45 protein-coding genes and 1 riboswitch (2 of these 46 only partly in view) are annotated in these 57,671 nt (G+C 70.0%); of the genes, 30 read left to right on the top strand and 15 right to left on the bottom strand.

Annotation, left to right across the window (positions count from 1 at the left end):
- Window positions 1–313 carry the 3' portion of a UPF0149 family protein gene (locus U8331_RS12380; protein ID WP_481131324.1) on the top strand. The gene continues 236 nt to the left of window position 1, outside the view, so the window shows 313 of its 549 coding nt (coding positions 237–549); its start codon lies off the left edge, out of view; it ends in the stop codon at window positions 311–313.
- Window position 314: 1 nt separating this feature from the next.
- The gene (locus tag U8331_RS12375; RefSeq protein WP_481131323.1) at window positions 315–1,649 is read left to right on the top strand and encodes an aminopeptidase P N-terminal domain-containing protein; all 1,335 of its coding nucleotides are present in this window, start codon (window positions 315–317) and stop codon (window positions 1,647–1,649) included.
- A gap of 198 nt (window positions 1,650–1,847) precedes the next feature.
- On the opposite strand, the gene pepQ is transcribed toward U8331_RS12375, so the two are convergent.
- Window positions 1,848–3,185 (bottom strand): Xaa-Pro dipeptidase, encoded by a 1,338-nt coding sequence (pepQ, locus tag U8331_RS12370; RefSeq protein ID WP_481131322.1) that lies wholly within the window; start codon window positions 3,183–3,185, stop codon window positions 1,848–1,850.
- 91 nt (window positions 3,186–3,276) lie between these two features.
- Here pepQ and U8331_RS12365 point away from each other — a divergent pair, with 91 nt between their 5' ends.
- Window positions 3,277–5,958: a bifunctional diguanylate cyclase/phosphodiesterase gene (locus U8331_RS12365; protein WP_481131321.1), complete on the top strand. Its 2,682-nt coding sequence runs from the start codon at window positions 3,277–3,279 to the stop codon at window positions 5,956–5,958.
- On the opposite strand, the gene U8331_RS12360 is transcribed toward U8331_RS12365, so the two are convergent.
- The 5 genes from U8331_RS12360 to rph all read right to left on the bottom strand — a co-directional run bounded on the left by U8331_RS12360 (window position 5,955) and on the right by rph (window position 11,845).
- Window positions 5,955–6,302 (bottom strand): PilZ domain-containing protein, encoded by a 348-nt coding sequence (locus U8331_RS12360; protein WP_481131320.1) that lies wholly within the window; start codon window positions 6,300–6,302, stop codon window positions 5,955–5,957. The two genes, U8331_RS12365 and U8331_RS12360, sit on opposite strands and share 4 nt — an antisense overlap.
- The gene (locus U8331_RS12355) at window positions 6,299–8,545 is read right to left on the bottom strand and encodes a DUF1631 family protein (protein ID WP_481131319.1); all 2,247 of its coding nucleotides are present in this window, start codon (window positions 8,543–8,545) and stop codon (window positions 6,299–6,301) included. Before U8331_RS12355 ends, U8331_RS12360 begins: the two co-directional genes overlap by 4 nt.
- Before the next feature lie 217 nt (window positions 8,546–8,762).
- Complete coding sequence (gene hemW, locus U8331_RS12350; RefSeq protein ID WP_481131318.1) at window positions 8,763–9,926, bottom strand: radical SAM family heme chaperone HemW; 1,164 nt, start codon at window positions 9,924–9,926, stop codon at window positions 8,763–8,765.
- A 561-nt stretch (window positions 9,927–10,487) separates the two neighbouring features.
- Window positions 10,488–11,081 carry an RdgB/HAM1 family non-canonical purine NTP pyrophosphatase gene (gene rdgB / locus U8331_RS12345; RefSeq protein ID WP_481132983.1) on the bottom strand — a complete coding sequence of 198 codons (594 nt, stop codon included), beginning with the start codon at window positions 11,079–11,081 and terminating at the stop codon, window positions 10,488–10,490.
- Window positions 11,082–11,092: 11 nt separating this feature from the next.
- On the bottom strand, window positions 11,093–11,845 hold the full coding sequence (gene rph, locus U8331_RS12340; RefSeq protein WP_481131317.1) for a ribonuclease PH: 753 nt from the start codon (window positions 11,843–11,845) through the stop codon (window positions 11,093–11,095).
- A gap of 67 nt (window positions 11,846–11,912) precedes the next feature.
- Here rph and U8331_RS12335 point away from each other — a divergent pair, with 67 nt between their 5' ends.
- The 9 genes from U8331_RS12335 to U8331_RS12295 all read left to right on the top strand — a co-directional run bounded on the left by U8331_RS12335 (window position 11,913) and on the right by U8331_RS12295 (window position 21,688).
- Window positions 11,913–12,773: a YicC/YloC family endoribonuclease gene (locus U8331_RS12335; protein ID WP_481131316.1), complete on the top strand. Its 861-nt coding sequence runs from the start codon at window positions 11,913–11,915 to the stop codon at window positions 12,771–12,773.
- 2 nt (window positions 12,774–12,775) lie between these two features.
- Window positions 12,776–13,396: a guanylate kinase gene (gmk, locus tag U8331_RS12330; protein ID WP_481132982.1), complete on the top strand. Its 621-nt coding sequence runs from the start codon at window positions 12,776–12,778 to the stop codon at window positions 13,394–13,396.
- Between the two features lie 109 nt (window positions 13,397–13,505).
- Window positions 13,506–13,805 (top strand): DNA-directed RNA polymerase subunit omega, encoded by a 300-nt coding sequence (rpoZ, locus tag U8331_RS12325; RefSeq protein WP_481131315.1) that lies wholly within the window; start codon window positions 13,506–13,508, stop codon window positions 13,803–13,805.
- A gap of 237 nt (window positions 13,806–14,042) precedes the next feature.
- Window positions 14,043–16,217 (top strand): RelA/SpoT family protein, encoded by a 2,175-nt coding sequence (locus tag U8331_RS12320; RefSeq protein ID WP_481131314.1) that lies wholly within the window; start codon window positions 14,043–14,045, stop codon window positions 16,215–16,217.
- Window positions 16,218–16,298: 81 nt separating this feature from the next.
- Window positions 16,299–16,682, top strand: a complete 384-nt coding sequence (locus U8331_RS12315) for a RidA family protein (RefSeq protein WP_481131313.1) — start codon at window positions 16,299–16,301, stop codon at window positions 16,680–16,682.
- Window positions 16,675–18,846, top strand: a complete 2,172-nt coding sequence (recG, locus tag U8331_RS12310) for an ATP-dependent DNA helicase RecG (protein WP_481131312.1) — start codon at window positions 16,675–16,677, stop codon at window positions 18,844–18,846. The genes U8331_RS12315 and recG overlap by 8 nt, the downstream gene beginning before the upstream one ends.
- Window positions 18,847–18,862: 16 nt before the next feature.
- Window positions 18,863–19,798: a nucleoside hydrolase gene (locus U8331_RS12305; protein ID WP_481131311.1), complete on the top strand. Its 936-nt coding sequence runs from the start codon at window positions 18,863–18,865 to the stop codon at window positions 19,796–19,798.
- A gap of 80 nt (window positions 19,799–19,878) precedes the next feature.
- Entirely contained in the window at window positions 19,879–20,121 is a 243-nt protein-coding gene (locus U8331_RS12300) for a type B 50S ribosomal protein L31 (protein WP_036211427.1), read from the top strand.
- A 256-nt stretch (window positions 20,122–20,377) separates the two neighbouring features.
- Window positions 20,378–21,688 (top strand): citrate synthase, encoded by a 1,311-nt coding sequence (locus U8331_RS12295; protein ID WP_481131310.1) that lies wholly within the window; start codon window positions 20,378–20,380, stop codon window positions 21,686–21,688.
- A gap of 66 nt (window positions 21,689–21,754) precedes the next feature.
- Here the strand turns inward: U8331_RS12295 and U8331_RS12290 are convergent, their stop codons facing one another.
- The gene (locus U8331_RS12290) at window positions 21,755–22,432 is read right to left on the bottom strand and encodes a hypothetical protein (protein WP_481131309.1); all 678 of its coding nucleotides are present in this window, start codon (window positions 22,430–22,432) and stop codon (window positions 21,755–21,757) included.
- A gap of 88 nt (window positions 22,433–22,520) precedes the next feature.
- The gene (locus U8331_RS12285) at window positions 22,521–25,046 is read right to left on the bottom strand and encodes a penicillin-binding protein 1A (RefSeq protein WP_481131308.1); all 2,526 of its coding nucleotides are present in this window, start codon (window positions 25,044–25,046) and stop codon (window positions 22,521–22,523) included.
- Between the two features lie 220 nt (window positions 25,047–25,266).
- Between U8331_RS12285 and U8331_RS12280 the strand changes: the two genes are divergently transcribed.
- The 13 genes from U8331_RS12280 (at window position 25,267) to tkt (ending at window position 41,286) form a co-directional block, all read left to right on the top strand.
- On the top strand, window positions 25,267–26,325 hold the full coding sequence (locus U8331_RS12280; protein WP_481131307.1) for a pilus assembly protein PilM: 1,059 nt from the start codon (window positions 25,267–25,269) through the stop codon (window positions 26,323–26,325).
- Window positions 26,325–27,110: a PilN domain-containing protein gene (locus tag U8331_RS12275; protein WP_481131306.1), complete on the top strand. Its 786-nt coding sequence runs from the start codon at window positions 26,325–26,327 to the stop codon at window positions 27,108–27,110. Before U8331_RS12280 ends, U8331_RS12275 begins: the two co-directional genes overlap by 1 nt.
- Window positions 27,107–27,757 (top strand): type IV pilus inner membrane component PilO, encoded by a 651-nt coding sequence (locus tag U8331_RS12270; protein ID WP_481131305.1) that lies wholly within the window; start codon window positions 27,107–27,109, stop codon window positions 27,755–27,757. The genes U8331_RS12275 and U8331_RS12270 overlap by 4 nt, the downstream gene beginning before the upstream one ends.
- Before the next feature lie 28 nt (window positions 27,758–27,785).
- Complete coding sequence (locus U8331_RS12265) at window positions 27,786–28,310, top strand: pilus assembly protein PilP (protein WP_481132981.1); 525 nt, start codon at window positions 27,786–27,788, stop codon at window positions 28,308–28,310.
- A gap of 18 nt (window positions 28,311–28,328) precedes the next feature.
- The gene (locus U8331_RS12260) at window positions 28,329–30,380 is read left to right on the top strand and encodes a type IV pilus secretin PilQ (RefSeq protein ID WP_481131304.1); all 2,052 of its coding nucleotides are present in this window, start codon (window positions 28,329–28,331) and stop codon (window positions 30,378–30,380) included.
- Between the two features lie 211 nt (window positions 30,381–30,591).
- On the top strand, window positions 30,592–31,608 hold the full coding sequence (locus U8331_RS12255) for an AAA family ATPase (protein WP_481132980.1): 1,017 nt from the start codon (window positions 30,592–30,594) through the stop codon (window positions 31,606–31,608).
- 100 nt (window positions 31,609–31,708) lie between these two features.
- Entirely contained in the window at window positions 31,709–32,605 is an 897-nt protein-coding gene (locus U8331_RS12250; protein ID WP_481131303.1) for a DUF58 domain-containing protein, read from the top strand.
- On the top strand, window positions 32,605–33,084 hold the full coding sequence (locus tag U8331_RS12245) for a DUF4381 family protein (RefSeq protein WP_481131302.1): 480 nt from the start codon (window positions 32,605–32,607) through the stop codon (window positions 33,082–33,084). The genes U8331_RS12250 and U8331_RS12245 overlap by 1 nt, the downstream gene beginning before the upstream one ends.
- An 11-nt stretch (window positions 33,085–33,095) precedes the next feature.
- Window positions 33,096–34,148: a vWA domain-containing protein gene (locus U8331_RS12240; RefSeq protein ID WP_481132979.1), complete on the top strand. Its 1,053-nt coding sequence runs from the start codon at window positions 33,096–33,098 to the stop codon at window positions 34,146–34,148.
- Complete coding sequence (locus U8331_RS12235) at window positions 34,145–35,875, top strand: VWA domain-containing protein (RefSeq protein ID WP_481131301.1); 1,731 nt, start codon at window positions 34,145–34,147, stop codon at window positions 35,873–35,875. The genes U8331_RS12240 and U8331_RS12235 overlap by 4 nt, the downstream gene beginning before the upstream one ends.
- Window positions 35,876–35,997: 122 nt before the next feature.
- Entirely contained in the window at window positions 35,998–37,641 is a 1,644-nt protein-coding gene (locus U8331_RS12230) for a BatD family protein (protein ID WP_481132978.1), read from the top strand.
- Between the two features lie 125 nt (window positions 37,642–37,766).
- Entirely contained in the window at window positions 37,767–39,089 is a 1,323-nt protein-coding gene (locus U8331_RS12225) for a dicarboxylate/amino acid:cation symporter (RefSeq protein WP_481131300.1), read from the top strand.
- 205 nt (window positions 39,090–39,294) lie between these two features.
- The gene (gene tkt, locus U8331_RS12220; protein WP_481131299.1) at window positions 39,295–41,286 is read left to right on the top strand and encodes a transketolase; all 1,992 of its coding nucleotides are present in this window, start codon (window positions 39,295–39,297) and stop codon (window positions 41,284–41,286) included.
- Between the two features lie 143 nt (window positions 41,287–41,429).
- On the opposite strand, the gene U8331_RS12215 is transcribed toward tkt, so the two are convergent.
- The 3 genes from U8331_RS12215 to U8331_RS12205 all read right to left on the bottom strand — a co-directional run bounded on the left by U8331_RS12215 (window position 41,430) and on the right by U8331_RS12205 (window position 45,353).
- On the bottom strand, window positions 41,430–42,671 hold the full coding sequence (locus U8331_RS12215) for a putative bifunctional diguanylate cyclase/phosphodiesterase (protein WP_481131298.1): 1,242 nt from the start codon (window positions 42,669–42,671) through the stop codon (window positions 41,430–41,432).
- Window positions 42,668–43,894, bottom strand: a complete 1,227-nt coding sequence (locus tag U8331_RS12210; protein WP_481131297.1) for an HD-GYP domain-containing protein — start codon at window positions 43,892–43,894, stop codon at window positions 42,668–42,670. Before U8331_RS12210 ends, U8331_RS12215 begins: the two co-directional genes overlap by 4 nt.
- A gap of 157 nt (window positions 43,895–44,051) precedes the next feature.
- On the bottom strand, window positions 44,052–45,353 hold the full coding sequence (locus U8331_RS12205) for a GGDEF domain-containing response regulator (protein WP_481131296.1): 1,302 nt from the start codon (window positions 45,351–45,353) through the stop codon (window positions 44,052–44,054).
- A gap of 157 nt (window positions 45,354–45,510) precedes the next feature.
- On the opposite strand from U8331_RS12205, the gene U8331_RS12200 reads away from it, so the two are divergent.
- Window positions 45,511–45,882, top strand: coding sequence for a BlaI/MecI/CopY family transcriptional regulator (locus U8331_RS12200; protein WP_481132977.1), 372 nt, complete (start codon window positions 45,511–45,513; stop codon window positions 45,880–45,882).
- Window positions 45,869–47,248 (top strand): TonB family protein, encoded by a 1,380-nt coding sequence (locus U8331_RS12195; RefSeq protein ID WP_481131295.1) that lies wholly within the window; start codon window positions 45,869–45,871, stop codon window positions 47,246–47,248. Before U8331_RS12200 ends, U8331_RS12195 begins: the two co-directional genes overlap by 14 nt.
- 87 nt (window positions 47,249–47,335) lie before the next feature.
- Here the strand turns inward: U8331_RS12195 and U8331_RS12190 are convergent, their stop codons facing one another.
- The gene (locus U8331_RS12190) at window positions 47,336–48,115 is read right to left on the bottom strand and encodes a S1/P1 nuclease (protein WP_481132976.1); all 780 of its coding nucleotides are present in this window, start codon (window positions 48,113–48,115) and stop codon (window positions 47,336–47,338) included.
- 288 nt (window positions 48,116–48,403) lie between these two features.
- On the opposite strand from U8331_RS12190, the gene gap reads away from it, so the two are divergent.
- The gene (gene gap / locus U8331_RS12185) at window positions 48,404–49,408 is read left to right on the top strand and encodes a type I glyceraldehyde-3-phosphate dehydrogenase (RefSeq protein WP_481131294.1); all 1,005 of its coding nucleotides are present in this window, start codon (window positions 48,404–48,406) and stop codon (window positions 49,406–49,408) included.
- A gap of 229 nt (window positions 49,409–49,637) precedes the next feature.
- On the opposite strand, the gene U8331_RS12180 is transcribed toward gap, so the two are convergent.
- Window positions 49,638–50,645 carry a ribonucleotide-diphosphate reductase subunit beta gene (locus U8331_RS12180; RefSeq protein ID WP_481131293.1) on the bottom strand — a complete coding sequence of 336 codons (1,008 nt, stop codon included), beginning with the start codon at window positions 50,643–50,645 and terminating at the stop codon, window positions 49,638–49,640.
- A 261-nt stretch (window positions 50,646–50,906) separates the two neighbouring features.
- The gene (locus tag U8331_RS12175; RefSeq protein ID WP_481132975.1) at window positions 50,907–53,258 is read right to left on the bottom strand and encodes a ribonucleoside-diphosphate reductase subunit alpha; all 2,352 of its coding nucleotides are present in this window, start codon (window positions 53,256–53,258) and stop codon (window positions 50,907–50,909) included.
- 430 nt (window positions 53,259–53,688) lie between these two features.
- Window positions 53,689–53,901: riboswitch (cobalamin riboswitch) on the bottom strand.
- 470 nt (window positions 53,902–54,371) lie between these two features.
- On the opposite strand from U8331_RS12175, the gene U8331_RS12170 reads away from it, so the two are divergent.
- The gene (locus tag U8331_RS12170; RefSeq protein WP_481131292.1) at window positions 54,372–55,547 is read left to right on the top strand and encodes a phosphoglycerate kinase; all 1,176 of its coding nucleotides are present in this window, start codon (window positions 54,372–54,374) and stop codon (window positions 55,545–55,547) included.
- A gap of 141 nt (window positions 55,548–55,688) precedes the next feature.
- Here U8331_RS12170 and U8331_RS12165 read toward each other — a convergent pair whose 3' ends face one another.
- On the bottom strand, window positions 55,689–56,264 hold the full coding sequence (locus tag U8331_RS12165; protein ID WP_481131291.1) for a GNAT family N-acetyltransferase: 576 nt from the start codon (window positions 56,262–56,264) through the stop codon (window positions 55,689–55,691).
- 84 nt (window positions 56,265–56,348) lie between these two features.
- Here U8331_RS12165 and pyk point away from each other — a divergent pair, with 84 nt between their 5' ends.
- Window positions 56,349–57,671, top strand: the 5' portion of a protein-coding gene (gene pyk, locus U8331_RS12160; RefSeq protein WP_481131290.1) for a pyruvate kinase. It continues 138 nt past the right edge of the window; the window shows 1,323 of its 1,461 coding nt (coding positions 1–1,323); it begins with the start codon at window positions 56,349–56,351; its stop codon lies off the right edge, out of view.

Genomic DNA, 57,671 nt, shown 5'->3' with positions numbered 1-57,671 from the left:
CAGTTTCGAGTTCACCCTGCTGCTGCCCGCCGCCGACGCCTCGCTGGCGCAGCGCAGCGGCGGACTGTTCGACTGGTGCCGCGGGTTCCTCGGCGGTTTCGGCTTGGCCGCGGGCGCGGAGCCCAAGCTGTCGGAGGAAAGCCTCGAGGCGCTGGGCGACCTGGCGAAGTTCGCGGCCGCCTCCGCGCAGGAGGAGGGCGACGAGGAGGACGAGCAGGCCCTGGCCGAGATCGAGGAGTTCGTGCGCGTCGCCACCCTGCTGCTGCACGGCGACTGCGTGCTCGCCGCGCGGCACCGCCAACGATTGAACTGACATGCACACCCCCCTGACCATGCCCCCCCGGGCATACGCGCGCCGGCGCCGGCAACTGATGCGGATCGCCGGCGACGACGCCATCCTGATTCTGCCAGCTGCGCCCGAGCGAATCCGGAGCCGTGATACCCACTATCCCTATCGGCAGGATTCGGATCTGCTGTACCTGACCGGCTTCCCTGAACCGGAGGCGGTGCTGGTGCTGGTGCCCGGTCGCAAGCACGGCGAAACCGTACTGTTCTGCCGCGAGCGCGACCCCGACCGCGAAGGCTGGGACGGGCCGCGCTTCGGGCCCGAGGGCGCGGTCGAGGCATTCGGGCTGGACGACGCCTACCCGGTCGCGGACCTGGATGACATCCTCCCGGGCCTGCTCGAGGGCCGCTCGCGGGTGTACTACCACTTCGGCCGCGACGCCGAGTTCGACCTCAAGCTCATCGGCTGGGTCAACCGCGTACGCGCGATGATGAAGATGGGCAACAAGCCGCCGCACGAGTTCCTCGAGCTGGGTCACCTGCTCGACGAGCTGCGCCTGTTCAAGGACCGCGACGAGCTGCGCCTGATGCAGCGCGCCGCCGACATCACCGTCGCCGCCCACCAGGCCGCGATGCGGGCGGTGCGCCCCGGCATGCAGGAGTACCAGTTGCAGGCCGAAGTCGAGCGCGTGTTCCGCGCCAGCGACGCGGTGCCCGCGTACGGCACCATTGTCGGCGCCGGAGGCAACGGTTGCGTGCTGCATCACGTCGCCAACAACGGGCCGGTGCGCGACGGCGATCTGGTGCTGATCGACGCCGGCGCCGAATACGCCGGCTATGCGGCCGACATCACCCGCACGTTCCCGGCGAACGGCCGCTTCGGCAAGGAGCAGCGGATCCTGCACGAGCTGGTGGGGCAGGCGCATGCGGCCGCGATGGCGCAGGCGCGGCCCGGTACGCCCTACGAGGCCGGGCATCTGGCGGCGGTGGAAACGCTGACCGAAGGCCTGCTCAGGCTCGGCCTGCTGAAGGGCAAGCTCGAGAAGCACCTCGCCGATCGCACCTACCGGCGTTTCTATCCGCACAAGACCGGTCACTGGCTGGGCATCGACGTGCACGACGTCGGCGACTACCGTCTGGACGGTGAATCGCGCCTGCTCGAGCCGGGCATGGTGTTCACGATCGAGCCCGGACTCTATATCCGCCCCGACGACACCAGCGTCGCCGCCAAGTGGCGCGGCATCGGCATCCGCACCGAGGACGACGTGCTGGTGACGAAGGACGGCCACAAGGTGCTGACCGACAAGCTCGCCCGCAGTGCCGACGAAATCGAGGCGTTCATGGCGGCGCGCGGCGACGGTTGAGGACGCGAGGCGTCGGATGCCCGGCCGATCGACCGGCTCCAGAACGCGGTCGATCGCTCCTGCAAGAACGGGAAAAGCCTGCCCGGTCGGGGTGCCCGGCAGTGGCGCCGGGCAACATGCCTTGCAACCGCATCGCCGGAAACGAAACCGCCCGCGGCCTGGGGACGCGGGCGGCTTCAAAGCGGAGCAGCGTCGGGATCAATCCAGCGCAGCGAACCCTTCGCGGGTGAGGTTGAGCGGGTCGCCGCCGGTGCAGACCACGTCGTCCTCGATGCGGATGCCGCCGTAGGGGCGGAATGCATCGACCTTGCCCCAGTCGACCGCGCCGGCGTGCTCGCCCTCGCGCAGCTCCCGCATCAGCAGGTCGGCGAAGTAGATGCCCGGTTCGATCGTCACCACCGCGCCGGGCTCCAGCACGCGGGTCAGCCGCAGGTACGGATGGCCGTCGGGTTTGTCGATGGTGCCGCCGCGGTCGGAGGCGAGGAAGCCGCCGACGTCGTGCACCTGCAGGCCGATGTAGTGGCCGATGCCGTGCGGGAAGAATTTCGCGCTGACCCCGGTCTCCACCATGGATTCGGGCGCCATGTCGACCACGCCGAAGTCGCGCAGGATCGTCGCCATCTCCAGGTGGGCGTCGAGGTGGATCTGCCGGTAATCCACATTGGCCCGCACCCGGTCGCACAGGCGCTGCTCGGCCGCGTCGACCGCGTCGATCATCGACTGGAACTCGCTGCCGGTGTCGTGGGCGTAGCTGCGGGTGATGTCGCACGCATATCCGTCGTGGCTGGCGCCGGCGTCGATCAGGAAGCTGCGCGGCTGCGCGGGCGGCAGCCGGTCTCGGTCGGTGTAGTGCAGCACCGCGCCGTGCTCGTTGAGTGCCACGATGTTGCCGTAGGGCAGATCGTTGGCATCCTGCCGCGCGGCCTGGCAGTACGCCAGGTGGATGCCGAACTCGCTGGCCCCGGCGCGGAACGCCCGCTCGGCGGCGCGGTGCGCACGCACGCCACGGGCGGTGGCGGCGCGCATCATCTCGATCTCGTACGGCGTCTTGATGGCGCGATGGAACTCGAGGTAGTCCACCACCGCTGCCGGGTTGTTGGGTGCGAAGGCGCTGTCGGGACCCAGCGCACTCTGCGGCTCGCCGAGGATCGCGCACCGCGATTGGTCGCGCGGCAGGTGCTGCAGCGCCTCCTCGGCGGTGCGGATCACCACGATGTCGAAGTGCTCGACCCAGTAGCCGGCCGGCGCTTCGGGCACCACGTGCCAGTAATCGAACGGCTGCAGGTAGATCAGCCGCGGCTTCTCGCCGGGGGTGTGGACCAGCCAGCTGCCCGGGTTGCGGACCAGCGGCGCCCAGGCCTTGAACTGCGGATTGACCGCGTAGGGGTAGTCGCGATCGTCGAACCACTGGTAGTGGACGGACCCGCTCGGCACCACCAGGTGATCGAAGCCGCCGCGCTCCAGTGCTGCCGCGCTGCGTCGTTGCAACTCGTCGACGTGTTGCGTGTATAACATCGGCATCTCTTGGGCGGTCATGGGAGTTCTCTTGCGGGAGAACAAGGATTCTGACGGATTCCCGTCGGGCCCGCAGCCCGGACTCGAGGCGGTCCACGTTGCGCCATTGGGCGTGGCGGCCTGGATCTGGAGCCTCGGCGCACTCCTGCTGGGCGTGGTCCTGTCGATGTGGTTGGCCACTTCGCAGCAGCGGCAGCTCGACGCCGAACAGGGCGACCGGCTGGAGGCCGCCGCCGACGCCGCGACGGCCGCCATCCTCGACCGCCTGCGCGCCTGCGAGATGCTGGCGCGCTCGGTGCAGACCCTGTTCCTGGCCTCGTCGGAGGTCGAGCCGCGGGAGTTCGCCCACCTCTACGCCAACCTGCGCCCGCGCGAACGCCTGCCCAGCCTGCGGGCGATGGCGTATGCCGAGGCGAGACCCGGTGCGGACGGGGACCGGTTCATCACCACGATGGTGGCGCCGCGCAGAGGTAACGCCGCACTGCTGGGGCTGGACGTGGCCAGTCAGCCGCCGAACCTCGCCGCGCTGCTGGCCTCGCGCGACAGTGACCGGCCGGTCCTGTCGGCGCCTTTCGGGCTGGTGCAGGACGAGCCGGCGCAGGGCGAGCGCGTCCAGGCCGGGCTTGTCCTGGACCAGCCCCAAGGCCGACACCCGGGCCGGCAGAACGACGGGCACGGCGTGGCCCGCGCCGGGGTCACCGTCCGCCTGCCGGTGTTCGAGCCGGGTGCGCCGCCGCGGACGGTGGCCGAGCGTCGGGAGCGCATGCGCGGTTCGATCGCGATTTCGTTCAACGTGGCCGAACTCATCGGCAACGCGTTGCCCGCGGAACCCGGATTGACCCACCACGTGCGGGTGGTCGACGTCACCGACGGGCCGGTGCAGCCCCTGTTCGACTCGCACCGCGATGATCACCCTGACGCCGGCCACGAAGCCGGGCGGCTCGTCACGTACGGCAGCCGCCGCTGGAAGGTCAGCCTGCACTCGCTGGAGCGTCCGCTGGCGATGTCGCGCTGGTCGCAGTCGGTGCTGTGGCCCGGGCTGCTCGCCAGCGCGTTGTCGGCGCTGCTGGTGTGGTCCGCGCTCACCTCGCGCCGGCGCGCGCTGGAGGAGGGCTGGCGGATGAGCCGCCGCTTCCGTGAAAGCGAGGAGCGTTTCCGCGTGCTCAACGAACTGCTGCCGGCGCTGGTGCTGCTGGCGCGTGCCGACGGTGGCATCACCTACGCCAACCAGGCCTCGCGGTTGCGGCTGGGCGAGGCGGTGGGCGGGCTCTCGCTGGCCGAGCTCTTCGAGGAGCCGCGCCTGGGCGCGCGGCTGCAGCACGGCGAGCCCGGCGGCGGCGGCCCGGTGGAGGCGGTGCTGGTGAGCGCCAATGGCGACCGCTTCTGGGCCAGTGTGTCGGTGGCACGGGTCGAGGTCGGCGGCGACGACATGCTGCTGATGGTCGCCAGCGACATCTCCGAGCAGCGCCAGCTGACCGAACTGCTCGGTTACCAGGCCAGCCACGACGCCCTCACCGAGCTCTACAACCGGCGCGAGTTCGAGCGCCGTGTCGAGCGCGTGCTCGACGGACTGTCCAGCGGCGGTCCGGCGGCGACGTTGCTCTACATCGACCTCGACCAGTTCAAGCTGATCAACGACACGTCCGGCCATACCGCCGGCGACCAGTTGCTGATCCAGCTCGCCACCACCATGCGCGAACTGCTGGCACGGGAAGAGGCGCTGCTGGCGCGCCTGGGAGGGGACGAGTTCGGCATCCTCGTGCCCGGCCTGCACGACCCGGCGGACGCCGCTGCGCTGGCCGAGCGGCTGCGCGAGCGCATCGACGGCTATGTCTTCGCGTGGGAGCAACGCACCTACACCATCAGCGCCAGCATTGGCGGGGTGGTGCTCGACCAGCCCGGCCAGGTGTTCAAGGACGTGCTCGCGCAGGCCGACACCGCCTGCTACATGGCCAAGGAGAGCGGCCGCAACCGGGTGCATTTCTATTCCGCCAGCGACGACGAGACCGCCCGCCGCCACGGTGAGATGGAGTGGGCCAACCGCCTGCGCTGGGCGGTGGCCGAGGGTCGCCTGCTGCTCAAGTACCAGGAGGTCTGGCCGCTGACCGCCGACCCGGCCGGCCCATACATCGAGCTGCTGCTGCGCTTCCGCGACCAGGACGGGCGGCTGGTGCTGCCCGGTGCGTTCATGCCGGCGGCGGAGCGCTACGGCCTGATGCCGATGATCGACCGCTGGGTGATCGAGACCGCGCTGGCCAACTTCGACCGGCTGCATCCCAGCGGCGAGCGCCTCAGGCTGGCGACGATCAATCTCTCCGGTGCCAGCATCGAGGACGAGTCGCTGGGCGACCTGATCCTCGACCTGCTGCAGCGCCACGGGGTCGCGCCGGAGCGGGTGTGTTTCGAGATCACCGAGACGGTGGCGGTGCGCAACCTGTCGCAGGTCAGCCGCTTCCTCGGGCGGCTGCGCGAGGCCGGTTGCAAGCTGGCACTGGATGACTTCGGTGCCGGCATGTCCTCGTTCGGCTATCTCAAGAACCTGCCGGTGGACATCATCAAGATCGACGGCAGCTTCATCCGCGACCTGCTCAGCGACCCGATGAGCTACGCCATCGTTCGGGCGGTCAACGACATCGGCCACCAGCGCGGGCTCGTGGTGATCGCCGAATGGGTGTCGAGCCCGGCGGTCATGAGCGCGCTGGCCGACATCGGCGTCGATTACGCACAGGGTTTCAGCCTGCACCGGCCGGAGCCGGTGCCGTTCCACCGCGGGCTGGGCGCGCCGCGCAGCTAGCCGGCGCGGCTGGCGAGCGACTGCAGCCAGTGCTGCAGCGGCCGGGCGTGGTCGTCGAGCACCTTGATGAAGCGGAAGCCCATCCAGGTCTGCCCGGCGGCGCTGGCGCGGTCCTGCCACAGCAGGTGCGCACCGACCTCGATGACGTGGCCTCGGTCGCCGTCGACCTCCAGCCGGAACTGGTACAGCGCGTCGTCTACCAGCGCGCCGTGGGCGATCAGCAGCATGCCGGTCTCGGAAATATTACCCAGCCGACCGACCACGGCCTCGGTCATGGTGTCGACGACCTGCACGGTGTCGGGGACGTCGTACCGGTCGGCGCGGCGGTATTCCTCGGTGGTCATCGTGGCTCTCCGTTTCGCTCCGGCCCACGCAGCGCCGACAGTGCGGCGTGCCAGGCGGCGTCGACCAGCCGGCCACGTTCGGCCGGTACCACGCGTGCACGGCCCGCAGTGACCTGCCGCGCGAGTGCCTCGATGTCGGCAGGCACGCCGTCGTCGACGCGCTGGCCGCGCTGGTTCACGAACACCACGTCGCCGGTGCGGGCGCTCGACCACGCCAGCCGGCGCCGCACGATGCCACCCGGTGTCGCGGTATCGAACTCGATCCAGGTGCCCGGCGGCAGGTCGAGCAGGCGTTGCCGCCACGCCTGCTCCTCGGCGGTCAGCGGCTCCGGAGCGGACGCGCGGGCTGCCGGAGCGTCCTCGCCCAGGCGCGTGCGGGCGCGGATCTTCATCGCCAGTTCGGTGCGCGATGCACCCTGCTCCTCGTCCTCGCCGACCGTGCCGGTGAGTACGGCGGTGATCGCATCGGCTTCGGCGCGGTCATGGCCGACCAGCACCAGGGCGCGGGCGACCCGCTCGCCAGTCTGCGCATCGAGCGGTTCGCCGGTGATGCCGGCCGCGACGATCCTTGCGGTGTCGTCGCACCGCTCCTGCCACTCCGGCGAGTCGACGCCGTGCCGCAGCAGGGCCAGCGTCAGCGCGTCCACCCAGGCGTGCTCGAGCACGTTGCCGACAAACCGGGGCGGGGTGCGGTTACCGATCGCCTCGCCGACCACCGCCTGCGCCCGGCGCCGCGCCAGCAGCAGCTTCTCGCGCCCGCGCCCGGCTTCCACCTGGCGCCGTTCGCTGATCTCCGCGCGCTGGGCGACCTTGCGGAAGTGCTGCTGCAGCGACTGGTCGACCGTGGCGAATACCGAAGGGTCCTCGCCGGAGCGCAGGGCGACGCGCTCGACGGCGTGCTGCAGTTGGACCAGCAATTCGGTATCGATTTCCTCCGGGCCGAGCCAGCGCGCACCCGCTTCGGAAACGGCGTTGAGCAGCCGGCGCGCCGGATGCTGCGGATCGACGAACAACCCGGGGTCCTGCAGTGCGACCCGCAACAGCGGAATCTGCAGGCGGTCGACCATTGCCCGGCTCGGGCTGTCCGGGCGGAGCTGGCGACGCACCTCGCGGTGGAACATGTCGGCCAGCTCGAAGGTCTGGTTATCCTCGGGCGACAGCGCGGCGGCATGGCCTCGCTGCAGCCGGCTTTGCGCGAGCAGGGCCTGGCGGATCGCGGCCACGCCCGGCGGCGCGGCCGAGCCGGCGCTGCGGGCCTGCAGCGTGGCCAGGGCGGTTTCGACCTCCGCGGTCGTCAATGCCACCGCCGGCTGCTCGCGGCGGAGCGGTTCCGTCGCCGCGGGGGGCGAGTCCCGTCCGGCCAGCATCCGCCGCAGTAGGGCCACGGTCTCCTCCGAGTCGGCGCGTACCGCGGGATCGTCGCGCTCGCCCCCCTGGCTGCCGGCCCACCCGGTGTACCCACCGCCGCCCGCGCCGGTGCTGGTGCTGGACTGGGTGTCCTCGCCGCGTGCAGGTGTGGCGGTATCGTCGGAGCGCACCGCCCGTCGCGGCCGACGCAACGGCACGTAGGTCAGCCCCGGCAGCACGCGTTCGCGGGCCAACAGGGCGTTCATCGACTCGACGATGGCTTCGTAATCGGGACCGAACTGGCGCTCGAAGGTCCGGTACAGCAGCAGCCGCGTGTCCAGATCGACGCCGAGTTCCGCAGTGGCGGCGCTCAGGTGGGCGGCGGTGCAATGCGGCCCCACCGGCAGGTCGGTGGCGTCGAAGGCCGGGGCGCCCGCCAACACGCCGAAACGCTGGCCGAGCAGCAGCAGCGGCAACCGGCTTCGTCGCGCGAGCCGCTCGGCGATCGAATGCAGCTCGGCGTCCTCGTCGACTTCGGTGTCGTCGACCAGCCGCAGGCCTTCCAGGCGCGTGGTGGGCGGCAACGCCTCGTTGGCCGGCCGCGGATTGCGGATGTCCATCAACGCCGCTTCGAGCCGGCGCAACAGGACGGGCGCGAACCGCCCGCCGTTGACCTGCAGCGCACGCACCGCGGCCAATCGCTGCGCGCGCGCGCTGGGGTCGCGGCTCTGCTCGGCCTGCCGCGCCAGCTCCAATTCCACCGTCACCAGCAGGCGGTCCAGCTCACGCCGGAAGTCGCTCGACAGCGAGGTCAGCAACCGCTGCACGATGTCGTGCACCCGCGGCGGCAGGGCCGGGGGTGACGGCGAGGGGCTCGGCGGCTGGCGATCGGGCATGCAGTCGGCTCCATCCTGTCGGTGGGCGTCCGCCACGGGGGCGGAACGGATTCGAGCCTACCCGTGCCAATGTGAATGCGCGGGCGGCCGCAGGCGTTAACGGCGGTGCCGCCGGGAACTTTAGGCCCTTTTTTGCAGCCGGCTTGCCCGCGGTGAGGGACTGTGCCGCGGACTCAGGTCTCGTCGGCACGGCCGAATCTCATCCGGCCAACGGACTTTACTCCGGAAGGAACAACCCGATGACATCGTTGGCGAAGCGTCGGCCGAGTTCGGTCGGCCGGACGTGGCCGTCGTCGATGCGCAGCCAGTCCCGCTCGATGGCTTGGTCCAGGCGGGGCTGGATGCTGGCCACGGGGAGGCCGGTGCGCTTTTCGAACAGCGCCAGGTCGAAGCCGTCGATCAACCGCAACGCGTTGAGCATGAACTCGAACGGCCGGCGCGCCGGCTCGATCCGCTCGTCGCCACCCATCGCGGCCTCGCTGCCGGCGTCGGCGAGGTAGCGCGTCGGATGCTTGTGCTTCCAGCGGCGCAGGATCGACCCGTCGTGGCCGAGGGCGATCTTGCCGTGGGCACCGGCGCCGATGCCGAGATAGTCGCCGTAGGTCCAGTAGTTGAGGTTGTGCGCGCACTCGCGGCCCGGCTGTGCGTAGGCGCTGACCTCGTACTGGCGGTAGCCGGCATCGGCCAGCATCGCCTGGCAGCGCTCCTGCATGTCCCAGCCGAGGTCGTCGTCGGGAATGCCGGCCGGCGGACGGGCGGCGAACACGGTGTTGGGTTCCAGTGTCAGCTGGTAATGGCTGACGTGCGTCGGCTGCAGGGCGAACGCGCGTTCGAGGTCGCGTTCGGCCATCGCCAGGTCCTGGCCGGGCAGGGCGTACATCAGGTCGAGGTTGAAGTTGTCGAAGCCGGCGTCCTGCGCGAGCTTGACCGCGGCCTCGGCCTCGCGGCTGTCGTGGATGCGGCCGAGGCGTTGCAGGCAGCCGTCGTCGAAGCTCTGGATGCCGAAGCTGAGGCGGTTGACGCCGGCGTTGCAATAGCCGTCGAAGCGGCCGTGCTCGGCGGTGCCGGGGTTGGTTTCGAGGGTGATCTCGCAGCCGGGGGCGAAGCGCAGGCGGCTGCTGGCGCCCTGCAGGAAGCGATCGATGAAGTCCGGCGGCATGAGGCTGGGGGTGCCGCCGCCGAAGAAGACGGTCTGGACGGTGCGGCCCCAGACGAGGGGGAGGTCGTGGTCGAGGTCGGCGAGGAGGGCATCGACGTAGGCGGCGAAGGGGAGTTCGCCGCGGCCTTCGTGCGAGTTGAAGTCGCAGTAGGGGCATTTGCGAACGCACCACGGGATGTGGACGTAGAGGGAGAGGGGGGGCGGGGTCAGGGGCTGGCTCACGTGGCAATTGTCCCACTTGGCGGTGCGCGCGGGCTTTTGGTGGGGCGGGTGAGGGTGAAAGCTGAAGGGCGGAGAGCGAAGAGCGAAGAGCGAAGAGCGGCTTCGGATGGGGCGCGCTGCGTGGCGCGGGCGGCGGGGGAGTTGGCTCCGCCCCTCGGTCGGGACGTCCTGTCCCGACTCGGGGCCGCAGGCCATCCATGGCCTGCTCTCCGCAACTCCCCCGCCACCCACGCCACGCGTGCCGTTGCGTTTCCTTCGGGAGGGAGGACCGGGCCGCTGCCGTGAGGAGACGAGCTGCGTCGACGATGGCGACATCGGCAAGAGCAGAGACGCAACTGTCAGATCAGCCACGCCTTTGTAGGAGCGGCTCCAGCCGCGATCCGAGAACCGGTACTGGCGGGGCCCGATCTACCCGCTTTCCCCACAAGCTCCAGCGACCCATCAAAGCGCCTGTCGGGTAGCCCGCACACCAAGCGAGTATCGGGGAGCGACTGTGCGGACTACTCGACAGGCGCCCCTGCGATTCCTTCCAGCCGTTCTACCCGGTCGACGCAAACCCGCTCAGCTACGCGCAAGTTGCTCTTGAAGGATCGCCAACGCCTTCCCGCGATGGCTGGTGCGGTTCTTGGTCGCTGGGTCGAGCTCCGCCGCTGTCAATCCGGTATCCGGATCGAGGAACAGCGGGTCGTAGCCGAACCCGCCAGTGCCGCGCGGGGCGGTAAGGACGCGGCCGTGCCATTCGCCCTGGGCGATCAGCGGACGCGGGTCGTCGGGGTGGCGCAGCAGGGCGAGGGTGCAGTGGAAGTGCGCGCCGAGGCGGTCCTCGGGGATGTCGGCAAGGGCGGCCAGCAGCTTGTCGATGTTGCGCTGGGCATTGCCGGGCTCGCCGGCGTAGCGCGCCGAATACAGGCCGGGGGCGCCGCCGAGGGCGTCGACGCACAGCCCCGAGTCGTCGGCCAGTGCCGGCAGGCCGGTCACGCGGGCGGCGTGGCGGGCCTTGAGCAGGGCGTTCTCGACGAAGGTCAGGCCGGTCTCGGGGATGTCCTCCACACCGAGCTCGCCCTGCGCGACGAACTCGAAACCGGCCTCGCCGAGCAGGCGGTTGAACTCGGCCAGCTTGCCGGCGTTGCCGCTGGCGACGACGATCCGGCGCAGCCCCGGCGCGTTCACCCGGCCAGCGCCTCGCGCTGCGTTTCGACCAGCCGGGCGATGCCGAGCTCGGCCAGCGCGGTCATCGCGGCGAGCTCGTCGCGGCGGAACGCGTGGCCCTCGGCGGTGCCCTGCAGCTCGATGAAGCCGCCGCCGTCGTTCATGACCACGTTCATGTCGGTGTCGCAGTCGCAGTCCTCGGCGTAGTCGAGGTCGAGCACCGGCACGCCGCGGTAGATGCCGACTGACACCGCGGCGATCGCGCCGAATACCGGCGAACGCCCGTTGGGCACTTTGATCGCGCGCGAGGCGACCAGCCCGTTGATCGCGTCGACCAGCGCCACATAGGCGCCGGTGATCGCGGCGGTGCGGGTGCCACCGTCGGCTTGGAGCACGTCGCAGTCGAGGGTGATGGTGCGTTCGCCGAGCAGCTTGCGGTCGACGCAGGCGCGCAGCGATCGGCCGATCAGGCGCTGGATCTCCAGCGTGCGGCCGCCCTGCTTGCCGCGTGCGGCCTCGCGGTCGCTGCGGGTGTGGGTGGCGCGCGGGAGCATGCCGTACTCGGCGGTGACCCAGCCTTCGCCCTTGCCGCGCAGGAACCCCGGCACGCGGTTCTCGACGCTGGCGGTGCACAGCACCCGGGTGTCGCCGAAGCTGACCAGCACCGAGCCTTCGGCGTGGCGGGTGAAGCCGCGTTCAATGCGCACTTCGCGCAGCTGGTCCGGCGCGCGGCCGCTGGGTCGCGTGAACGCGTTGCTGCCGTCTGTCATGGCGCCGATTACCGTCTTGGGGGCGCGCGAGTTTACCATTCGCCCCTTGTCGGCCTTGGGATTCACGATGATCCGCAGCATGACCGCCTTCGCCAGCGGCGAGCGCGCGACGCCTTGGGGCACGCTCGGGTGCGAGCTGCGTTCGGTCAACCACCGCTTCCTCGAGATCGGCGTGCGCCTGCACGACGACCTGCGCGCGCTGGAGCCGGTACTGCGCGAGCGCATCGCCGCGCGCATCGGCCGCGGCAAGCTCGATTTGACCCTGCGCCTGCGCGCACCGGAAGGCGAGGGCGGCCTGCACGCCAACCTCGGCCGCCTGCGCGAGCTCAGCGAACTGGCGATCGACCTCGACGCGCGCTTTCCCGGCCTGCATACCGAGTTCACTCAGCTGCTGCAGTTCCCCGGCGTGCTGCAGGCGCCGGCGACCGATTCGGACGCGCTGAAGGCCGAGGCGCTGGCGCTGCTGGACGAGGTGCTCGACGAGTTCGTTGCCGCGCGCGAGCGCGAGGGCGCCAAGCTCGCCGCGGCCATCAACGAGCGCGTCGACGGCATCGCCCGCATCGCCGCCGAGGTGCGCGAGTTGATGCCGCGGATCCGTGCCGGCCAGCGGGCCAAGCTCGAGGCGCGGCTGGCCGACCTCGCCCAGCCTGCCGATCCCGGGCGGCTGGAACAGGAGCTGGTGATCTGGCTGCAGAAACTCGATGTCGACGAGGAGCTCGACCGGCTCGACTCGCACGTCGCGGAGGCGCGGCGGGTGTTGAAGCTGCGCGAGGCGGTCGGCCGCCGGCTCGACTTCCTGCTGCAGGAGTTCAACCGCGAGGCCAACACGCTCGGCTCCAAGTCGGTCGACGCACGCAGCTCGGCCGCGGCGGTCGAGCTCAAGGTGCTGATCGACCAGGTCCGCGAACAGGTGCAGAACATCGAATGACCATGCGCGGAACCCTCTATATCGTCGCCGCGCCGTCCGGCGCCGGGAAGTCGAGCATCGTCAACGCGGTGCTCGTGCGCGATCCGAACATCTGCCTGTCGATCTCGTTCACCTCGCGCGCGCCGCGGCCGGGCGAACGCCATGCCGAGCACTACCACTTCGTCGAGGCCGGCGAATTCGAGCGCATGGTCGAGGCCGGCGACTTCTTCGAACACGCCCGGGTCCACGGCGACTGGAAGGGCACCGCGCGGCAGTCGGTCGAACCGCAGCTGGCCAGCGGCAAGGACGTGCTGCTGGAGATCGACTGGCAGGGCGCGCGGCAGGTGCGGGCCAAGGTGCCCGGCGCGGTCAGCGTGTTCATCCTGCCGCCCTCGCGCGACGCGCTGGAGCAGCGCATGCGCGCGCGCGGCCAGGACAGCGAGGCGGTGATCGCCCAGCGCATCGCCGCCGCGCGCGAGGAGATGTCGCACTACGGCGAATTCGACTACGTCATCGTCAACGAGCACTTCGCCACCGCCGTCGACGAGATGTGCGCGATCTTCACCGCCAGCCGCCTGCGCCGCGAGGCCCAGGTCGCCCGCCACGGCCGCCTGATCAGCCAGCTGCTGGCCAGCGAGCCGTAGCTCCTAAGTCATTGATTGGAAAGTCGATGCTTGCCTGTCGGCGGGTGCTCGGCTACACTCCCGTCCCCTTTGTATCCGCATTGACGGCCGCCAGGCCGCCGGGAGCCCCATGGCCCGCATCACCGTAGAAGACTGCCTGCAGGTGGTCGACAACCGTTTCGAACTCGTCATGATGGCCGCCAAGCGCGCCCGCCAGCTGGCCAACGGCGTCGAGCCGCAGCTGGACAACACCGAAGCCAACGACAAGCCGACCGTGCTCGCCCTGCGCGAGATCGCCGCCCGCCAGATCAACGCCGAGTACGTCGACGCTGTGGAAAAGGCCGAGCGCGAGCGCAAGGAGCGCGAAGCGCTGGAGTGGGCCGCCGCCGAGGTGGTCGCCGACGACGACCTGTCCAAGGGCGACGACTGAGTCAGCCCGGTACGGCAGGTGTCCGGAGCCCCGCCAAGTGCGGGGCTTCTGCTTTTCGGGGCCTGCCGCGGAGTGTTCACCCCGAAAAGGGCGGTTGCGCGTGGCGCCCGGCGGTCCTGGCTCTGTCGCAAGGTGTGTCCCGCTTTGGCGATGGGCTTTCCGCACCGATGAACGAGGTCGCTGACTCGGGAAGAACGCGCATTGCGCCTTGCCGCGCCCGACGCGTAGATTGACCCGATGACCCCGCTTGAACCCGCCCTGAGCCTGCCCGTAGCCGACGAAGACACGCCGCCGGACTACCTGCGCGAGCTGGAACAGGCGGCGGCTTACCTGCCCGAGCCGCAGCGCGCTCTGTTGCGGCGTGCCTGGGCGGTGGGGGCGGCGGCGCACGCGGGGCAGACCCGCAAGTCCGGCGAGCCGTACATCACCCATCCGGTTGCGGTGGCCCGGGTGCTGGCCGACCAGGGCTTGGACGTCGAAACCCTGATCGCGGCGATCCTGCACGACACCATCGAGGACACCCCGCTGACGCGCGGCTGCATCGCCGTGGAGTTCGGCGAGACCGTGGCCGAACTGGTCGATGGCGTCACCAAGCTCGACAAGCTGCACTTCCGCGACCGCCAGGAGGCCGCGGCCGAGAGCTTCCGCAAGATGCTGCTGGCGATGTCGCGCGACCTGCGCGTCATCCTGATCAAGCTCGCCGACCGCCTGCACAACATGCGCACGCTCGGGGCCAAGAACGCCGAATCGCGCGCGCGCATCGCCCGCGAGACGCTGGAGATCTACGCGCCGATCGCCCAGCGCCTGGGCATGAACCTGATCAAGGCCGAACTGCAGGACCTCGGCTTCCGCGCGCTGTACCCGTGGCGCCACGCGGTACTGGAAAAGCGCATCCGCACCCAGCCGGTGGTGCGGCGCGAGGCGCTGGTGCAGATCGAGGCCAACCTCGCCCAGCGCCTGGCCAAGGAGAAGCTTTCGCACCGGCTGATCAGCCGGGTGAAGTCGCCCTGGAGCATCTACACCAAGATGCGCGCCGAACATAAGAGCTTCACCCAGGTCATGGACGTGTTCGGCTTCCGCATCGTGCTGCGCAGCGTGGCCGACTGCTACCACGCGCTGGGCGTGGTGCACGCCACCTACAAGCCGCTGGACGCGCGGTTCCGCGACTTCATCGCCATTCCCAAGGCCAACGGCTACCAGTCGCTGCACACGGTGCTGTTCGGGCCCTACGGCTCCCCGGTGGAGGTCCAGCTGCGAACCGAGGAAATGGACCTGATCGCCGAGAAGGGCATCGCCGCGCACTGGTCCTACAAGGACGGCAGCGAGGGGCCGAACAGCGCGCAGAGCCGCGCCCACAGCTGGATCAGCGGGCTGGTGGAGACCCAGCACGCGACCGGCTCGTCGCTGGAGTTCCTCGAAAACTTCAAGGTCGACCTGTTCCCCGACGAGGTCTACCTGTTCAGCCCAAAGGGCGACATCCTGTCGCTGCCGCGCAACGCCAGCGCGCTCGATTTCGCCTACGCCGTGCATACCGACGTGGGCAACCAGGCGGTCGCGGCGCGGGTGGACGGCAAGCTGGTGCCGTTGCGCACGCGCCTGGCCAACGGCCAGCGGGTCGAGATCATCACGGCCCGGTCGTCGATGCCCAAGCCGCAATGGCTCGAATTCGTGGTCTCCGGCAAGGCGCGCACGTCGATCCGCCAGCAGCTCAAGCACATCGAGCACGAGGATGCCGTGCAGCTCGGCCATCGCATGCTCGACCGCGCGCTCGAGGCACTCGCCACTTCGCTGGAACGGGTGCCTTCGACCCGCGTCGAGGCGTATCTGCAGGAGCACAGGTATCCGCGACTGGAAGCATTGCTGGCCGACATCGCGCTGGGCAACCGCATGCCGAGCCAGGTCGCCATGCAGCTCGCGCGCGAGCCCGGCGCGCGGGCGGGCCAGCGCAAGCCCGGTCCACTGCCGCCGAGCCGCGACCGGATCCTGATCACCGGCGCCGAACGCGGGGTGATCAGCTTCGCCAACTGCTGCCTGCCGGTGCCGGGCGACGAGATCATGGGCTACCACACCGCCGGCAAGGGCCTGGTGGTGCACCGGCTCGACTGCCCGAACGTCGCCGACTACCGCAAGTCGCCCGACCGCTGGGTCGCGATCGGCTGGGACCGCAAGGTCAGCGGCGACTTCAGCGCGGCACTGCGGATCGAAGTCGACAATCGCCCCGGCGCGCTCGCCCAGGTCGCCGCGGCGATCGCCGAGGCGGAGTCCAACATCGACCGGGTCGAATACCTCGAGCGCGATACCCATATCGCGGTGCTGCGCTTCTCCATCGAGGTCGGCGACCGCCGCCACCTCGCCAACGTGATCCGTCGCGTGCGCCGGCTCGGCGTGGTGGTCGGCGTCCAGCGCATGTAGCGGCGCGCCGCCCCGGCGGTCTTTGGCAGGCCGCGGCGGCGGCTCCTACAATGCGACCCCACCGAACCCGCCGGAGCGCGCATGTCCCGTACCCCGATCCACACCGACCAGGCCCCGGCCGCGATCGGTCCCTACTCGCAGGCCGTCCGCATGGGCGACACGGTGTTCCTGTCGGGCCAGATCCCGCTCGACCCCGCCACCGGCGAACTGGTCGGCGGCGACATCGGCGCGCAGGCGCGACGCGCGTTCGACAACCTCAAGGCGGTCTGCACCGCGGCCGGCGGCTCGCTGGACCGGGTGGCCCGGCTGGGGCTCTACCTCACCGACCTTGGCGATTTCGCCACGGTCAATGCCGTGATGGCCGAGTATTTCGATGCGCCGTATCCGGCGCGCTCGACCATCCAGGTCTCGGCGCTGCCCAAGGGCGCCGCGTTCGAAGTCGACGCCGTCCTGGTCGTTGGCTAGACGCAGCGCCCGCATCGCCGCGCCGGCGCTGGCCGCGATCGGCGACAGCCCGCTGACGGCACTGCCCGGCTGCGGGCCGAAGCTGGCCGAAAAGCTCGCCGCACGCGGGCTGGCCACCTTGCAGGACCTGTGGCTGCAGTTGCCACGTCAATACGAGGACCGAACCCGGCTGACCCCGATCCGTGCGCTGCAGCCCGGCGTGGCGGCACAGGTGGAAGGGCGGGTCGAGGCGGTCGAGCGCGGCTTCCGCTACCGGCCCATGCTGCGGATCGCGGTTGGCGACGATTCGCATGCCACCGTGGTGCTGCGCTTCTTCCACTTCCGTTCGGCGCAGGTCAACCAGTTCCGGCCCGGTGCCCGCATCCGCTGCTACGGAACCCCGCGGCCCGGGCAGCACGGACTGGAGATCGTCCATCCGGGTTACCGAATCCTCGATGATGCGGCCGACGACCCCCTCGGCGACCGGCTCGACCCGGTCTATCCGTCCATCGAAGGGATCGGGCCGGCCTCGCTGCGCCGGCTGATCGGCCTGGCGCTCGACCGCCTACCCGATGACGATGCGCTGGAGTTGTTGCCCGCGCACGTCCGCCACCCTCTCCGGCTGCCGTCGCTGCGCGAGGCCCTGCTGATGGTGCACCGGCCAGCGGCGGACGCCGACCTGGCCACGCTGCTCGCCGGGCGCCACCCCGCCCAGCGCCGGCTCGCGCTGGAGGAGCTGCTGGCCCATCACCTGAGCCTGCGGCGCCAGCGCATCGCCCAGCAGGCAAACGCCGCCCCTGTGCTGGACGACGCGGGGCTGGCCACCCGCTTGCGTAACGCGCTGCCGTTCCAGCTCACCGCCGCGCAGCAGCGCGTGTTCGGGCAGATCCTTGTCGACCTTGCGCGGCCTTCGCCGATGCTCCGGCTGGTGCAGGGTGACGTGGGCAGCGGCAAGACCGTGGTCGCGGCGCTCGCGGCGATGCTCGCGGTGGCCGCCGGGCGCCAGGCGGCACTCATGGCGCCCACCGAACTGCTGGCCGAGCAGCATCTGGTCAATCTGCGCAGCTGGCTCGAGCCGCTTGGCGTGCGGGTGGCATGGCTGGCCGGCAAGGTCACCGGGCGTGCCCGCGCGAGCGTGCTGGAGGCGGTGGCCGCGGGCGAGGCGCAGGTCGTGGTCGGTACCCACGCACTCATGCAGGAGGGCGTCGTTTTCAATGATCTGGCCCTCGCCATCGTCGACGAGCAGCATCGCTTTGGCGTGCACCAGCGCCTCGCCCTGCGCGACAAGGGCGCGGCGGCCGACCCCATCGCCGGGACACTCGCCGCCCGACACACCGTGCCCCACCAACTGGTGATGACCGCCACGCCGATTCCGCGCACGTTGGCGATGTCGGCCTACGCCGACCTGGACGTGTCGGCGATCGACGAGCTGCCACCCGGCCGTACCCCCGTGCATACGGTCGCGTTGAGCGCCGAACGCAGGCCGGAGCTGGTCGAACGCATCCGCAGCGCCTGCGCCGACGGCCGGCAGGCGTACTGGGTGTGCACCCTGATCGACGACCCGGAGGAGTCCGACAAGCCCGGCGCCGCGATGAAGGTCGAAGCCCAGGCCGCGCAAAGCACGTTCGAGGCCTTGTCGGCGCAACTCCCGGGGCTGCGTGTGGGGCTGGTCCACGGACGGCAGAAGGCGGCCGAGAAGCAGGCGACGATGGCTGCGTTCAAGGCCGGCGACATCGACCTGCTCGTGGCGACCACGGTGATCGAGGTCGGCGTCGATGTCCCCAACGCGTCGCTGATGATCATCGAAAACGCCGAGCGCCTCGGCCTCGCGCAGTTGCACCAGCTGCGCGGCCGGGTGGGACGCGGCCGCGCGGCGTCTAGCTGCGTGCTGCTGTACCGGGCGCCGTTGTCGCAACTGGCCCGGCAACGGCTGGAAACCATGCGCGAGACAAACGACGGTTTCCTGATCGCCGAGAAGGACCTGGAGCTCCGCGGGCCGGGCGAACTGCTGGGCACGCGCCAGACCGGACTGGCCGGATTCCGGCTCGCCGATCTGGCCCGCGATGCCGACCTGCTGCCGCAAGTCCACGCGATCGCCGAACGCCTGCTGGGCGAATCACCTGCCGCCGCCGACGCGATCGTCGCGCGCTGGGTCGGCAGCGCGGTCCGCTACGCCGGCGCCTGACGGGCATAATCGACGCATGACCGACAAGATCCCGCTGCTGATCGACACCGACCCCGGCGTCGACGACGCCCTCGCGCTGCTGATGGCGTTCAACGATCCGGCCCATGACGTCGTCGGCCTGACCATCGCCGCCGGCAACGTGGGCCTGCAATACACCGTCGCCAACGCGCTGAAGCTGTGCGAGGTGGTCGGCGCCGACGTGCCGGTGTTCGCCGGGTGCGCGGCGCCGCTGCTGCACCTGGCCGAAGACGCCGGCTACGTGCACGGCCGCGACGGTTTTGGCGATGTCGGTTTCAAGCCGGCGGTCCGCGGCGCCGAAGCCGAGCACGCGGCGCTGGCGATCCTGCGGCTGTCGCACCGCTACGCGGGCAAGCTGCTGCTGGTCGCCCTCGGGCCGCTGACCAACGTCGCGCTCGCGCTCAAGCTCGACCCGACGCTGCCGCAGCGGGTCCAGCGTCTGGTGGTGATGGGCGGCGCGGTGACCGGCCGCGGCAACACCAGCGCGGTCGCCGAATTCAACATCGGCTTCGATCCCGAGGCGGCACACATCGTGTTCGATGCATTTCCCCGGATCGACCTGGCCGACTGGGAAGCCGTGCTCGAACACGGCTTCCTGCACGCCGATGTCGAGCGCTGGCTTGCGTGCGGCACCGCGCGGGCGACGTTCTACGAGCGCATCTCGCGCAAGACCCGGCAATGGTCCGGGGACAGCCGCGGCGATCGCTGGCACTCGGCCGATGCACTGGCGATGGCCTTCGCGCTGGAGCCGGCGGGGGCACTGGAGATCGCCGAGCGCCCACTGGCGATCGAGCTGTCGGGCCGCCACAGCCGCGGTGCCACCGTGGTCGACTGGCAGCGGCGGGGCGGTGGCGCGGACAACGCGGCGATCCTGATGCGGTACGACCAGATCCGTTTCGAGCGCCTGATCGAGGCCGCCCTCGGGGCCGGGTAGCGGGCGTGGATCGGACTTGCGCCGGGCCGGGAGTGCCCGCTATACTGCCGCGCTTCCCTCCGCATAATTGGTGAGTGCCAATGAAAGCCGGCATCCATCCCGAGTACCGCGAAGTCGTGTTCCAGGACGTGACCACGGACTTCCAGTTCCTGACCCGCTCGACCCTTGGCAGCAAGGAGTCGGTCAAGTGGGAGGACGGCAACGAGTATCCCCTGATCAAGATCGACATCTCGTCGGCCTCGCACCCGTTCTACACGGGCAAGCACAAGATCATGGATACCGGCGGTCGCGTGGACAAGTTCCGCAAGCGCTACGCCAAGTAAGCGCCGTACCGCACGTTGTCGCACGACGGCCGCCGCAGGGCGGCCGTTGTCGTTTTCAGCGGATCCGGCCGCAATCCGCACTTCGATTCCGGACGCAATCCCGTTGCGGGAACGGAGCCGTTGCGCCGGGGCCGCGGGACCATGCGCCAAGGCATTGTGCGATAATCGACGCATCGCGGCGCAGCCCGCGACCCTCTGCCCACCCCGTCCGTTCGCCGACGCAAGGTCGCGAGCGCGCAGAAACGAGGAGTGCTTCGTGTCCGATTCAAACTCCAGCGCCCCGGCGCTTGCCCAAGCCACCCTTTCCGCCGGCGACAACCGCGTCGAGCTGCCGGTGCAGCAGCCCACTTTGGGCGCGCCCTGCATCGATATCGGCAAGCTGCCCAAGGCGACCGGCTGCTTCACCTACGACCCGGGCTTCACCGCGACCGCCAGCTGCAAGTCGGCGATCACCTACATCGACGGCGAAGAGGGCGTGCTGCTCTACCGCGGCTACCCGATCGAGCAGTTGGCCGAGAAGTCGAGCTTCCTCGAGGTCGCCTACCTGCTGATGAACGGCGAGCTGCCGACCCAGCAGCAGTTCGGTGTCTTCGAGCACGAAGTGACGCATCACACGATGATGCACGAGGCCTTCAAGAGCTTTCTCGGTGGCTTCCGCCATGATGCGCACCCGATGGCGATGCTGGTCGGCATGCTCGGTTCGATGGCGAGCTTCTACCACAACGATCTCGACCTCGAGGATCCCGAGCAGCGCCGCCTTGCCGCGATCCGCCTGATCGCCAAGGTGCCGACGATAGCGGCGGCCTGCTACCGCCATTCGATCGGCTGGCCGCTGCGCTATCCGCGCAACAACCTCGACTACACCACGCGCTTCCTGCACATGCTGTACGAAGTGCCGAGCGAGCCGCTGGAGCTCAATCCGGTTGCGGCCAAGGCGATGGACCTGCTGTTCATCCTGCACGCCGACCACGAGCAGAACGCCTCCACCTCGACCGTCCGCCTGGTCGGTTCGACCGGCGCCAACCCGTACGTCTGCGTCGCCTCGGGCGTGGCCGCGTTGTGGGGTCCGGCCCACGGCGGCGCCAACGAGGCCGTGCTGAAGATGCTCAACGAGATCGGCCGCCCGGAGAACGTGCAGTCGGCCATCGACAGGGCCAAGGACAAGGACTCGGGCTTCCGCCTGATGGGCTTCGGCCACCGCGTCTACAAGAACTACGACCCTCGCGCGGCGCTGGTGCGGAAGATGACCCATGAGGTGCTGGGCCAGCTCGGCGTGTCCGACCCGCTGCTGGACGTGGCGATGAAGCTCGAGGAGGCGGCGCTGAAGGACGAGTACTTCGTTCAGCGCAAGCTCTACCCGAATGTCGATTTCTACTCGGGCATCATCTACAAGGCCCTCGGCATTCCGGTCGAGATGTTCACCGTGATGTTCGCCCTGGCCCGTACCGCCGGCTGGGTGAGCCACTGGCTGGAGCAGCAGAACGATCCGGAGAACAAGATCGGCCGTCCGCGCCAGGTCTACACCGGCGCTGTCCAGCGCGACTATGTCGGCATGGACGCACGCTGAGTACTGGACGCATCCGGTCCGCTGTGACAACGCCCCGCACCGCGGGGCGTTTTTTTTGTTTCGTGGTCAAGGGAAGGCCGGCGCGCTGCCCCCGTCATCCAGCAACTGTCGTACTTGCGCCACGCTCGCCCGCGGCATGGGCTTTTCATCGATCATCGACAGCGGTGCCTGACGCAGCAGGTTGCGCGGCAGCACGGTCAGCTCGAACGCCAGTTCTTCCGCGCCGAACAGCCAGACCGGGAACTCGCCATGGCGCTCGCGATCCAGCCGGAGGCGGCGGCTGCCGGCCTCGGCCGGGATGCCGTGCTGGTCCAGGTAATGCGGCACTGCGTCGGGGTCGTCGCTGTGCAACAGCAGTGTCACCGGGCTGTGGGCATCGGCGGTGCCGTCCAGTACCGGCCCGACCAGGCGCGGCTCGAACGCGGCGAAGAAATCCAGCGCACGAAGCGCCGCCTCCCGGCGCCGACGCAGTTCGTCGCCCTGGTCCGGGTGGAACAGCCGCTGGTACTCGCGCAGCGCTTCTTCGATCTCGCGATTGCCCGGCAGCGAGGCGTCGTCGAAGATGCCCAGGCGTTGCGCGGCCTTGAGCTTGGCCTGGTGGTAGTCCCGCAGGCCACCCTCGGCCATCAGCCGGGCGGCTTCGCGGGCGAGCCGGTCGCGGCGCTCGCGGACCCGGGTTTGCTGGTGCTGGGCGTGGCGGCTGGTCGCCTTGGATGATCGGGCCTGCGGCTTGTGACGTGGCATGGCGAGCCTCCACTGTGCGGCGGCATGCGGCGGCCCGTCGGAGCGGCCGCAGCCGGCCCGGAAGGCCGGCGCGACCACGCTAGCACGGTCAGAAGATGTCGAACGTCTCTTCGGCCTGGTTGGCTTCCGGGCCGTAGCTGTCGTACTCGGCGTAGGCCTGCATGCGCTCCAGGTCTTCGGTCTTGACCCATTCGGTGATGCCGCTGCTGGCCTGCGGCAGCAGGCTTCCGTTCGCCGCCACGCCGACCTTGACCATGCCGGCGGGCGGGGTGTTGTCGGCGATGGGGCGGTCTTCCAGCGCCACCCGCATGTAGTCGATCCAGACCGGCAGGGCGGCCTTGCCGCCGTACTCGCCGCGACCGAGCGACTCGAAGTTGTCGCGACCGACCCAGACGGTGGTCACCAAGCCACCGCCCAGCCCGGAGAACCACGCGTCGCGGTGCTCGTTGGTGGATCCGGTCTTGCCGCCCACGTCCTCGCGTCCAAGCACCTTGGCCCGGGTGCCGGTGCCGCGCTGGACGACATCGCGCAGCATCGAGACCAGCTGGTAGGCGATGCGTCCGTCGATGGCGCGCGGCGCCACCTTCATGTCCTCCGGCGGTTCCACCCGCTCGGCCGCCTCGCTGGCTTCGGGCGTTGCCGGCTCGGGTGCGGACGCGACCGGCCCGAGGTTGAAGCCCTCCACGACCGTGCCGCCGCTGCGCCCGGGCGCAGCGGCACGCCGGCCTTCCGCCCCGCAGTACGGGCAGGCGGTCGCGGGGTTCTCCTCGAACACCACCGCACCGTCGCGGTCCTTGACCTGCTCGATCAGCCAGGGCGTCACCCGGAACCCGCCGTTGGCGAACACGGCGTAGCCGCGCGCGACCGACAACGGGGTCAGCGACGCCGTACCGAGCGACATCGAGAGGTTGGGGGGCAGGCTGTCCTCGTCGAAACCGAAGTGGCTGATGTACTTGCGTGCGTAATCCACCCCGATCGCATCGAGCAGCCGCACCGATACCAGGTTGCGTGAGCGCACCAGGGCCTCGCGAAGGCGCATGGGACCGAGGAACTTCGCGTCGTCGTTCTGTGGGCGCCAGGTGTTGCCGGCGCGGTCGCGGAACACGACCGGTGCGTCGAGTACGATCGATGCCGGGTTGAAGCCGCGCTCGAACGAAGCGGCGTACAGGAAGGGCTTGAAGCTCGAGCCCGGCTGCCGGCGGGCCTGGCTGGCGCGGTTGAACTTGCTGCCGGCAAAGCTGAAGCCGCCGGTCAATGCGCGCAGCGCGCCGGTGTCCGCTTCCATCGAAACCAGGGCCGCCTGTGCCCGGGGAATCTGGGTGAGTTCGTAGCGCGGGGCGCTGGCCGGCGTGGCGGACGGATCCCCGTTGTTTCCTTCCTCCGAGGCGTCGGCGGCCTCCTCATCGACCCGGTGCACGCGGACGAGGTCGCCGCGCTTCACCAGGGTGGCCGGCGCACGGTTGTTCCAGCCGTCCTCGCGGCCCAGGGTCACCTCGCGCCCGCTGCGCAGTACCACGGTCGCACTGCCGTCGGCGGTCCCGAGCACCACCGCCGGCAACATGTCGGTCTGGGTCGGAATGCCGCGCAGCCGGGCGCTGGCGGCTTCGGCGCCGTCGTCGTCGGCAAGGTCGAAGTGCTGCTCGACGCCGTGCCAGCCGTGGCGGCTGTCGTAGGTCACCAACCCGTCGCGCACCGCCTGGTTGGCCGCGCGCTGCATCTCCGCGTCGATGGTGGTGACGACGTGGTAGCCCTTGGTCATGGCCTCCGCGCCGAAACGCTCGATCATCTCCTGGCGGACCATCTCGGCCGCGTACGGGGCGTAGAGCTGGATCGGCGGTTCATGCGGCGAGGCGTGCATCGGTACCGCCTGGGCCCGGGTCATCTCGGCCTTGCTGATGAACCCCAGTTCGGCCATCCGCTGGAGAATGTAGTCGCGGCGGAGGCGGGCCCGCTCGGGGTTGCTCAGGGGGTTGCCGCTTGAGGGGAACTTCGGAATGCCGGCCAGCGACGCCATTTCGTCGAGACTCAGCTCGGCCAGGTCCTTGCCGTAATAGAACTCGGCCGCCGCGGTCACGCCGTAGGCGCGGTTGCCGAAGAAGCTCTTGTTGAGATACAGCTCGAAGATCTCGTCCTTGCCCAGCTCGCGTTCCATCCGCCAGGCCAGCATCATCTCGGCGATCTTGCGGACGTAGCTGTATTCGGAACTGAGGAAGAACTGGCGCGCCACCTGCTGGGTGATGGTTGAACCGCCGGGCACGCGTTCGTCGTCGGTGGTCAGCAACAGCCAGATCGCACGCGACACGCCGACATAGTCGACGCCGTGGTGCTCGTAGAAGCGGTTGTCCTCGATCGCGATGAAGGCCTGCTTGAGCCGCTCGGGCACGGCTTCGATCTCGGCCGGGTAGCGCCGGGTTTCGCCGAACACCGCCATCAGGCGGCCGTCGCTGGCGTATACGTACATCGGCTCCTGCAGCTCGATGTTGTGCAGCGACTCCACGTCCGGAAGCGTGGGCGCGATCATGTAGTAGACGGTGCCGAGGGCGATGACACCCAGGACGGCGAGGCCGGCTGCGGCCAACAGGCCCCAACGCAGCAGGCGACGAAGAAGCGGCATCTGGCAGATCCGAATTGCGGGTGGCAGGGAAGGTGGAGTATAGAGGAGCGGGGATTCGGGCCCGGGTGACCAAAGACATGCCATGCGCCCGCCAGCGGCAGAAAGGAGCACTGGTGGGCAATTAGTGGATGGAAAGGTTGCGGGCCCGTAAAAAGTCCGTTATCTAGGACGCGGCCACGGAAAGAGCGCGCGAGCGCCTGGTGGCAAGGGGAGATAACCAGTGGGTGTCATTACCAAAAGCCAGCCGGCGCTCGTCGGCGTGGACATCAGTTCGACTGCGGTCAAGCTTCTGCAGCTCTCGCGTGCGGGCAACCGCTATCGCGTCGAGCATTACGCGGTCGAGCCGTTGCCGCCCAACGCCGTGGTCGAGAAGAACATCGTCGAGCCCGAAGCGGTGGGCGAGGCGATCAAGCGCGCGGTGTCGCGCTCGGGCACGCGTGCGCGCCACGCCGCCGCCGCGGTGGCCGGTTCGGCGGTGATCACCAAGGTGATCCCGATGGCGGCCGACCTCGAAGGCGACGAGCTCGAGGCCCAGGTCGAACTGGAAGCCGTGAATTACGTGCCGTATCCGATCGAGGAAGTGAACCTCGACTTCGAGGTGCTCGGTCCGGTGCCCGGCAGCAACGAATCGGTGCAGGTCCTGCTGGCGGCCTCGCGTGCCGAGAACGTCGAAGTCCGCGCCTCGGCGCTGGAGCTGGGCGGGCTGACTCCGAAGGTGATGGACGTGGAGGCTTTCGCGATCGAAAACGCCTTCGGTCTGCTCGCCGACCAGCTCAGTGCGCCGAAGGACGGGCTGGTCGCGCTGATCGATTCCGGCGCGACCATGACCACCCTCAACGTGCTGCGCAACGGCCGCAGCCTTTACAGCCGCGAGCAGGTGTTCGGCGGCAAGCAGCTGACCGACGAGGTCATGCGCCGCTACAGCCTGAGCTACGAGGAAGCCGGTCTGGCCAAGCGCCAGGGCGGATTGCCGGACACCTATGAAACCGAGGTGCTCGAGCCGTTCAAGGAGGCGATGGTCCAGCAGGTCAGCCGCCTGCTGCAGTTCTTCTATGCGGGCAGCGAGTACAACCGCGTCGACCAGATCGTCATCGCCGGTGGTTCAGCCGCGATCCCGGGCATCGCGCAGATGATCGAGGAGCAACTGGGCGTGCCCACCATGGTCGCCAATCCGCTCGCCCACATGACCCTGGGGCCGCGCGTGCAGGCGCACGCCCTGGCCCAGGATGCGCCCGCCCTGATGATTGCCTGCGGCCTGGCGCTGAGGAGCTTCGACTGATGGCACGGATCAACCTCCTTCCGTGGCGCGCCGAGCGCCGCAAGCAACGCCAGAAGGAAGCGATGGTCCTGCTGGGGCTGTCGGCGCTCGCCGCCGTGGTGCTGTCGTTCCTGATGATCGGGTTCTACAACGCGCAGATCGATGGACAGAACGAGCGCAACGACTTTCTCAAGGCCCGCATCGCCGAAGTCGACAAGCAGATCGTCGAGATCGAGGAGCTGGACAAGAAGAAGTCCAAGCTGCTCGCGCGCAAGGAAGTCATCGAGAAACTGCAGGCCAACCGCTCGCAGATGGTCCACCTGTTCGATTCGCTGGTACGCACCATTCCCGATGGAGTGATGCTGACCTCGATCAAGCAGGACAACGAGACCCTGACCCTCGAGGGCCGCTCCCAGTCGAACGCGCGTGTCAGTACCTACATGCGCAACCTTGAGGGTTCCGGCTGGATGTCCAATCCGGAGCTCGCCATCATCGAAGCGCGCGGCACGGACAAGGGGCTGCCGTACGAGTTCAGCCTGCAGGTCAAGCTGGCCAATCCGAACGCGCCCAAGGACGAGGATGGCGACGGCATCCCCGATCCGGTGCCGGTGACGGCCGAGGCGGTGGCGCTCCCCGCCGCCGAAACCCTGCCCGCGGCCAGTGAGGCCGATGCCGATGCCGCGCAGGTGGCCGAGCCGGCCGTGGTTCCGGCCGAAACCGTCGAAGGCGCGGCCCAGGACTCCGGCAACGAGTCCGCCGAAGAACCCTCGGAACCCGCTGCCGCCCCCGCTGGAGCCGCGTTGTGAGCCAGAAGAAGATCAATCTCAAAGAGCTGGATTTCAACAACATCGGCGGCTGGCCGCAGCAGGCCAAGATCGGCCTGTATGTGATCGTCGGGTTGCTGATCGTCGGCCTCGCCTGGTGGGTGTTCGTACGCGACCAGCTCGACACGCTGGCCGGGCTGGAGCGCACCGAGACGGAGCTGCGGACCGAGTTCGAGACCAAGCAGGGCCGCGCCTCCAACCTGGAGCCGCTCAAGCAGCAGCTGGCGCAGATGGAGCAGCAACTCCAGCAGATGTTGAGGCAGTTGCCGAGCAAGACCGAGATGCCCGACCTGATCGTCGACATCTCGCAGACCGCGCTCGCCACCGGCATCAGCAACGAGCTGTTCCAGCCTGGACCGGAGCAGCCCAAGGAGTTCTACGCCGAGAAGCCGATCGCGCTGCGCATGGTGGGCACCTACCACCAGTTCGGCGGTTTCGTCAGCGGCGTGGCCTCGCTGCCCCGCGTGGTGATCATGACCATGCACGACATCTCGCTGAAGCCGCGTGGCGAGGGCGGCGGCATCACCGCCAACGCGCCGCTCGAACTCGCGGGGACCGTCAAGACCTACCGCTACCTCGATGAAGAGGAAATCGCCGAATCGGAATCCGCCACCGAGGAGGGCGCCTGACATGCGTGGACTGATCGTACGCGGCGGCATGCCGTCCCGGCTTGTCGTTGCAACGCTTGCGGCGCTGGCGTTGGCGGGTTGCTCGCGCGGCGTGACCAGCACCCCCGGCGACGCTCCCAATCTGGAAAGCTGGGTGGCCGAGGTGAAGGCCCGTCCGGCGCCGCCGCTTGACCCCTTGCCGGTGATGCAGCAGTTCGAGACCTTCGAATACGCTGCCCAGGGCCTGCGCGATCCCTTCAGCAACGCGTTCACCGACCGCGACCGCGGCAGCGGTCCGCGCCCCGACTCGGATCGCCGCAAGCAGACGCTCGAGCAGTTCCCGCTCGACAGCCTGGACATGGTGGGTACGCTTGGGCGCGGCAGCGGCATGGTCGCGCTGGTCATGGCGCCCGACAAGGTGACCTATCGCGTCCAGCCCGGCGCATACATGGGACAGGCCGACGGTCGCGTGACCGGCGTGTTCGAAGATCGTATCGAGTTGGTTGAACTGGTTCCGGACGGTGCGGGAGGTTGGCTCGAGCGGCCGGCCACCGTCGCGTTGGAAGATCAATAAGGATTGGGGGATTGCACGATGACCGTTTTCAAAGCCACTCGATCGCGGCCTGCCCGGCGCCCCCTCCCGCGGGCGCTGGTGCGTACCGCGGGCTATGGCCTGCTGCTCGGCGCGGTGGCCGCTTTCAGCGCGGTGCACGCCGCGCCTGATGCCGCCGGCGCGGCCTTCACGCCGACCTTCATGGCGCAGCTGGCCCCGGTGACGAATGCCGATCCGGCCAAGCAGCTGCCCGGTGCCATCGAGTTGTCCAACATCGACTTCAAGCGCGGCGATGGCGGTGCAGGGCGGCTGATCCTGCGCTTCAGCGGCGAGGGTGCCGCGCCCGACCTGCAGACGCAGGGTTCGCGGGTGGTCATCGACGTGGCCAACGCCTCGCTTCCGGCTTCGCTGCAGAAGCCGATCAACGTTTCCGACTTCGCCACCCCGGTGGAGCAGATCGACGCGCGCAGCGCCGGCGGCGGCACCACCCTGGTGCTGAACACCGAAGGCGCGTTCGAGTCGATGGCCTACCAGACCGGCAACGAGTACATCGTCGAGATCGTGCCCCGTGCGCCTGCGGCGGTGGCCAAGGCCGACGACTCCGGCAGCACCGCCGCGATGGGCCAGACCGCGTCGACCACCAGCGACAGCCGCGGCTACGCTGGGCGGCCGGTCACATTCAACTTCCAGGACGTGCCGGTGCGCACCGTCCTGCAGCTGATCGCGGAAGAGTCCGGGCTCAACATCGTCGCCTCCGACACCGTTACCGGCAACGTCACCCTGCGGCTGGTCAACGTGCCGTGGGACCAGGCGCTGGACATCGTGCTGCAGGCCAAGGGCCTGGACAAGCGCCGCAGCGGCAACGTGGTCTGGATCGCGCCGCAGGCGGAGATCGCCCAGTACGAGCAGAACAAGGAAGACGCCCGCATCGCGCTGGCCAACCGCGTCGAACTGGTCACCGAATACATCCAGATCAACTACCACAACGCCGCGCAGATCTATAAGGCGCTGACCGAGGCGAAGGGCGTGGGTGGCTCGGGTGGTGGCGCCGCCGGCGGCGGTGGCCAGGGTGGCGATGTCGATACCGGGTTCCTGTCCCCGCGCGGCCGTCTCGTTGCCGACGAGCGCACCAACACCCTCATGATCAGCGACACGCCGAAAAAGGTCGCTGAGATGAAGGAACTGATCGCCGTGATCGACCGTCCGGTGGACCAGGTGGTCATCGAGGCACGCGTCGTGGTGGCGACGGAGTCGGTCGCACGTGAGCTCGGCGCCAAGTTCGGCATCACTGGCAGCAAGGACAACGCTTACTTCAGCGGTGACCTGGACGCCAACTCCGAGAACCGCACTGCGGACGCCAACACATGGCGGCAGAACCAGGAGGCTTTGCGCGACTGGGAGATCGAGAACATGGAGCGCGCGGAAGAAGGGCTCGGTCCACTCCCGCGGCCCACGCCGATCCTCTCGAGCATCACCCGTGGCCTGATGACCAACCTGGGCGCGTCCAATCCGGCTGGAGCGCTGGCACTGTCCATCCTCAACGCCGGCTATCTGCTCGATGTCGAGCTGTCGGCCATCCAGTCCGAAGGCCGGGGTGAGGTGATCTCGAACCCGCGCATCGTGACCAGCAACCAGCGTGAAGCGGTGATCCGGCAGGGCCAGGAAGTGGGCTACGTGACCATCCAGCCGGCCACGGCGGGTGGCGTCGCCACTCCGAGCGTGCAGTTCAAGGAAGTGCTGCTGGAAATGCGGGTCACTCCGACGATCACGAACGACGGTCGTGTGTTCCTCAATCTCAACGTCAAGAAGGACGAGATCGAAGGCTTCGTCGACACCTCCATTGGTGACGTGCCGCAGATCAGCACCCGCTCGGTGAACACGGCCGTGCTGGTCGAGGACGGCCAGACGGTGGTGATTGGCGGCGTCTACGAGTTCCGCGAGCGGAGCGACGTCAGCAAGGTGCCGTTCCTCGGCGACATTCCGTTCCTCGGCAACCTGTTCAAGAACAAGAGCCGTTCGAAGGAGAAGGCCGAGCTGCTGATCTTCGTGACCCCGAAGGTTCTCGAGGTGGCGCAGCGGAACCATCGCTGATCGATTCAGGTGTGGTGCGGACGGGGCCTTCGGGCCCCGTTTGCGTTGTGGCGAGCGGAAACTCCGCCATGGACGCCGGCGGCGGCGCGTCGTTGGTCACCCGGGAGCGGCCGCAAGCTGAATCCGCCGTGTCATCCGCTGAACCTGCAGCGGCGACTTCGGTCAAACTCGGGCCAGCTCCCACCCGAGGTAATCCATGGACGAGATCGCGATGGACCATCCGCCCCACGGCGGGGCGACCGCACCAGACTCCGCGAGTGCGCGCCTGCATGACGCGTTCGTGCAGCTGCGCGAGGTGCTTTCGGCCGAGATCATCGGACAGTCGGCACTGGTCGAGCGATTGTTGATCGCGTTGCTCGCCGATGGCCATCTGCTGGTCGAAGGTGCGCCCGGCCTGGCCAAGACCAGCGCCATTCGCGCGCTTGCGGCGCGCCTCGAGGCCGATTTCGCCCGGGTCCAGTTCACGCCCGACCTGCTGCCCGCGGACCTGACCGGCACCGAGGTCTGGCGGCCGCAGGACGGCCGCTTCGAGTTCCAGCCGGGGCCGATCTTCCATCCGATCCTGCTGGCCGACGAGATCAACCGCGCACCGGCCAAGGTGCAGTCCGCATTGCTGGAGGCGATGGGCGAGCGCCAGGTCACCGTGGGCCGTGCCACCTACCCCTTGCCGCCCCTGTTCCTGGTGATGGCAACGCAGAACCCGATCGAGCAGGAGGGCACCTTCCCGCTGCCCGAAGCGCAGCTCGACCGTTTCCTGATGCACGTCCGCATCGGCTACCCGCAGGCCGATGCGGAGGCGCGGATCCTGCAACTGGCGCGCGACCGCGCCCGCGATGCACTGCAGCCCTCGGCGGGACCGGTGCAGCGCCTGGCCCAGGCGGACGTGTTCGCCGCCCGCGCGCAGGTGCTCGACCTGCATGTCGCGCCGGCGGTGGAGCGTTACCTGATCGAACTCGTGCTGGCCTCGCGAGACGCGGCGCGCTACGACGCCGCGCTCGCGCAGCGCATCGCGTGGGGTGCGAGTCCGCGCGGGTCGATCGCGCTGGAACGCTGCGCCCGTGCCCACGCATGGTTGGCGGGGCGCGACTACGTGACCCCCGACGACGTCCGTGCGGTCGCCCCCGACGTGCTGCGCCACCGCATTCTGCCCAGCTACGAGGCCACCGCCGAAGGGTGGGATGGGGGCCGCCTCGTCGACGAGTTGATCGCCCGGGTGCCGCTGCCGTGAACCCGGATGATCGTTCCCTTTCGCAATGCCGCGCCGGCATGTCGGGCCACTCGGCGACCGTCGCATGCCGGATCCGGGTTGAGGCGCGGAGAGCCGCCGCGTGACTGGAGGCATCGTGCCGACGCTGTCGGAGCTGGTGGCCCTGCGGGCACTGGCCGGTGGACGCCGCCCGGCACGGTGGGGCCGTCACGACACCAGCGGGCAGGCGCTTTCGCCGCTGCGCGGGCGGGGCATGGAGTACGCCGAGTCCCGCGAGTACATGGCCGGCGATGACGCCCGTCACATCGACTGGCGCCTGACCGCGCGCAGCGGACGCGCCCACACCAAGCTCTATCAGGCCGAACGCGAGCGCCTGACCCTGCTGGTGGTGGATACGGCGCCGACGCTGTACTTCGGCACCCGGGTGCGCTTCAAATCGGTGCAGGCCGCCCGGGCCGGTGCCATCGCGGCATGGGCGGCGGCACGCGATGGCGACCGGATCGCGGCGTTGCGCGGCAGCCTGCGCGAGCCGCCGATCACACCCGCGGGTGGGCAGCGGGGCGCCCTGCGGGTACTGGACGCGCTTGCGCGCTGGTACGCACAGGTCCCGGAGGATGACGCCGGCCTGGCGACCGCGCTCGATCACGCCCAGCGCCTGCTGCGCCCCGGCTCGCGTCTGGTGGTGCTGGCCGACGCGCAGAGCGTCGCCCAACTGCCCGAGCAGCGCTGGCCGGTACTCGCCCAGCACCACGAAGTGATCGTCCTGCTGATGACCGACCCCCTCGAACTGGATCCGCCCACCGCCGTGCTGCCGTTTCTGGGCAGGACCGGCAGGGTCGAACTGGACCTCGGCGAGCGCGGCCTGCGCCGGCACTGGCGTGCCGAATTCGCCGACCCGTTGGCGGCGGCGCTGGAACGTCTTCCGCGACGTGGCGTTCGCGTACAGGCGCTGTCGACCGACGCGGCGAGCGAATCGTGGTTGCCGCTGCTGGGCCGTGCGCGGCCGATGGTGGCGTGATGGCGGCGTCCACCCTCGTCCTGCGCGACATCCACCAACCGCCCGCGCCGCCGTGGTGGCCACCCGCACCGGGCTGGTGGGGGCTCGGCATCGCGTTGTTGCTGGCGATCGGGTGCGCGGTCTGGTGGAAGGCCCGGCAACGGCGTCGCCAGCGGCGGTTGGCGGCGCTGTTCGACGAAGCGGTGGCCGCCGCCGAATCGCCGGCCGAAGCCGTCGCGGCGATCTCCGAACTGTTGCGGCGTGCCGGCCGTCGCCACGATCCGGCGGCCGACCGCCTGCACGGCGAAGCGTGGCTGGCATTCCTCGAGCAGGCCACGTCGCGCACCCGGGGCGGCAAGCCCGCGCCGCCCGTGTTCACCGAGGGCCCGGGGCGGCTGCTGCTGGACGGTGGTTACCGGCGCGAGGTGGCGGCTGACGAAGTCGCCGCGCTGCGTCCACGGGCGCGCGCCTTGTTCCTGCACTGGATGTCGCGCCGGTGAGCAGTGAGTGGCTGTCCTCTACGGTGGCTTCGGTGGTGCCGGGCTTCGAGGGATTCGCCTGGCCCTGGCTGTTGCTGGCGTTGCCACTGCCGTGGCTCGCGCGGCGCTGGCTTCCGGCGCGTCGCAGCGGTGCGCCGGCGTTGAGGGTGCCGTTCGTGGACCGGCTGGATCGGTTGGACCCGGGCGGAATGGCGCCCTCGGGCGCCCGGCTCCGCTGGTTGCCGTGGCTTGCCTGGGGCCTGCTGTGCGTGGCCGCCGCCCGTCCGCAGGTGTTGGGCGAGGCGGTGCAGCCACCGCAGGCGGGCAGGGAGCTGATGCTGGCGCTGGACCTGTCGGGCAGCATGAGCGAGCCCGACATGCAGCTTGGCGGCCGACCGGTCGACCGGCTCACCGCGGCCAAGGCGGTGCTCGCCGACTTCCTCGACCGCCGCGTTGGCGACCGGGTGGGGCTGCTCGTGTTCGGCCGCCGCGCCTACGCATTGACGCCGCTGACCTACGACCGCGAGAGCGTGCGCCAGCAACTGGCGGACAGCGTGGTGGGCCTCGCGGGGCAGGAAACCGCCATCGGCGATGCGATCGGACTGGCGGTCAAGCGCCTGCCGGGCGACGCCGCCCAGGCCGCCGAGGACGCGCCGGATGGTGCCCGGGGCGACCCGCCAAGGGTGCTGGTGCTGCTGACCGACGGGGTCAACACCGCCGGCCTGCTGGAACCGCTCAAGGCGGCCGAACTCGCGGCCGACGCCGGGGTGCGGGTGCATACCATCGCCTTCGGCGGCGAGGGCTCGCTGTCGCTGTTCGGTTTCCAGCTGCCGATGGCGGGCGCCGGCGACGAGATCGACGAAGCCACCCTGCGCAGCATCGCCGAAGCCACGGGCGGCCGGTTTTTCCGCGCGCGCGACACCGGCGAACTCGCGGGCATCTATGCCGAGATCGACCGGCTCGAGCCGGTCGAACGGCCGGGCGAAGCGGTGCGGCCGCGCGAGGAACGCTACGCCTGGCCACTGTCCGCCGCCTTCACGCTCGCACTGCTGGCGTTTGCGTGGCCGCGACGGAGGCGGGGATGATCCCGGAGCTTTCGGCGCTGCACTTCCTGCGTCCGGACTGGTTCTGGGCGCTGCTGGCGTTGCCGTTGCTGCTGCTCGGTTGGCGCGCGCGGCAGCGACTCGACAGCCCCTGGCGGACCGCCGTCGATCCGCATCTGTTGCCGGCGCTGCTTGCCGGCCGGGGTGCTCGGGCCACCTGGCTGGCACCGGTGCTCGGCGCCTTCGGGTTCCTGTTGGCGGTACTCGCGTTGGCCGGCCCTAGCTGGCGCCAGGTCGAGCAGCCGCTGTGGCAGAGCCGCACCCCGCTGGTGATTGCGCTCGACCTGTCCGCCACCAGTCTCGCCGGTGACCTGCCGCCTACGCGGCTGGCCCAGGCCCGCGCCAAGCTGGCGACCCTGCTGGCCGAACGCGAAGGCGGGCAGGTGGGGCTGGTCGCCTACGCCGGCGATGCCTTCACCGTCGCCCCGCTCACGGCGGACGCGGCCAACGTGGCGTTGTTCCTCGACGCGCTGCATCCGCGGGTGATGCCGGTGGACGGCCAGCGCGGCGATCGGGCGATTGCCCGGTCCGCGCGTCTGTTGCGCCAGGCGGGGTTCGAGCGCGGCCATATCCTGCTGCTGACCGACCATGCCGACGCCGACGCCCGGCAGGCCGCGGCGGCGGCCCTGGCCCAGGGCTACCGGGTGTCGGCGCTCGGGTTGGGCAGCGCGCAGGGAGCGCCTTACCGCCTGCCGGGTGGCGGATTCGCGACTGCACGGCTCGATGCCGGTTCGCTGCGCCGGCTTGTCTCCGCCGGGGGCGGCGGCTACGCGACCATCAGCGCCGATGGTGCCGACCTTGCCCGGCTGGGTGTGCTCGACCCGACCGGCGGTGCCGGCGACAGCCTCCAGGGCGAAACCGGCCGCAGCTGGCAGGACGAAGGCTTCTGGCTGTTGCCGCCGCTGATGCTGCTGGCGTTGCTGGCCTTCCGCCGCGGAGCGCCGGTGCTGGTGCTGGTGTTGGCATTGTGGCTGCCGGGCACGCCCGTCCGGGCCGCCGAGCTGTGGCAGCGCCCCGACCAGGCCGCGCACGAACAGATGCGACGTGCCGCGCAGGCCTATCGCGAGGGCGACTTTGCCGCGGCTGCCGGCCTGTATGCGGAGGTGGATGGCGCCGACGCCCACTACAACCGTGGCAATGCGCTGGCGAAAGCAGGCCGGTACCCGCAGGCTATCGAGGCCTACGAGCAGGCCTTGCGCCAGCAGCCGGGAATGGAGGATGCGATCGCCAACAAGCGCGCGGTCGAGGCGGCGATGGAACGGCAGCGTTCGCAGGGTTCCCAGGGAGAGCAGGGCCGGCAGCAGCCGGGTGAGCGGGGCGAGCCCGGAGACGGGCAGGGGTCGGATGCCACCTCCGGCAAGCCGTCGCCGGATCCCGCCAGCGCCGAGCGCGGCGACGACCCGTCCGACAAGGGGCCGCCGTCCGACCCGGAGCAGGCGCCGCCGGAAAGCGTGGGCGATCCCGACGAGCAGGAGGCGGCCGACCGGGCCCAGCGCCAGCGCATGCAGGCAGCGCTCGAGCAGGCCGGTCACGGTGACCCGCCACCGGCAGGGCCGCCGCGCCCCGGGGAAACCGCGCAGGAGCGCGAGCGGCGCTTGGCCAACGAGGCGTGGCTGCGGCGCATTCCGGACGACCCGGGCGGGTTGCTGCGCGAGAAGTTCCGGCTCGAGTACGAGCGTCGCCGGATGCAGGACGGATGGGAGCCATGATGACCAGGGAGTGCGATTACACCGACGCCGCAGGCACGTCGACCTGCGGGTCATCGATGGGGCAACGCCCGGTCCTGCGCCGACCATCCGTGCGCTCGGCGGGGCAATGGCGCCCCGGCCGGATGCTGCTGCAGGCCGCGGTGCTGCTCCTGCTGTCGCTGGCCAGCCTGTCCGTGCTCGCGCAGGCGCGCGCCTGGCTGGATCGCGACCGCATCGCGTTCGGCGAGACCGTGACCCTGAACATCGAAACCGGAAACAGCGCTCCCCCCGACTACACGCCGCTGGAAGCCGATTTCGATATCAGCGGACGCAGCAGCAGCCGTCGGGTCGAGCTGGGCAGCGGCGGCATGACGACGCACACTCTGCATGCGGTCGCGCTCAGGCCCCGCCGCGACGGCGTGCTCACCGTCCCTGCGCTCACCGTCGGCAACGCCACCACCGCGCCGCTTTCGCTGGTGGTGACGCCCGCCAGCAGCGGCACGCCGGCACGCGCCGATGGCGACGTCTTCCTCGAAAGCCGGCCCGACGACCGGGACCCGTACGTGCAGCAGGCGGTCGGCTGGGTGGTGCGGCTGTACTCGGCGGTGCCGCTGGTGTCGGGGCAGCTCGACCAGCCCTCCCCCGACGACGCATCGCTGCGCCAGGTCGGCGAGGACGCCCAGTACACGCGCGAGATCGACGGCCGCCGGTTCACCGTCATCGAGCGCCGCTACCTGCTGATCCCCGAGCGCAGCGGCAAGGTCACGGTGCCAGGTGCGGTGTTCGAGGGGCGCGGTGCGACCGGGTTCTTCGACGACCTGCTCGGCCGGCGCGGCGAACTGCGGGCGCAGGCGCCACCCCAGGTGATCGAGGTCAGGCCGGCGCCGTCCGGTGCACCGCAGCCGTGGCTGCCCTTGCACGACCTGCAGTTGCGCTACCAGAGCACGCCGCAGGCACTGCACGTCGGCAGCGCGGCCACGCTGACCGTGGAGGCCGTGGCGGACGGCGCCAGTGCCGCGCAGATGCCCGAACTCGAACTGCCGCCGATCGACGGCGTCCAGGTGTTCGCCGAGCCGGTGCAGGCCGACGAGCGTTTCGTCGACGGTCGGCCGCAGGTCACGCTCACGCGCAGGTTCTCGTTGGTGCCCACCCGCGGCGGCGATGTCACCTTGGCCGGGCTCGAACTGAACTGGTGGGACGTACGTGCCGGCCGGGCCCGCACCGCGCGCCTGCCTCCGCTGGAGTGGCAGGTCGAAGGCAGTGCGGCCCCTGCGCCGGGCAACCCCCCGACGCCGGTACCCGCCGGAGCGGAATCCGGTCCCGTGGCTCCGGCGGAGGCCGCCGGGGACACGGGGCGCGGTTGGATCCTGGCCGCGCTGCTGTTTGCCGCCCTGTGGCTGTTCACCCTGGTGTGGGCGCTGCAGCGGAGGCCGGCCGCTCCGCCCCGCAACGACAGGCATCCGGTGGCACCCCGCGCGCCCGGCCGGCCCACCGCGGACGCGGCGATGCTGAAACGCGCGCTCGACACCGGCGACCTCGGTGACGTGGCCGAGGCCCTGCGGGTGTTGGCGGGCGCCGGCGTGCGGGACATCGACGAGGTCCGCCGCCGCTTGGCCGACCCTGCCCAGCGCGAGGCCGTCGAGGCGATGGAACAGGCGCGCTGGGGCGGCGGCGACGGGGTCGCGGCGCGTGACCTGCTGCGCCGTGCCTTCGCCAAGGGCCCGCAATGGGTGCCGGCCGGCCTCCCGGCGCCGACGCCTTTGCCGCCGCTGTACCCGCAGCGCTGAAGCCGATCCTGCGGGTGGCCGGTCACGGCACCTGGCGGTAAGCCATCCGACCCCCACGGCGAACCGGGCGGGGGCTCCCGGCGGGTTTGCTAAGCTCGAACGCTTCACGAGGGGAGCCACCGCACATGACCGAAGCCCAGACCCAGGCCAGCGCGGGCAAGCGCAACAGGATGCCGCTGCACTGGAAAATGGCGATCGGTTTCGCCGCCGGCCTGCTGCTCGGGTTGATGGCGCACTACGTGTCCGGTGCCGAGGCCGACTGGGTGCAATGGCTGACCACCTACGTGACCCAGCCGGCGGGCACGCTGTTCCTGCGGCTGATCTTCATGCTGGTGATCCCGCTGCTGTTCTCGGCGCTGGTCGTCGGCATCGCCGAGATGGGCGACGTGCGCTCGCTGGGCCGGGTCGGCTGGCGCACCCTGGCCTACACCGTGGTGGTCTCGGGCATCGCCGTGGTCATCGGCCTGGTGCTGGTGAACTGGCTGCAGCCCGGTGCCGGCGTCGACCGTGCCGCCGCCGAGCAGATGCTGCTGGAAGGCTCCGACCGGGCGGCGGCGATCGTCGGCTCCAGCGCCGACCAGCCGCAGGGCCTCAACATGCTGCTGTCGATCGTGCCCGACAACGTGGTCGCGGCCGCGGCCGACAACGCGATCCTGGCGGTGATGTTCTTCGCGCTGATGATCGGCGTCGGCCTGGTCATGACCCGCAGCGCCGCGGCCGACACCCTGCAGCGCGGCATCGAGGGCCTGTTCGAGGTGTCGATGACCCTGATCGGCCTGGTCATCAAGCTCGCGCCGTACGCGGTGTTCTGCTTCATGTTCAACCTTGCCGCGCTGTTCGGCTGGGACCTGCTGGCACGGCTCGGCGCCTACGTCGGCGTGGTGGTGCTGGCGCTGGCGATCCACATGTTCGTGGTCTATTCGGCGGCGCTGAAGTTCGCCGGTGGCTACTCGCCGGCGAAGTTCTTCAAGGGCGTGCAGGAGGCGATGGTGATGGCGTTCTCGACCGCCTCGTCGAACGCCACCCTGCCGACCGCGTTGCGCGTGGCCGACGAGCGGCTCGGCCTGCCGCGCAAGGTCTCGCGCTTCGTGCTGACTGTCGGCGCGACCGCCAACCAGAACGGCACCGCGCTGTTCGAGGGCGTGACGGTGCTGTTCCTGGCGCAGTTCTTCGGGGTCGACCTGAGCCTGGGCCAGCAGGTCACGGTGATGTTCGTCTGCATCCTCGGGGGCATCGGCACCGCAGGTGTGCCGGCCGGCTCGCTGCCGGTGGTCGCGCTGATCTGCGGGATGGTCGGCGTGCCGCCGGAAGGCATCGGCCTGATCCTCGGCGTCGACCGGTTCCTCGACATGTGCCGGACCACGCTGAACGTGACCGGCGACCTCGCCGCCGCGGCGGTGGTGTCGCGCGGCGAGATCGACCCGCCGGCGGAGCTGCTGGCGGACTAGCCTGCGGTTCGTGCTTGTGTAGGAGCGGCTTCAGCCGCGATCGTGGAACCGGCGCGGGCGCACGGCTATCCGATCGCGGCTGAAGCCGCTCCTACAACGGCCGAGTCCCTCGTTCCGATCAGGTCCCGCGCAACGACGGCCGGCGCGACACGGCCGGCGGGGGATGGGACAATCGTCGGCTCCGCCGCTTCGCCGCCAGCCGACCATGCCCAGCCCGACCCGTCGCGACCTCGCCAACGCCATCCGCTTCCTCGCCATCGACGCCGTGCAGGCGGCCAACTCCGGCCACCCGGGCATGCCGATGGGCATGGCCGACATCGCCGAGGTGCTGTGGAACGACTACTACAGCCACAATCCGGCCAACCCGAAGTGGTTCAACCGCGACCGCTTCATCCTCTCCAACGGCCACGGCTCGATGCTGCAGTACGCACTGCTGCACCTGTCCGGCTACGACCTGTCGATCGACGACCTGAAGAACTTCCGCCAGCTGGAGTCGAAGACCCCGGGGCACCCGGAGAACTTCATGACCCCGGGCGTGGAGACCACCACCGGGCCGCTCGGCCAAGGGTTCGCCAACGCGGTTGGCATGGCGCTGGCCGAGAAGCTGCTGGCGCAGCGCTTCAACCGCCCCGAGCACGCGATCGTCGACCACCGCACCTGGGTGTTCATGGGCGACGGCTGCCTGATGGAAGGCATCAGCCACGAGGCCGCGTCGCTGGCCGGCACCTGGGGCCTGAACAAGCTGGTCGCGTTCTGGGACGACAACCACATCAGCATCGACGGCGACACCGCCGGCTGGTTCACCGACGACACCCCGGCGCGCTTCGAAGCCTACGGCTGGAACGTCGTGCGCGGCGTCGACGGCCATGACGCGGACTCGATCAAGGCCGCGATCGAGCAGGCGCTGGCCTGCACCGACAAGCCGACCCTGGTCTGCTGCCGCACCACCATTGGCTACGGCTCGCCGAACAAGGCCGGCAAGGAGTCCAGCCACGGCGCGCCGCTGGGGCTGGAAGAAATCACCGCCTGCCGCGCCGGCCTGTGCTGGGAGCACGAGCCGTTCGTGATCCCGCAGGAGGTCTACGACGGCTGGCGCGTCGGCAACGCCGGCGTGGTTCGCGAGGAGCAGTGGAACCGCGCGTTCGACAAGTACGCCGAGCGCTTCCCCGAGCTGGCCGCCGAGCTGGTGCGTCGCAGCCACGCCGAGCTGCCCGAGGGTTTCGCCGCCGCCGCCGACGCGTACATCGCCAGGCTGCAGGCCGACGGTCCCGTGGTCGCCTCGCGCAAGGCCTCGCAGATGGCGATCGAGGCGTTCGCGCCGCTGTTGCCGGAGCTGATCGGCGGCTCGGCCGACCTGGCCCATTCCAACCTGACCCTGTGGAAGGGCAGCAAGTCGGTCAACAGCAGCGACCCGGACGCGAACTACGTCTATTACGGCGTGCGCGAGTTCGCGATGACCGCCATCAGCAACGGCCTGAACCTGCACGGCGGCTTCATCCCGTACGACGCGACCTTCCTGGTGTTCAGCGACTACGCCCGCAACGCGGTGCGCATGAGCGCGCTGATGGGCGCGCATGCGATCCACGTCTACACCCACGACTCGATCGGCCTCGGCGAGGACGGCCCGACCCACCAGCCGGTCGAGCACATGGCGAGCCTGCGCTACATCCCGCACAACGACGTCTGGCGCCCGTGCGACGCGGTCGAGTCGGCGGTGTCATGGCGCGCCGCGATCGAGCGCTTTGATGGCCCGAGCTGCCTGGTGTTCTCGCGCCAGAACCTCGACCACCAGCCGCGCAGCGAGCAGCAGGTCGCCGACATCGCGCGTGGCGGCTACGTGCTGAAGGACTCCAGCGGTGCGCCGGAAACCATCCTGATCGCGACCGGCTCCGAGGTGGGGCTGGCGATGCAGGCGGCCGCGCAGCTGGGTGACGGCGTGCGGGTGGTGTCGATGCCGTCGACCGACGTGTTCGACCGCCAGGACGCCGCCTACCGCGAGTCGGTGCTGCCGAAGGCGTGTCGCCGGCGCGTCGCGATCGAGGCCGGCGTGTCCGACTTCTGGCGCAAGTACGTCGGCCTGGACGGCGCGGTGATCGGCATCGACACCTTCGGTGCCAGCGCCCCGGCGGGCAAGCTGTTCCCGCACTTCGGCTTCACCGTGGAGCACGTGGTCGACGCGGCGCGCGCGCTGGGCTGAGCCCCAAGGCCGTCGATGCTGCGGGGTGTCGACGGCCGGGCAGGCGATGGTGCCGTATCGGCACCGCACGTACGTCCGACCAGGGCGCGACCCTCGAATCCGTCCGGGGCACGCCGTGCCGCCGGGCGGAACGCGCCCGTTCCCTAGGCGACCTTGCGATCCAGCGCGGCGATGAAATCCGACGCGGGCTGCGGCCTGCGGATGTAATACCCCTGCGCCCGGTCGCAACCCATCCCGGTGAGCAGCTCCAGGGTCTCCCGGTCCTCCACGCCTTCGGCCAGCACGCCCATCTGCAGGTGGTGGCCGAGATCGATGATCGACTGCACCAGCTGCTGCGAGCGCGGGTCGCGCATCAGGTCGACCACGAACGCGCGGTCGATCTTCAGCTCGGTGGCCGGGAACTGCTTGAGGTAGGCCAGCGACGAATAGCCCGACCCGAAGTCGTCGATCGAGATGGCGAAGCCTTCCACCCGCAGCCGCTCCAGCAGGGCCAGGCTCAGGGCCGGGTCTTCCATCAGCGCGGTCTCGGTCACCTCCAGGGTGACCGCCGCCGGCGGCACGCCCCAGATGTCGAGCGACGACAGGATCTGCGGGACGATGTCGCGCTGGCCGAACACGCGCGGCGAGAGGTTGATCGACAGGCCAAGCTCCGGCGCCTGGCGGCGCGCCTGCGCGATGTGGCGCAGGCTGGCGTTGAGGCTCCAGCGGGTGAGGTCGGTGATCAGGCCGGTTTCCTCGGCCAGCGGGATGAAGTCCGCGGGCGACACCGGCCCGCGTTCGGGGTCGTGCCAGCGCGCCAGCGATTCGGCGCCGACCAGCGCGCCGCTGCCCAGCTCGAGGATCGGCTGCAGGTGCACATCGAGCCGGTTTTCGGTGATGGCGTCGCGCAGCAGTTCGTACGGAATCAGCGCCGCATCGGTGCCGCTGGCGTACATCGCGCAGCGCTCATGCCCGTGCAGGGCCAGGCCATGGGCGATCTCGGCGCGCCGCAGCAGGGTTTCGGCGTCGTCGCCGTGGTCGGGGGCGACGCTGATGCCGATCGCCACCGAGACCAGGGTTTCGCGGCGGTCCAGCCGCACCGGCGACTGGAAGACCCGCAGCACGCGACCGCCGGCAAGCAGCGCGTGGTTGGGATCGCGCAGGCGCGGCAGCAGCACGGCGAACTCGCTCGCGTCGAGCTGGTGGATCTCGTCTCCGGGACGCAGCACGTCGCCGATCAGCGCCCCGGCCACGTTCGCCAGCCGGTCACCGGCGGCGAACCCGTAGGCGATGCGGAACTCCCGCAACCGCTGCAGCCGCACCAGCATCACGCCGAGCGGACCGTCCCCGGCGCCGCGCTCGTCGAGCATCCGTCCCAGCCGCGCCAGCAACTCCTCGCGCGTCACAGGAAGAGCTCGGCCGGGTCGAGCCCGTGCGCGCCCACGGGCAGCGGCCGGGTGATGTTGATCTGCTGGGCGATCGGAATGCCCTCGGGCTGCTGCATCAGGTCCAGCGGCGTGAACGGGTTTCGCAGTTGCTTGGCGGAGTCGGTCAGCAGCATCACCCGCGGGCGAAGGCGGCGGCTGGGGTTCTGGGTCATCACCACGGCGACCTCGCCGGTGCTCAGTTCCACCAGCGAGCCGGTCGGGTAGACGCCGAGGCAGCCGGTGAACTGTTCCACCAGTTCGCCCTGGTAGAGCCGGTCGCGGTTGCGGTAGAGCTCCTGCAGCGCTTCGTGTCGCGCCATCGCCGGTGCGTGCGGGCGGATGCTGGTCATCGCGTCGAAACTGTCGATGATCGCCGCCATCCGGCCCGACAGCGGGATCTGGTGGCCGGACAGCCGGTCCGGATAGCCCGAGCCGTCCCAGCGCTCATGGTGGGTGCGGACCATTTCCCGCACCTCGTCGGAGTGGCTGTCATCGCTCTCGTCGAGGATGCGCCTGGCCAGTTCGACGTGCGTGCGCACCTGACCCATGGCACCCGCATCGATCGGTCCCGGCTGCGACAGCAGCGCTTCGGGCAACTTCGCCTTGCCGACGTCGAGCAGCAGGCCGCCGCTGGCGAGGTCGACCAGCAGCGGTTCGGGCAGGCCGAGGTGTCGCCCGAAGGCGGCGGCCAGCGCGCAGCAGTTGATCGCGTGGCTGTAGGCATAGCGGCCATGGCGCTGCAGGGTGTTCACCCAGAACAGCGTGTCGGCATTGCGCAGCACGCTCTGCACGATCGGCTCGGCCGCCGCGCGCACGTCGGCGGCATCGAGCTTGCGGCCCGCCTGCACGTCCTCGAGGATCCGCGCGGCAAGCCGGGTGGCGTTGTCGTGCGCTTCGCGCGCCGCGGGGAGTTCGGCATTGAAGTCGACCCGGTCGACGTAGCGGGTGCTGCCCAGCAGCTGCTCGGCCGCCACCTTCGGCGCCCGGCGCACGGTCTTGGGCGCATCCGGCGGCGCGAGGCCACGCTCGATGTCGATCCACACCGATTCGCAATGGGCGTGCAGCCAGTCGAGCTGGTCCCGCGCGTCCACGAGGAATCCCTGCAGCGGAAACGGCGCATCCGTCCACGGCCGATCCAGCCGGCACACGTACATGCCGGTCAGGACCTGGTCCGTCCTGATTTTCAGCTCCTGCAGTTTCATCGGCAGATCGGATCCGGAGTGACACGCTTCCCTGGGCACCGCGTGGCCGCGAAGCCTTCCACGGTCAATACCATGATCACGTGGTGGGGCGCAGCGGTCGGACGGCATGGGACAACTGACCGGCGGCCGTGACACGGCCGCGTGAAGGTCGAAGCCATCATGCCGCGACCTGTGCCTGCACGGCGATACGGTTCCGGCCGGCTGCCTTGGCCAGGTACAGCTGGCGGTCGGCTTCCGACAGCAGCGCGTAGAGGTCCGGTTCGATCCGGTGGCACAGCCCGACGCTGACCGTCAGCGACAGCACCTGCTGCTTGAACGGGATATCGAGCGCGGCGATCTTCTCGCGCAGGCGTTCGAAGAACGCCACCGCCTCTTCCTCGTCCAGCCCGCTGGCCAATATGCAGAACTCCTCGCCGCCGAAGCGCGCGACCACGTCGGCGCCGCGGGCATGGGCGGAGATCGCGGCCGCCACCGCCACCAGCGCGGCGTCGCCCGCGTCGTGGCCGAAGCTGTCGTTGATGTGCTTGAAGTGGTCGATGTCGAGCATCGCCAGCGACACCGGCCCGCGTTGCCCCGCCAGCATCCGGCCGCCGGCGTCGAAGAAGTGGCGACGGTTGGGCAGACCGGTCAGGTGGTCACGGGTGGCCAGGTCCTGCAGGGTGCCGATCAGCTCCAGGTTGTCGACGTTCTGCGAGATGCGGCACAGGAACTCCTCGCGCGAGAACGGCCTGCCGATGAAGTCGTTGGCGCCGTGCTTGAGGAAGCGCGCGATCCGGGCGGTGCCGCCGCACCCGGCCGAGCCGACGATGGAGAGGATGTCGCGCGGCCGGCTCTGGCGCGCTCGGCGGGTGAACTCCACCCCGTCCATGTCGGGCAGTTCATGGTCCACCACCACCAGCCGGATCGCCGGGGTGGTGTCCAGCGCGCGCAGCCCCTCGTGGCCGGTGGACGCCTCGCGCACGCGGAACCCGTACAGCGACAGCAGGGCGGCGACCTCGGCGCGGTCCGGCCCGGGCGTTTCCACCACCATCGCAGTGACCCGGCGGTTGCTCTGCACCCGTCGCACCAGCCAGACCAGGTAGTCGATCGTGCCCGGCGTCTCCTTGAGCACGTAGTCGATGATCGGCAGCTCGGCCATCCGTTGGCGGGTCGATTCTTCGTAGACGCCGGTGACCACCACGAACGGCAGGCCGTGGCCGACCAGCAGCCGGGCGATCTGCGCATCGTCGGCGTCGGGCAGCACCAGCCCGGTCAACGCGAGGAAGAACGGCGGCTGGTTGGCCAGGACCTCGCGCGCCGCCGCGAGCGAACCCACCACCACCACTTCGAGCTGCAAGCGTTCGCGCAACTCGGCGGCCAGCATGCCGGCGTAGAAGCGCGAGTTCGCGATCAGCAGCACCCGTCGCTCGGACGGGTCGGCATCGAGCGTCGGGTGGGTCGCGGCGGGATGCTGCGGCATCGTCCGGGGCTGGCGTGGGAGATGCCCGGGTTAACGGCCGCGGTTGCGCCGGCTTGAATCGACGCCGGGTTGACAGGATTGATTACGCGCGTAATCTACATACGATTACGGATGTAAATGTGAGGGCCGGACGATGGGCGAACCGACGCCCCAATCCCTGCAGATCAGCGAAGCCGAGTCGGTCGTGATGGACGTGCTGTGGCAGCGCCACCCGCTGGGCGCCGACGACGTGGTCGGCGCGCTGGCCGAGTCCCGGCACTGGCAGGAACCGACCATCAAGACCCTGCTGAACCGGCTGCTCAAAAAGGGCGCCATCACCGCCGAGAGGGACGGCCGCCGCTACCTCTACTCGCCGGTGCTCCGGCGCGAGGACTGGCTCCTGGGCGAAAGCGAGGGCCTGCTCGACCGCCTGTTCGGGGGACGCGTGGCGCCGCTGGTCGCGCACTTCAGCCAGCAGCGCAGGCTCAGCCGCCGGGACGTGGCGGAGCTGCGCCGCCTGCTCGAGGAGATCGACGATGGACATGAGTGAAACCGTCGCCCTGCTGGTCGAGGCGACCCTCGCATCGAGCGCGGCAATCGCGCTGGCGTGGGCATTGCGCGGTCCGTTGCGTCGGCGGTTCGGTGCCGCGGCCGGATACGGCGTCTGGTGGCTGGTTCCCGCCGCGCTGCTGGCGGTGGCGCTGCCGGCGGCGGTGGCGCCGGCTGCTGCGCCGGCGGCAGCCGGCCAGGCCGGCGCAGCCATCGGAGTCGTTGCGATGTCTTCGGCGTCCGTGTTCGACCGGCCACCGCTGCAGATCGGCGCGTGGCTGGGCGGCGCGTTGGCGATGGGCGCCTGGCTGGTGGCGCAGCAGCGTCGCTTCCGCCGGTCACTGGGGCCCTTGCGCCGGCGCCCGGACGGGATGCTGCAGGCGGCGACCGCGGCCGGGTTGCCGGCGGCGATCGGGCTGCTGCGTCCGGAGGTGGTGGTCCCGGTGGATTTCGACCACCGCTACAGCGTCGGGCAGCGCGCGCTGATGCAGGCCCACGAGCTCAGCCACGTCCGCCATGGCGACCTGTATGCCAATGCGCTGGTGGCCGCGGTGCGCTGCCTGTTCTGGTTCAACCCGCTCGTACACCGGGCGGCACGCCACTTCCGCCACGACCAGGAGCTGGCGTGCGATGCGCGGGTGATCGCGCGCCTTCCCGGTTCGCGCCGTGCCTACGGCGAAGCGATGTTCAAGACCCAGCTGGCCGCGCAGCCGCTGCCGCTGGGGTGCCACTGGGGTTTCACCCATCCGCTCAAGGAGAGAATCGCCATGCTCAAGCAACCCGCTCCCACACTGGCGAGGCGCGCCGGCGGCGTCCTCGCCGTTGCCACCCTCACCCTTGCCGTCGCCTACGGAGCGTGGGCGGCGCAGCCCGCGCGGATGCCGACCCTGGTGGTCTCCGCCGATGCGGCCGACCGCGCGTTGGCTCCACTGCCGGCCGCCCCGGAGCCACCGCCCGCGCCGCCGGCGTTGGACGCCCCCTCTGCGCCGCCCGCGCCGCCCGCTCCCGAGGCACCGCCGGCACCGCCGAGCCCGCCCGCGCTGCATGCCGTTCCGGCGCCGCCGGCGCCTCCCGCCCCGCCACCGGTTGCAGGCCACCGTCTCCCGCCGCCGGCCTACCCCAAGCACGCGGCCGAGCAGGGTATCGACGGGCGAGTGGTCCTGCTGGTCGACGTCGACGCCGACGGGCGCCCGCTGGGGGTGGAGGTCGAACAGTCCGAGCCCGCCGGCGTGTTCGACCAGGCGGCGGTCGACGCGGTACGCCAGTGGCGGTTCTCACCGGCAGTGGAGGGCGGTCGCCCGGTGGCGGGACGCGTGCGGGTACCGATCCAATTCGAGGCACCCGAACCCAAGGCACCCTCCGCCTGAGGCATCCCCGCCGGTGTGTCGGGATGACGGTGTACCCCGTGCCACGCGAACGGCACGGGACGCGTCACGATCGCGCGCCGCGCGCTGTCAGCGGCCCAGCGTGTCGTCCAGCAGTGCCGCCAGGTGCGATCCGCCGCGCCGCAGCTGGGCTTCGGCGACCGGCAACCACTCGCGGATATAGCGTTCGCCGATGCGCGGCCCGGTGGGATAAACGCCAGGCCGGGTCGCCACGCGGCACGATGCCTGCGCCCAGTCCCGCGCGCCGCTGTCGTGTTCGACCGCCAGCGGCAGGGCGCGCAACCGCTGCAGGTAGGCCGCGTCGTCGAGGCCGGCGGTATTGAGCAGGCCGCTGTCCCACAGACGGTGCAGGTTGCTGCCCTCGCCGTCGGCGCTGCCGTCCGGCATGCGGATCTGGACATCGTTGCCGCCCTTGTCCTTCCCGAAGCCGGCGTGCATCGGCTGGTGCACGTCGCCGACGAAGTGGACTACGAACTTCAACGCCTGCCGTCGCGCTTCCAGCGGCTGGCTGCGGTCGCCCAGTATCGCGGCCTGCGTCCTGATCGCCTCCACCACGCAGTCGCCGCCGCGGCAGGCGCTGGCGGCCCCGTACACGCAGTCGTGCTCGGCAATGTTGACGTAGTGCCAGCGCGCGCTGCGACGGCCGAGGTCGGGGTCCTCCTCGCGCAGCCGGTCGGCCCAGTTGGCGATGCCCGGCAGGGTGGGGTCGGCCTCGCCGGCGAGCAGCGTCGCGATCTCGGCGCGGACCTCCGGGGTCAGGTCATCCCAGGCAAGCGCCGCCACCAGCCGGTGCCCCTGCGGACCCCACGCACCGGCCAGCGACGGAACCAGCAGCAGGGCGGCGAACAGGCCGCGAAGACGGGTCGCCCGGAGGGAGCGGGGACGGGGAGTGCTTGGCGTGCGGGGGCTGGCGGCCACGGATGCGGTCCGGAAACGGCGGGAGCCGGCACGGCAGGATAGCGGTGCCCGGCTTTGCCGCGCGAGGCGGGAGCCGGGCGCCAGCGACCCCCAAGGTCAGGTATGCGGGGTGGAGCCGACCTGCCGGCGCCGTCGATGCCGATATCGTGCATGGGCTAAAATGCGGCGGGTTTAACCCCACACTTTCTCCGTATCACGCCCGCTCAGGAGCCCCTCGTAATGGCGATCAAGGTTGGTATCAACGGCTTCGGCCGCATCGGACGCAACGTCCTGCGTTCGGCCGTTCAGAACTTCGGCAACGACATCGAGGTGGTCGCGATCAACGACCTGCTCGAGCCGGAGTACCTGGCCTACATGCTGCGCTACGACTCGGTCCACGGCCGCTTCGACGGCGAGGTGTCGGTGGACGGCAACGACCTGGTCGTCAACGGCCGCAAGATCCGCCTGACCCAGGAGCGCGACCCGGCCAACCTGAAGTGGGACGAGGTCGGCGCCGACGTCGTGATCGAGTCGACCGGCCTGTTCCTGACCAAGGACACCGCACAGAAGCACATCGATGCCGGCGCGAAGAAGGTGATCATGTCGGCGCCGTCGAAGGACGACACGCCGATGTTCGTCTACGGCGTCAACGACGCGAAGTACAACGGCGAGGCGATCATCTCCAATGCCTCGTGCACCACCAACTGCCTGGCGCCGGTGGCCAAGGTGCTCAACGACAAGTGGGGCATCAAGCGCGGCCTGATGACCACCGTGCACGCCGCCACCGCGACGCAGAAGACGGTCGATGGCCCGTCCAACAAGGACTGGCGCGGCGGCCGCGGCATCCTCGAGAACATCATTCCGTCGAGCACCGGCGCGGCCAAGGCGGTCGGTGTGGTGATCCCGGAGCTCAACAAGAAGCTGACCGGCATGAGCTTCCGTGTACCGACCTCGGACGTGTCGGTGGTCGACCTGACCGTGGAGCTGGAGAAGCCGGCGACCTACGCCGAGATCTGTGCGGAGATGAAGGCGCAGTCCGAGGGCGCGCTGAAGGGCGTGCTGGGCTACACCGAGGACAAGGTGGTCGCCACCGATTTCCGCGGCGAGACCCGCACTTCGGTGTTCGACGCCGAGGCCGGCATCGCGCTGGACGACAACTTCGTCAAGCTGGTCAGCTGGTACGACAACGAGTGGGGCTACTCCAACAAGTGCCTGGAGATGGCCAAGGTGGTCGCGGCGAAGTAAATCGCGCCGGCTGGTGATCTGCCAAAGGCCCCGCCATGTGCGGGGCCTTTTTTGTTCTGGTCGGGGTGCAGGTCGAGTGGGCGAGCGGCGGGGTTGGCTGGTGCATTCGAAGGGCGCCTGCCGGGTGGCCTGGACAGTCGCTCCCCGATACTCGCTTGGTGTCCAGGCCACCCGGCAGGCGCTCGGCAAACCAGCCCGCAGCCGCGCGAACCACCCCGCTGTCGACCCTCTAGAACGCGGCGTCAAACGCTACTTCGCCCGACACTCCAACCTGGTAAGCCGACACCCGGCGCTCGAAGAAGTTGGTCACCTCCTGCACGTCCTGCAGGTCCATGAAGCCGAACGGGTTGGTCGCGCCGAAATGCTTCGACAGGCCGAGCTGGCCCAGCCGCTGGTCGGCGCAGTACTCCAGGTACTGCCGCATGTCCTTGAGCGACAGCCCGGCGACGCCACCGGAGAGCACGTCCTCGGCGAATCGCATCTCGCAGTTGACCGCCTCGTTGAGCATCAGCACCACCTCGTCCTCGAACGTGGCATCGAACAGGCCCGGCTCCTCCTTGCGCACCGTGGCGATCACCTCGAATGCGAACGCCATGTGCCCGCTCTCGTCGCGGAATACCCAGTTGGTGCCGGCGGCCAGCCCGTGCAGCAGGCCGCGCGAGCGCAGGTAATAGACGTAGGCGAAGGCGGCGAAGAAGAACAGGCCCTCGATGCAGGCCGCGAAGCAGACCAGGTTGAGCAGGAATTGCCGGCGCTGCTCGCGCGTCTCGATGCGTCGCAGGTCCTGCAACGAGTCCATCCAGCGAAAGCAGAACTCCGCCTTCGCACGGATCGAGGGGATGTTCTCGACCGCGGCGAACGCCCTGGCGCGCGCAAGTGGATCGGGCAGGTAGGTGTCGAGCAGGGTCAGGTAGAACTGGACGTGCAGCGCCTCCTCGTACAGCTGGCGCGAGAGGTACATGCGCGCCTCGGGGGCGTTGATGTGCTGGTACAGGTTGAGCACGAGGTTGTTGGCGACGATCGAGTCGCCGGTGGCGAAGAAGGCGACAAGGCGCTCGACCAGGTGGCGTTCGGCCGGCCCGAGCTTGTCGCGCAGGTCGTTCACGTCGAGCGAGAAGTCGACCTCCTCGACCGTCCAGGTGTTGCGGATCGCGTCGCGGTACATGTCGTAGAAGCGCGGGTAGCGCATCGGCCGCAGGGTGAGGTCGAAGCCGGGGTCGAGCAAGTGGGTGTGCATGGTGGTGTCCTTAGGTCAGGTGCATTTCACGAGGCGCTCGGTTGTAGGAGTGGCGGGGTATGTCGCCGCCGGTAAGTCGCGAACGCGCAGGCAATCGGAAGGTCGGCGGATCGCGATTCACGTCGCTCCTACGGTGGATGGCGTCGAGCTCCGATCGTTGGATGGGCTCTTGTAGGAGCGGCTTCAGCCGCGATCTGGAATCGGCGCGTGTGATCCATCATCCGATCGCGGCTGAAGCCGCTCCTACAAAAACGTGGGGGTTTACTGGCAGGCCTCGCAGCCTTCCGGGTTCTCCAGCGAACACGCGATCGCCTCGCTCGCCGAAACCGACGCAGGCAACGCCCCCGCACTCACCGTCGACTTCGCGATCCGCGTCGCCGGCCGCGAGCGCAGGTAGTAGGTCGTCTTCAGCCCGCGCTTCCACGCGTGCATGTACATCGAGGACAGCTGGCCAATGTTCGGGCTCTCGATGAACAGGTTGAGCGACTGGCTCTGGTCGATGAACGCACCGCGGTCGGACGCCATGTCGATCAGCGAGCGCATCGGCAGTTCCCACGCGGTGCGGTAGATCGCACGCAGCGATTCGGGGATGGCGGCGATGCCCTGCACCGATCCCTCGGCCAGCTTGATCGCGTCGCGCAGCTCCGGCGTCCACAGGCCAAGCGTCTTAAGCTCCTCGACGAGGTAGCGGTTGACCACGATGAAGTCGCCCGACAGCGTCTCGCGCTTGAACAGGTTGGACACCTGCGGCTCGATGCATTCGTAGCAGCCGGCGATCGATGCGATCGTCGCGGTCGGGGCGATCGCGACCAGCAGCGAGTTGCGCAGGCCGTGCTCGCGGATGCGCGCGCGCAGCGCGTCCCAGCGCTCGCGGTCGGCTGGCTCCACGTTCCACGCGTCGAACTGCAGCTCGCCAGCGGCGGCGCGGGTGTCGGCGAACGCCGGGTGCGCGCCGCGTTCCATCGCCAGCTCGCAGGAGGCGTCCAGTGCGTGGAAGTAGATCTCCTCCGCGATCCTCCGCGACAGCCCTCGCGCCTCCTCCGAGTCGAACGGCAGCCGCAGCTTGAAGAACACGTCCTGCAGGCCCATCGCGCCGAGCCCGACCGGCCGCCAGCGCAGGTTGCCATCGCGCGCGCTGTCGATCGGGTAGAAGTTCAGGTCGATCACCCGGTCGAGCTGGCGCACGGCCTGGCGCACGGTGTCGGCGAGTTTTTCGAAGTCAAAACGTCCGGTCCGGCCCTGCAGTGGTTCGTCGAACTGCTCCACGTGGTGCGACAGGTTGATCGAGCCGAGGTTGCACACCGCGGTCTCGCCGGCGGACGTCACCTCGATGATCTCGGTGCACAGGTTGGACAGGTGGACCACGTTGCCCGCGCGCGCGGTCTGGTTGCAGGCGCGGTTGCTCTTGTCCTTGAAGTTCATCCAGCCGTTGCCGGTCTGGGCCAGCGTGCGCATCATCCGCGCGTACAACTCGCGCGCCTTCACCGTGCGGCTGGCCAGCCCGGCGGCCTCGGCGGCGCGGTAGGCGCGGTCGAACGCCTCGCCCCACAGGTCGGTCAGCTCCGGCACCCTGCGCGGGTCGAACAGCGACCACGGCGCGTCGGCCTCGACCCGACGCATGAACTCGTCGGGGATCCAGTGGGCGAGGTTGAGGTTGTGGGTGCGCCGCGCCTCGTCGCCGGTGTTGTCGCGCAGCTCCAGGAACTCCTCGACGTCGGCGTGCCACGGCTCCAGATACACGCAGGCCGCGCCCTTGCGCTTGCCGCCCTGGTTGACCGCCGCGACCGAGGCGTCGAGCGTCTTCAGCCACGGCACGATGCCATTGCTCAGGCCGTTGGTGCTGCGGATCAGCGAGCCACGCGAGCGCACCCGGGTGTAGCTCAGGCCGATGCCGCCACTGAACTTGGACAGCTTGGCCACGTCCATGTAGCGCCGGTAGATGGCCTCCAGCGAGTCCTCCGGCGAGTCGAGCAGGAAGCACGACGACAGCTGCTCGTGGGTGGTGCCGGCGTTGAACAGTGTCGGCGACGACGGGATGTAGTCCAGCCGCGCCATCGTCCGGTACAGCGCGACCGCCTCGCCGGCGTCCTCGCTCAGCGCGCAGGCCACGCGCAGGAAGAACTGCTGCGGCGTCTCGATGACGGTGCGCGCGGTCGGGTGGCGCAGCAGGTAGCGGTCGTACAGCGTGCGCAGGCCGAAGTAGTCGAAACCGCGGTCGAGGTCGTTGTCGATCGCGTCGTTGAGCTTGCGCGCGTTGGCCTGCACGAAGCCGAGCAGGCGTTCGTTGACCAGCCCCAGCTCGTGCCCGCGCTGGACCGACTGCGAGAACGCGTTGATGTCGAGCGCGGCGACCTCCTTGCCGATCACCCCGGCCAGCAGCCGCGCGGCGAGGCGGCCGTACTCGGGCTCCTCGGCGGTCAGCAGGGCGGCGGTGCGGATCGACAGCTCGTCGAGCTCGCGGGTGCTGGCGCCGTCGTACAGGCCGGAGATGGTGCGGGTGGCGACGCGCATCGGATCGACCGCGTGCAGGCCATCGCAGCAACGGCCGATGGCGCGGACGATCTTGTTGAGGTCGACCGGTTCGTGCTCGCCGTTGCGCTTGGTCACGCCCATGCCGAGCGTGCCGGCGGGCGGGGTGAGGTCGAAACTGCCGTTGCGGGTGTCGGCGGGCTGCGGCGTTTCCGTCCGGACGGGCGGGGCGGGAGCGGTTTCGGGTTCGAGGGCGTCGATGGCCGGAACGGCGGTGTCGGCGTGGCTGGTCATGGGTGACTCCGGTGCATGGCGCACGGGCCGCCGCTCCTCCCTCGCGGGGCGACGCACGGGAACGCGAACGCACCGGCCGTGTCGCGGGCGGCGACGAGGCACGCTGCGGCCACGCCCCCGCGGGCGTGGAGCCGGATCGTGGGAACCGGGGTGCACGCGCCCGGCATTGGCCGGTCCGGCGTCCGGCGGCCGATGGCGCGCCGTCGCCTGCCGGGTGGATGCCCGGGCGCGACACCGACCGTCTTCCCCCGAAGACTCCGTGGCCGGTTACCGCGCGGTGTGCTTCACGCGGCTGTCGGCAGGTCTTCGGGCTCTGGACGCGGACAGTCACGCTGTCCTCCTACCGGCCGTCGCTTCCCGGGGCATGCCCCAGTGCCAAGACGGCTTTCGTTTCCACTACCGCTGCGGGGCAGCGCCGGATTCGACCCGCGGGTCTGGACCGGCTTCCCTTTTCAGCCGACCGCCAGGTCGGCACCGACGTGGCACAACATATCGCGCTGGCTGGATATGTCAACGCTAGATGTTGTGGTGGCCTGTTAGAGAGTAAAAGCGGCTGCTGGGACGCGGAGGGCGCCTGCCGGGTAGCCTGGACAGTCGCTCCCCGATACTCGCTTGGTGTCCAGGCCACCCGGCAGGCGCTCGCCGAGCTGCGCCGGAGCTTGGGGAGAGCAAAAGCAAAAGCAAAAGCGCCACGGGCGGACGTTCTCCTCCGCTTTGATCTCCTCCCAGATCGCCGGACCGTGTGGAGCGGGGGCGCGGTGCCGTCGCAACCAAGCGAGTATCGGGGAGCGACTTGCGGCGGCACCGCGCCCCCGCCCCTCGATCGCCGCTTTGCCTTTGCTTTCTGCTGTTGCCACCGCCGAGACCCGGCGACAGACGTTTGCCCAACCCATCCCCCCATCCGACAATACCGGGCTGACCGCACGCCACCTCCACGCGTGCCCCACACCACGGAAGCGCCCCATGACCATCCTCCGCATGACCGACCTCGACCTCACCGGCAAGCGCGTCCTGATCCGCGAGGACCTCAACGTGCCGATCGATGCCGAGGGCCGCATCACGTCCGAGCAGCGCATCACCGCTGCCCTGCCGACGCTGAAGCTGGCGCTGGAGAAGGGCGCGGCGGTCATGGTGATGTCGCACCGCGGCCGCCCGACCGAGGGCGAGTGGCGCTCGGAGGATTCGCTGGCGCCGGTCGCCGCGCGGCTGTCGGAACTGCTCGGTATCGAGGTGCCGCTGGTGCGTGACTGGGTCGGCGGCGTGCCGGTCGAGCCGGGCCGGCTGGTGCTGCTCGAGAACTGCCGCATGAACGTCGGCGAGAAGAAGGACGACGAGGCGTTGGCCAAGTCCTACGCCGCGCTGTGCGAGGTGTTCGTCATGGACGCGTTCGGCACCGCGCACCGCGCGCAGGCGTCCACCCATGGGGTGATCCGTCACGCGAAGGTCGCCGCCGGCGGCCCGCTGCTGATGGCCGAGCTCGATGCGCTCGGCAAGGCGCTCGACGAGCCGGCTCGGCCGTTGCTGGCGATCGTCGCCGGGTCCAAGGTCAGCACCAAGCTGGAGCTGCTGTCGTCGCTGGTGTCCAAGGTCGACCAGTTGATCGTCGGCGGCGGCATCGCCAACACCTTCATCGCCGCGATGGGGCATGGCGTCGGCAAGTCGCTGGTCGAGAACGACCTGGTCGACACCGCGAAAAAGATCATGGCCGACGCCAAGTCGCGTGGTGCCGACATCCCGGTGCCGACCGACGTCGTGGTCGCGCCGGCATTCGCCGCCGATGCGCCGGCGACGGTCAAGCCGGTCGACGCGGTCGGCGCCGACGACATGATCCTCGACATCGGCCCGGACACCGCCGCGCGCTACGCGGCGATGATCGGGCAGGCCGGCACGGTGGTCTGGAACGGCCCGGTCGGCGTGTTCGAGTTCGACGCCTTCGGCAAGGGCACCGAGGCCCTGGCCCGCGCGATCGCCGGCTCGAAGGCGTTCTCGATCGCCGGCGGCGGCGACACCCTGGCCGCGGTCGACAAGTACGGCATCGAGGACGGCGTGTCGTACATCTCGACCGGCGGCGGCGCGTTCCTGGAGTTCCTGGAAGGCAAGGAGCTGCCGGCAGTCGCGGCGCTTGCCGCGCGCGGCTGAGCTGGTCTCGGGGCAGCTTTTGGCTTCGATGTAGGAGCGACGTAAGTCGCGACCTGTACATCGCTTCCACCGTTCGGCCGGTCGCGACTTACGCCGCTCCTGCAGTCGCGGGCCCGCCGGATGTACGCGCCAATCCAACGCTCACCGCTCCCGCACCCGCCAGTCGGCCGCGAGCAACCCGTAGATCGCGCTGTCACTGACCTCGCCGCCCACGCACCAGCGATCGCGCAACAGCCCCTCGCGGATGAAGCCCATCCGCTCCACCAGCCGGCAGGATCCCGCGTTGCGCGGGTCGATGTCGGCTTCGATCCGGCGCAGCCCGAGCACGTCGAACGCGTGCTCCAACACCGGCGCCATCGCCTCCTGCGCGAGGCCGCGGCCCCAGTGGCTGGAAGACAGCGCATAGCCGGTCTCCGCGCGCCCCTGCTCGCGGTTGATCGCGAACAGCACGATGCTGCCGATCAGCCGGTCGTCGCCACGGTCCGCGATCGCCCAGCACAACGCCTGGCTGGCGTTGCGGTGGCCCATCACCTGCGCCAGTTTGTCGCGCGCCTGTTCGACCGAGGTCCACGCCGGGCAGCTCCAGTAGCGCATCACCGCCGGGTCGGCGTGCAGCGCGAAGTACGGCTCCAGGTCACTTTCGCGATGCCCGCGCAGCCGCAGCCGCGGGGTCTCGATCACCGGCAGGTCGTCGACCGAGGGGGCGGGCGCGGACAAGTGGGAATCCTGCATTCGTATGCAATCCGGACGGCGCGCGGGCTGTGCTAGCTTCGCTGCAACCTCCCGAGTCTGACACTGTCGATGAAGCTGCGCCGCACCAAGATCCTCGCGACCCTCGGCCCCGCCACGGATGCGCCCGGCGTGCTCGATGCGCTGCTGGCGGCGGGCGTCGACGTGGTTCGCCTGAACTTCTCCCACGGCGATCCGTCCTCGCAGATCGCACGCGCGGAATCGGTGCGCGAAGCCGCACGCCGGGTCGGGCGCGAAGTCGGCATCCTTGCCGACCTCCCCGGGCCGAAGATCCGCATCGAACGTTTCGTCGAAGGCAGGGTCCAGCTGCGGTCGGGCGCGCGTTTCGACCTGGTCGCGAGCGCGAACGCCGAGCCGGGCACCACGGCCGGGGTCGGAGTCAGCTACCTGGGCCTGCCCGGCGACGTCGCCCCGGGCGACGTGCTGCTGCTGGACGACGGCATGATGCAGTTGCAGGTGGATGCGGTCGAAGGCGAACGCATCGTCACCCGCGTGCTCAACGACGGCGAGCTGTCCGACCGCAAGGGCCTGAACAAGCAGGGCGGCGGCCTGTCGCTCGGCGCACTGACCGAACGCGACCGCGAACTGATCAAGGTCGCCGCCGAACTGGACGCCGACTTCATCGCGGTCTCGTTCTGCCGCACCGCGGCCGATATGGACGAGGCGCGCCGGATCGCGCGCGGGGCCGGCAGCAACGCCGCGCTGGTGTCGAAGATCGAGCGCGCCGAGGCGATCGAGAACCTGGCCGAGATCGTCGAGGCTTCCGACGTGGTCATGGTCGCGCGCGGCGACCTCGGCGTGGAGATCGGCGACGCCGAGCTGCCCGGCCTGCAGAAGAAGATCATCCGAGAGGCGCTGGCGCGTAACCGCGTGGTCATCACCGCCACCCAGATGCTGCAGTCGATGGTCGACAGCCCGATGCCGACCCGCGCCGAGGTGCTCGATGTCGCCAACGCGGTGATCGACGGCACCGACGCGGTGATGCTGTCGGCCGAGTCGGCCGCCGGCCGTTACCCGGTGCGCGCGGTGGAGGCGATGGCGCGGATCTGCCTGGGGGCCGAGCGCCAGTTCGACCACGACACCGATTTCGAGGCCGCGCCGCGCAACCTGCAGCGGGCGGACCAGGCCATCGCGATGGCGGCGATGTTCCTGTCCGAGCACATCGGCGTGCGCGCGATCGTGGCGATGACCGAGTCCGGCGGCACCGCGCGCTTCCTGTCGCGCTTCCGCTCGCCCGCGCCGGTGTTCGGCCTGTCCCGCCACGATGGCGCCCGGCGGCAGATGGCGATGATGCGCAGCGTCGTGCCGATCGGTTTCGACAGCCGTGGCATGGCCACCCGCGACGCCGTGCGCAGCGCGATCAAGCAACTGTTC

Source organism: Lysobacter sp. CC-YZS074, assembly GCF_056739745.1.
This window is presented reverse-complemented; position numbering and strand designations above follow the sequence as displayed.

Bases quoted from the DNA above. Each gene is read 5' to 3' on its own strand.
- U8331_RS12260 (WP_481131304.1), top strand. From the start codon at position 28,329: ATGACCGTTTTCAAAGCCACTCGATCGCGGCCTGCCCGGCGCCCCCTC.
- rph (WP_481131317.1), bottom strand. From the start codon at position 11,845: ATGACAGACGGCAGCAACGCGTTCACGCGACCCAGCGGCCGCGCGCCG.
- U8331_RS12335 (WP_481131316.1), top strand. From the start codon at position 11,913: ATGATCCGCAGCATGACCGCCTTCGCCAGCGGCGAGCGCGCGACGCCT.
- U8331_RS12285 (WP_481131308.1), bottom strand. From the start codon at position 25,046: ATGCCGCTTCTTCGTCGCCTGCTGCGTTGGGGCCTGTTGGCCGCAGCC.
- U8331_RS12235 (WP_481131301.1), top strand. From the start codon at position 34,145: ATGATCCCGGAGCTTTCGGCGCTGCACTTCCTGCGTCCGGACTGGTTC.
- rpoZ (WP_481131315.1), top strand. From the start codon at position 13,506: ATGGCCCGCATCACCGTAGAAGACTGCCTGCAGGTGGTCGACAACCGT.
- U8331_RS12360 (WP_481131320.1), bottom strand. From the start codon at position 6,302: ATGACCACCGAGGAATACCGCCGCGCCGACCGGTACGACGTCCCCGAC.
- pepQ (WP_481131322.1), bottom strand. From the start codon at position 3,185: ATGACCGCCCAAGAGATGCCGATGTTATACACGCAACACGTCGACGAG.
- gap (WP_481131294.1), top strand. From the start codon at position 48,404: ATGGCGATCAAGGTTGGTATCAACGGCTTCGGCCGCATCGGACGCAAC.
- U8331_RS12225 (WP_481131300.1), top strand. From the start codon at position 37,767: ATGACCGAAGCCCAGACCCAGGCCAGCGCGGGCAAGCGCAACAGGATG.
- U8331_RS12230 (WP_481132978.1), top strand. From the start codon at position 35,998: ATGCTGCTGCAGGCCGCGGTGCTGCTCCTGCTGTCGCTGGCCAGCCTG.
- U8331_RS12320 (WP_481131314.1), top strand. From the start codon at position 14,043: ATGACCCCGCTTGAACCCGCCCTGAGCCTGCCCGTAGCCGACGAAGAC.
- U8331_RS12210 (WP_481131297.1), bottom strand. From the start codon at position 43,894: ATGAAACTGCAGGAGCTGAAAATCAGGACGGACCAGGTCCTGACCGGC.
- U8331_RS12265 (WP_481132981.1), top strand. From the start codon at position 27,786: ATGCCGTCCCGGCTTGTCGTTGCAACGCTTGCGGCGCTGGCGTTGGCG.
- U8331_RS12355 (WP_481131319.1), bottom strand. From the start codon at position 8,545: ATGCCCGATCGCCAGCCGCCGAGCCCCTCGCCGTCACCCCCGGCCCTG.
- U8331_RS12180 (WP_481131293.1), bottom strand. From the start codon at position 50,645: ATGCACACCCACTTGCTCGACCCCGGCTTCGACCTCACCCTGCGGCCG.
- U8331_RS12375 (WP_481131323.1), top strand. From the start codon at position 315: ATGCACACCCCCCTGACCATGCCCCCCCGGGCATACGCGCGCCGGCGC.
- U8331_RS12175 (WP_481132975.1), bottom strand. From the start codon at position 53,258: ATGGGCGTGACCAAGCGCAACGGCGAGCACGAACCGGTCGACCTCAAC.
- tkt (WP_481131299.1), top strand. From the start codon at position 39,295: ATGCCCAGCCCGACCCGTCGCGACCTCGCCAACGCCATCCGCTTCCTC.
- U8331_RS12195 (WP_481131295.1), top strand. From the start codon at position 45,869: ATGGACATGAGTGAAACCGTCGCCCTGCTGGTCGAGGCGACCCTCGCA.
- U8331_RS12315 (WP_481131313.1), top strand. From the start codon at position 16,299: ATGTCCCGTACCCCGATCCACACCGACCAGGCCCCGGCCGCGATCGGT.
- U8331_RS12275 (WP_481131306.1), top strand. From the start codon at position 26,325: ATGGCACGGATCAACCTCCTTCCGTGGCGCGCCGAGCGCCGCAAGCAA.
- U8331_RS12300 (WP_036211427.1), top strand. From the start codon at position 19,879: ATGAAAGCCGGCATCCATCCCGAGTACCGCGAAGTCGTGTTCCAGGAC.
- U8331_RS12170 (WP_481131292.1), top strand. From the start codon at position 54,372: ATGACCATCCTCCGCATGACCGACCTCGACCTCACCGGCAAGCGCGTC.
- U8331_RS12205 (WP_481131296.1), bottom strand. From the start codon at position 45,353: ATGCCGCAGCATCCCGCCGCGACCCACCCGACGCTCGATGCCGACCCG.
- U8331_RS12255 (WP_481132980.1), top strand. From the start codon at position 30,592: ATGGACCATCCGCCCCACGGCGGGGCGACCGCACCAGACTCCGCGAGT.
- U8331_RS12305 (WP_481131311.1), top strand. From the start codon at position 18,863: ATGACCGACAAGATCCCGCTGCTGATCGACACCGACCCCGGCGTCGAC.
- U8331_RS12245 (WP_481131302.1), top strand. From the start codon at position 32,605: ATGGCGGCGTCCACCCTCGTCCTGCGCGACATCCACCAACCGCCCGCG.
- gmk (WP_481132982.1), top strand. From the start codon at position 12,776: ATGCGCGGAACCCTCTATATCGTCGCCGCGCCGTCCGGCGCCGGGAAG.
- U8331_RS12290 (WP_481131309.1), bottom strand. From the start codon at position 22,432: ATGCCACGTCACAAGCCGCAGGCCCGATCATCCAAGGCGACCAGCCGC.